39 protein-coding genes are annotated in these 44,046 nt (G+C 61.9%); 19 read left to right on the plus strand and 20 right to left on the minus strand.

Features of this window, described 5'->3' with window-relative positions; all coding sequences use genetic code 11:
- Window positions 1-79 precede the first annotated feature (79 nt).
- The 4 genes from HMPREF2604_RS05805 to HMPREF2604_RS05820 form a co-directional block, all read right to left on the minus strand.
- Window positions 80-1,303 carry a pyridoxal phosphate-dependent aminotransferase gene (locus HMPREF2604_RS05805; RefSeq protein WP_070531971.1) on the minus strand — a complete coding sequence of 408 codons (1,224 nt, stop codon included), beginning with the start codon at window positions 1,301-1,303 and terminating at the stop codon, window positions 80-82.
- 10 nt (window positions 1,304-1,313) lie between these two features.
- A complete protein-coding gene (locus HMPREF2604_RS05810; protein ID WP_227485910.1) occupies window positions 1,314-1,934 on the minus strand; it encodes a DUF1707 SHOCT-like domain-containing protein in 621 nt (206 codons plus the stop codon).
- 9 nt (window positions 1,935-1,943) lie between these two features.
- Entirely contained in the window at window positions 1,944-3,164 is a 1,221-nt protein-coding gene (locus tag HMPREF2604_RS05815; protein ID WP_070523707.1) for a cation:proton antiporter, read from the minus strand.
- A 69-nt stretch (window positions 3,165-3,233) separates the two neighbouring features.
- Entirely contained in the window at window positions 3,234-5,969 is a 2,736-nt protein-coding gene (locus tag HMPREF2604_RS05820; RefSeq protein ID WP_070563978.1) for a (Fe-S)-binding protein, read from the minus strand.
- Between the two features lie 112 nt (window positions 5,970-6,081).
- On the opposite strand from HMPREF2604_RS05820, the gene HMPREF2604_RS05825 reads away from it, so the two are divergent.
- From HMPREF2604_RS05825 to HMPREF2604_RS05835, 3 genes are read left to right on the plus strand one after another with little or no spacing between them, the layout of a single operon-like run.
- A complete protein-coding gene (locus HMPREF2604_RS05825) occupies window positions 6,082-6,654 on the plus strand; it encodes a DUF6230 family protein (RefSeq protein ID WP_070563981.1) in 573 nt (190 codons plus the stop codon).
- Window positions 6,644-7,108 carry a DUF6114 domain-containing protein gene (locus HMPREF2604_RS05830; RefSeq protein WP_246818383.1) on the plus strand — a complete coding sequence of 155 codons (465 nt, stop codon included), beginning with the start codon at window positions 6,644-6,646 and terminating at the stop codon, window positions 7,106-7,108. Before HMPREF2604_RS05825 ends, HMPREF2604_RS05830 begins: the two co-directional genes overlap by 11 nt.
- Window positions 7,109-7,136: 28 nt before the next feature.
- Window positions 7,137-7,712, plus strand: a complete 576-nt coding sequence (locus tag HMPREF2604_RS05835; RefSeq protein ID WP_246818384.1) for a hypothetical protein — start codon at window positions 7,137-7,139, stop codon at window positions 7,710-7,712.
- On the opposite strand, the gene HMPREF2604_RS05840 is transcribed toward HMPREF2604_RS05835, so the two are convergent.
- The 3 genes from HMPREF2604_RS05840 to HMPREF2604_RS05850 all read right to left on the minus strand — a co-directional run bounded on the left by HMPREF2604_RS05840 (window position 7,709) and on the right by HMPREF2604_RS05850 (window position 11,986).
- Window positions 7,709-9,658: an ABC transporter ATP-binding protein gene (locus HMPREF2604_RS05840; RefSeq protein ID WP_070563988.1), complete on the minus strand. Its 1,950-nt coding sequence runs from the start codon at window positions 9,656-9,658 to the stop codon at window positions 7,709-7,711. The two genes, HMPREF2604_RS05835 and HMPREF2604_RS05840, sit on opposite strands and share 4 nt — an antisense overlap.
- Window positions 9,659-11,377 carry an ABC transporter ATP-binding protein gene (locus tag HMPREF2604_RS05845; protein WP_070563991.1) on the minus strand — a complete coding sequence of 573 codons (1,719 nt, stop codon included), beginning with the start codon at window positions 11,375-11,377 and terminating at the stop codon, window positions 9,659-9,661. It abuts the gene before it with no gap.
- A gap of 192 nt (window positions 11,378-11,569) precedes the next feature.
- Window positions 11,570-11,986: a methylenetetrahydrofolate--tRNA-(uracil-5-)-methyltransferase gene (locus HMPREF2604_RS05850; RefSeq protein ID WP_070563996.1), complete on the minus strand. Its 417-nt coding sequence runs from the start codon at window positions 11,984-11,986 to the stop codon at window positions 11,570-11,572.
- Window positions 11,987-12,148: 162 nt separating this feature from the next.
- On the opposite strand from HMPREF2604_RS05850, the gene HMPREF2604_RS05855 reads away from it, so the two are divergent.
- The 3 genes from HMPREF2604_RS05855 to HMPREF2604_RS05865 are packed head-to-tail and all read left to right on the plus strand — an operon-like array spanning window position 12,149 to window position 15,122.
- Window positions 12,149-12,931, plus strand: a complete 783-nt coding sequence (locus HMPREF2604_RS05855; protein ID WP_070563999.1) for a phosphoadenylyl-sulfate reductase — start codon at window positions 12,149-12,151, stop codon at window positions 12,929-12,931.
- Window positions 12,931-13,827, plus strand: a complete 897-nt coding sequence (gene cysD, locus HMPREF2604_RS05860) for a sulfate adenylyltransferase subunit CysD (RefSeq protein WP_070564002.1) — start codon at window positions 12,931-12,933, stop codon at window positions 13,825-13,827. Before HMPREF2604_RS05855 ends, cysD begins: the two co-directional genes overlap by 1 nt.
- The gene (locus tag HMPREF2604_RS05865) at window positions 13,827-15,122 is read left to right on the plus strand and encodes a sulfate adenylyltransferase subunit 1 (RefSeq protein WP_070564005.1); all 1,296 of its coding nucleotides are present in this window, start codon (window positions 13,827-13,829) and stop codon (window positions 15,120-15,122) included. Before cysD ends, HMPREF2604_RS05865 begins: the two co-directional genes overlap by 1 nt.
- Before the next feature lie 44 nt (window positions 15,123-15,166).
- Here HMPREF2604_RS05865 and HMPREF2604_RS05870 read toward each other — a convergent pair whose 3' ends face one another.
- The 7 genes from HMPREF2604_RS05870 to HMPREF2604_RS05900 all read right to left on the minus strand — a co-directional run bounded on the left by HMPREF2604_RS05870 (window position 15,167) and on the right by HMPREF2604_RS05900 (window position 20,104).
- Complete coding sequence (locus HMPREF2604_RS05870; RefSeq protein ID WP_070564008.1) at window positions 15,167-15,799, minus strand: hypothetical protein; 633 nt, start codon at window positions 15,797-15,799, stop codon at window positions 15,167-15,169.
- Window positions 15,800-15,823: 24 nt separating this feature from the next.
- Window positions 15,824-16,702 carry a flagellar basal body-associated FliL family protein gene (locus HMPREF2604_RS13915; RefSeq protein WP_141746435.1) on the minus strand — a complete coding sequence of 293 codons (879 nt, stop codon included), beginning with the start codon at window positions 16,700-16,702 and terminating at the stop codon, window positions 15,824-15,826.
- A gap of 92 nt (window positions 16,703-16,794) precedes the next feature.
- The gene (locus HMPREF2604_RS05880; RefSeq protein WP_246818385.1) at window positions 16,795-17,283 is read right to left on the minus strand and encodes a hypothetical protein; all 489 of its coding nucleotides are present in this window, start codon (window positions 17,281-17,283) and stop codon (window positions 16,795-16,797) included.
- Window positions 17,284-17,361: 78 nt separating this feature from the next.
- Window positions 17,362-17,688 carry a hypothetical protein gene (locus tag HMPREF2604_RS05885; protein WP_070532048.1) on the minus strand — a complete coding sequence of 109 codons (327 nt, stop codon included), beginning with the start codon at window positions 17,686-17,688 and terminating at the stop codon, window positions 17,362-17,364.
- Window positions 17,679-18,833: a TRAFAC clade GTPase domain-containing protein gene (locus HMPREF2604_RS05890; protein WP_070532050.1), complete on the minus strand. Its 1,155-nt coding sequence runs from the start codon at window positions 18,831-18,833 to the stop codon at window positions 17,679-17,681. Before HMPREF2604_RS05890 ends, HMPREF2604_RS05885 begins: the two co-directional genes overlap by 10 nt.
- A gap of 97 nt (window positions 18,834-18,930) precedes the next feature.
- Window positions 18,931-19,554: an LppP/LprE family lipoprotein gene (locus HMPREF2604_RS05895; protein WP_070564011.1), complete on the minus strand. Its 624-nt coding sequence runs from the start codon at window positions 19,552-19,554 to the stop codon at window positions 18,931-18,933.
- A 55-nt stretch (window positions 19,555-19,609) separates the two neighbouring features.
- The gene (locus HMPREF2604_RS05900; protein WP_070564013.1) at window positions 19,610-20,104 is read right to left on the minus strand and encodes an LppP/LprE family lipoprotein; all 495 of its coding nucleotides are present in this window, start codon (window positions 20,102-20,104) and stop codon (window positions 19,610-19,612) included.
- 111 nt (window positions 20,105-20,215) lie between these two features.
- Here HMPREF2604_RS05900 and HMPREF2604_RS05905 point away from each other — a divergent pair, with 111 nt between their 5' ends.
- Window positions 20,216-20,794: a nucleosidase gene (locus tag HMPREF2604_RS05905; protein ID WP_070523666.1), complete on the plus strand. Its 579-nt coding sequence runs from the start codon at window positions 20,216-20,218 to the stop codon at window positions 20,792-20,794.
- A 123-nt stretch (window positions 20,795-20,917) separates the two neighbouring features.
- On the opposite strand, the gene HMPREF2604_RS05910 is transcribed toward HMPREF2604_RS05905, so the two are convergent.
- The 3 genes from HMPREF2604_RS05910 to HMPREF2604_RS05920 form a co-directional block, all read right to left on the minus strand.
- The gene (locus HMPREF2604_RS05910; protein WP_210384668.1) at window positions 20,918-22,192 is read right to left on the minus strand and encodes an AI-2E family transporter; all 1,275 of its coding nucleotides are present in this window, start codon (window positions 22,190-22,192) and stop codon (window positions 20,918-20,920) included.
- A gap of 35 nt (window positions 22,193-22,227) precedes the next feature.
- Entirely contained in the window at window positions 22,228-25,674 is a 3,447-nt protein-coding gene (locus tag HMPREF2604_RS05915; RefSeq protein WP_070564017.1) for a bifunctional proline dehydrogenase/L-glutamate gamma-semialdehyde dehydrogenase, read from the minus strand.
- A gap of 401 nt (window positions 25,675-26,075) precedes the next feature.
- The gene (locus HMPREF2604_RS05920) at window positions 26,076-27,188 is read right to left on the minus strand and encodes an ABC transporter substrate-binding protein (RefSeq protein WP_070532059.1); all 1,113 of its coding nucleotides are present in this window, start codon (window positions 27,186-27,188) and stop codon (window positions 26,076-26,078) included.
- Window positions 27,189-27,349: 161 nt separating this feature from the next.
- Between HMPREF2604_RS05920 and HMPREF2604_RS05925 the strand changes: the two genes are divergently transcribed.
- The 8 genes from HMPREF2604_RS05925 (at window position 27,350) to HMPREF2604_RS05960 (ending at window position 36,455) form a co-directional block, all read left to right on the plus strand.
- Window positions 27,350-28,279, plus strand: a complete 930-nt coding sequence (locus HMPREF2604_RS05925) for a FecCD family ABC transporter permease (protein WP_232755653.1) — start codon at window positions 27,350-27,352, stop codon at window positions 28,277-28,279.
- A gap of 2 nt (window positions 28,280-28,281) precedes the next feature.
- Entirely contained in the window at window positions 28,282-29,283 is a 1,002-nt protein-coding gene (locus HMPREF2604_RS05930) for a FecCD family ABC transporter permease (RefSeq protein ID WP_168162993.1), read from the plus strand.
- Between the two features lie 58 nt (window positions 29,284-29,341).
- Window positions 29,342-30,082 (plus strand): ABC transporter ATP-binding protein, encoded by a 741-nt coding sequence (locus HMPREF2604_RS05935; RefSeq protein WP_209167872.1) that lies wholly within the window; start codon window positions 29,342-29,344, stop codon window positions 30,080-30,082.
- 229 nt (window positions 30,083-30,311) lie between these two features.
- On the plus strand, window positions 30,312-32,156 hold the full coding sequence (dnaK, locus tag HMPREF2604_RS05940; RefSeq protein ID WP_070523650.1) for a molecular chaperone DnaK: 1,845 nt from the start codon (window positions 30,312-30,314) through the stop codon (window positions 32,154-32,156).
- A gap of 3 nt (window positions 32,157-32,159) precedes the next feature.
- The gene (grpE, locus tag HMPREF2604_RS05945; protein ID WP_070532063.1) at window positions 32,160-32,840 is read left to right on the plus strand and encodes a nucleotide exchange factor GrpE; all 681 of its coding nucleotides are present in this window, start codon (window positions 32,160-32,162) and stop codon (window positions 32,838-32,840) included.
- 133 nt (window positions 32,841-32,973) lie between these two features.
- Complete coding sequence (gene dnaJ, locus HMPREF2604_RS05950) at window positions 32,974-34,179, plus strand: molecular chaperone DnaJ (protein WP_070564019.1); 1,206 nt, start codon at window positions 32,974-32,976, stop codon at window positions 34,177-34,179.
- 13 nt (window positions 34,180-34,192) lie between these two features.
- Complete coding sequence (locus HMPREF2604_RS05955) at window positions 34,193-34,615, plus strand: heat shock protein transcriptional repressor HspR (protein WP_070523924.1); 423 nt, start codon at window positions 34,193-34,195, stop codon at window positions 34,613-34,615.
- A gap of 319 nt (window positions 34,616-34,934) precedes the next feature.
- A complete protein-coding gene (locus HMPREF2604_RS05960) occupies window positions 34,935-36,455 on the plus strand; it encodes an acetaldehyde dehydrogenase ExaC (protein WP_070532076.1) in 1,521 nt (506 codons plus the stop codon).
- A 27-nt stretch (window positions 36,456-36,482) separates the two neighbouring features.
- Here the strand turns inward: HMPREF2604_RS05960 and HMPREF2604_RS05965 are convergent, their stop codons facing one another.
- Both HMPREF2604_RS05965 and HMPREF2604_RS05970 read right to left on the minus strand, forming a co-directional pair.
- The gene (locus HMPREF2604_RS05965) at window positions 36,483-37,595 is read right to left on the minus strand and encodes an alpha/beta hydrolase (RefSeq protein WP_246818386.1); all 1,113 of its coding nucleotides are present in this window, start codon (window positions 37,593-37,595) and stop codon (window positions 36,483-36,485) included.
- A 35-nt stretch (window positions 37,596-37,630) separates the two neighbouring features.
- Window positions 37,631-37,891: a hypothetical protein gene (locus HMPREF2604_RS05970; RefSeq protein ID WP_070523635.1), complete on the minus strand. Its 261-nt coding sequence runs from the start codon at window positions 37,889-37,891 to the stop codon at window positions 37,631-37,633.
- A 101-nt stretch (window positions 37,892-37,992) separates the two neighbouring features.
- Between HMPREF2604_RS05970 and HMPREF2604_RS05975 the strand changes: the two genes are divergently transcribed.
- A complete protein-coding gene (locus tag HMPREF2604_RS05975) occupies window positions 37,993-38,802 on the plus strand; it encodes a carbon-nitrogen hydrolase family protein (RefSeq protein WP_070564025.1) in 810 nt (269 codons plus the stop codon).
- 4 nt (window positions 38,803-38,806) lie between these two features.
- On the opposite strand, the gene HMPREF2604_RS05980 is transcribed toward HMPREF2604_RS05975, so the two are convergent.
- Entirely contained in the window at window positions 38,807-40,006 is a 1,200-nt protein-coding gene (locus tag HMPREF2604_RS05980; RefSeq protein WP_070523629.1) for an FAD-binding oxidoreductase, read from the minus strand.
- A 168-nt stretch (window positions 40,007-40,174) separates the two neighbouring features.
- Here HMPREF2604_RS05980 and HMPREF2604_RS05985 point away from each other — a divergent pair, with 168 nt between their 5' ends.
- From HMPREF2604_RS05985 to HMPREF2604_RS05995, 3 genes are all read left to right on the plus strand, one after another.
- Complete coding sequence (locus HMPREF2604_RS05985; protein WP_070562383.1) at window positions 40,175-41,545, plus strand: sodium/glutamate symporter; 1,371 nt, start codon at window positions 40,175-40,177, stop codon at window positions 41,543-41,545.
- Between the two features lie 206 nt (window positions 41,546-41,751).
- Complete coding sequence (locus HMPREF2604_RS05990; RefSeq protein ID WP_070532094.1) at window positions 41,752-43,146, plus strand: TetR/AcrR family transcriptional regulator; 1,395 nt, start codon at window positions 41,752-41,754, stop codon at window positions 43,144-43,146.
- Window positions 43,147-43,429: 283 nt separating this feature from the next.
- Window positions 43,430-44,046: Clp protease N-terminal domain-containing protein (locus HMPREF2604_RS05995; protein WP_305764408.1), on the plus strand; the 617-nt coding region annotated here is incomplete at its 3' end.

Here is a 44,046-nt window from a genome sequence, read left to right on the forward strand (position 1 = left end):
CGCTACGCACCCCGAAACCGGAAGAGCCCCTTTACGCCTGCCCGATCGTGGGAAGCCTGGCCGTCAGTAGCGTGCGGGGCTACTGGCGGTAGCTCACCAGGAAGTTGCCGAGCCGCTCGATCGCGTTCTCCAGCTGCGAAGCCCACGGCAGCGTGACCACGCGGAAGTGATCCGGCGTGGGCCAGTTAAAGCCGGTGCCCTGCACCATGAGGATTTTTTCGGCGCGCAGGATGTCGAGCATGAGCTTCGAGTCATCGTGAATCTCATACACGTCCGGATCCAGACGCGGGAAACAGTACAGCGCGCCCATCGGCTTCGTCACCGACACACCCGGAATCTCATTGAGCTTCTCGTAGGCAATATTGCGCTGCTTGAGCAAGCGACCACCCTCACCGGTGAGCTCATAAATCGACTGCCGCCCACCAAGTGCGACCTGAATCGCGTGCTGCGCCGGTACATTCGGGCACAGGCGCGTGCCCGCCAGCAAATCCAGGCCCTCAATGAAACCGCGGGCATGGGACTTCGGGCCCGTCAGCACCATCCAGCCCGCGCGGTAGCCGGCCACGCGGTAGGCCTTCGACAGGCCATTAAACGTGATCGTCAGCAAGTCCGGCGCCAGGGAGGCAATCGAAATGTGCTTCGCACCGTCATAAAGAATGCGGTCATAAATCTCATCCGCCAGAATCAGCAGATTGTATTCGCGTGCTACCTCAACGATTTTCTGCAGCGTTTCACGCGAGTACACAGCACCCGTCGGGTTATTCGGATTAATGACCACAATTGCCTTGGTCTTCTCCGTTACTTTTGCGCGAATATCCTCAATGGACGGATTCCAATCATCCTCTTCATCGCACAAATAGTGCACGGGCGTGCCACCCGCCAGCGACGTCGCCGCCGTCCACAGGGGGTAGTCAGGGGCGGGGATGAGAACCTCATCGCCGTCGTCAAGCAGCGCCTGCGTGACCATCGAAATCAGTTCGGAGACGCCGTTGCCCAGGTACACGTCATTGACGTCGAAGCTGGGGAAATCCTCCAGCTCATAGCGGGTTACAATCGCGCGCCGTGCCGGGATAATACCCTTCGATGTGGAGTAGCCCTGGGAGGTCGGCAGCGCCGCAATCATGTCGCGCATGATGACGTCCGGCGCATCGAAACCAAACACTGCCGGGTTGCCGGTGTTGAGCTTCAAAATGCTGTGCCCGTCGAGCTCCATGCGCTCGGCCTCCGTGGAAACCTCGCCGCGAATATCGTAGGCAACGCCTTGTAGTTTGGTGGATTGATCAAAAATCCGGTTGTGTGTCATGCCGGATATGTTACTTCTGGTTCCACTGCTCCAGCTTGCGTTTGGCCAGATTCATCGCATCGCCGGTGATTTCGCTTGCTTGACGACGCCTCTCCGCCCATTGCGCCTGCTCCAACGCCCGCATCTGCGCGCGTTCCTCCGCGCCCGCGGCCTTGAGCTCGCGCATGCGCTGGCGCTCGATCTGGCGCGGCGACGGGCGATGCCAGGATTCCGGGCCCACCTTGGCCACGTACAGCATGATCCACAACGCGGGGATGAGGAAAAGCAGGCCCGTTCCGGTCAGCGCGGCGGTGACGCCGGACATGGCACCGAAAGATGCAATCGAGCCGAACAACAACCCCAGCGTGCCTACCATGGCCGTGGCCAGTCGAGGCTTCTTCGTAGCCTGGTAGGCGCGCTCCATTTCACCTTGGGAGTAGATCTTGAGCTCCGTGCTGGCTTTGGTGGGGATATCCATGAAGACGGCCGCCAGCTCGCGGCGAGTCGTCGCCTCCATTATCGCGTCGGTGCGCTGTTCAAACTCGTCCATCGATAGACGGCCTTCACCCAAGGCCTGGGCGAGGTCGTTGACGGCGTTGGTCCGTTCGGCGTCGGAAAGCCGCATGCTGAAAGGATTAGTCACAATAGCCATCCTAACAGCCTATTTAGCTTGCTCCTTTTCGCGAACGAGGCCGGATAGGAACGGGAAGATTGCGACGGTGAGGGCACCGCCGGCGATGAAGATCGAGGCCATTTCTGTATCGACGATGCCCGAACCCACCGCAAGCGTCATCACCGCCACGATGATGGGCAGGCCGGTCGCCGCATAGAGCGCCACTTGGAGGCGCTCGCGGGTGGTTTCGACGTCGGAGCCCGTGTGGTGGATATTTTCGCGCAGGAACACCGGAAGGCCGCGGGTGACCAGGATGAGAAGCGGGATGCCGAGGACCTTGAGGGGCTCGTCCACGATGACCTTCCAGTCAATCGCCATGCCGGAGACCACGAAGAAGACCGGGATGAGCATGGAATAAAACACCACGTCGAGGCGGTTCTCCAAGCCCTTATGGAACTCGTCGGGCACGATGCGGTTCAGGATGATGCCCGCCGCGAAGGCACCCAGCACGATATCGAGCTCAAAGACCGCGGTGACCGCCATGAGGATAGCCAGAATCAAAATGATGAGGCGCATGATGGTTTGGTTAGTGGAGCCCGCCCCGGAGATGAATGCGTCCTTGAACCACGGCATGAGCGTCGTAATGGCAAAGGGCATGATGGCCACGGCGACCGCGATTGCGATGAAGGCCAGAAGAATCAACATCGTGGTCCACGTGGAGCGCGTTCCCAAAAGGAGCGCCATCGCGGTAATCGGCGCGACCTCACCGATGGCGCCGTGGATGACCACGGAATCGCCTACCCGCGTGCCAAGCAGCTTGTCTTGCTTGAGCATTGGCGTGATGGTGCCCAGTGCCGTCGACGTCAAAGCAATTGCCATGACGATGGCGCCGGGGATGTCATCCATGAGGAAGTACGCGCCGACGCCACACACCACCATGCAGATGAGCCAGGTGGAGAGCCCCGTCGCGGCTTCTTTCGATTTCAGGCTGGCGAGGTCGATTTCAAAACCCGCAAGCAGGAACAGCGCGCCAACGCCAAGCTCCTTGAGCATGCCGATGCCGGGGTCCTCATGGGCTAGGCCCAGCATCGATGGGCCGATGAGCATGCCGAAGAAAATGAGCAGCGCCACGGCCGGCATCTTCTTGCCTAGGGCATGGGATACCAACGGTGCCAACAGCGCCACCGCCATAATCCATGCGAAGGACACCAGCGAGTTGGTGTAGTTGGTCTCGCCCGAGGCGAGGACGTAGGTTACGTCAGTTTGCATGGGGTAGAGCGTACCTGTGGGGTATCAGGCACGCCTACCCCGTGCGTTGGTGGTGTGGCCGACGTCGCACTAGTCGCCCTTGCTTGCCGACGTCCCCGGAGCCTTCGGCGCCGCTGGCGCGTCTGGCACAGATGGTGCCTTCGGTGCGGCTGGTGCGCTTGGCGCTGCTGGAGCAGCCGGCACACTGGGCGCAGCCGGCGCTGCGGGCGCCTGAGGTGCGCTGGGCGCGGCTGGAGCCTTTGGTGCCGCGGGTGCGCTGGGTGCCGCCGGTGGTGTCGGAGCGGACGGCGCTGCAGGAGTGCTGGGCGCAGTTGGAGGTTTCGGTGCCGAAGGAGCCGCCGGCGCATTAGGCGCTGCGGGTGCTTGCGGCGCGCTTGGCGCAGTCGGAGCTGCGGGTGCCTGAGGTGTGCTGGGGGCCGCCGGTGCTCCAGGGGCGGATGGAGCCGTTGGGGCAGCCGGTGGTGTCGGTGCGGACGGCGCGGCGGGTGCGCTGGGGGCAGCCGGAGCCGCCGGTGCAATCGGAGCGCCAGGGGAGGAAGGAACTGCTGGAGCAGTAGGCACGGTTGGCGCGGACGGAGCTTGGGGCGCAGTGGGTGCTGCAGGAGCGCTGGGGGCAGCCGGAGGCGTCGGCGCTGCAGGTGCCTGCGGCGCAGAGGGAGCGCTTGGTGCGGACGGCGCTGTGGTGGGGGCCTGCGGGGAGCTTGTCGGTGCAGATTGCGCAGCGGGTGCTTCCGGGGAAGGCGCGGTGGAGACCGGCAGGCGGCGAGGCGTGTCGAGGAAGGCCTTCTCGCGCGGGGCAGGGAGGTCGCCGGAGGGGGCGATGGCGCTGCGCAGCATGAGCGCCACATCGCTGACCTGAGTTTCCGGTGCGATGGACTTCACGCCGCCCGTGAGCATGACGTTGCAGAACGGGCAGCCCGTCGCGATCTGTTCCGCGCCCGTTGCCACGGCCTGCTCCGAGCGGAACTCGTTGATGCGCTTGCCTAGCTTTTCCTCCATGAACATGCGCGCGCCACCGGCGCCGCAGCAGAAGGCCTCGTCGCGGTTGTGGTCCATCTCCGCTAGCGACGCACCGGTCGCCTCCACGAGCTCACGCGGCGGGTCGAAGACCTTGTTGTGGCGGCCCAGGAAGCACGGGTCGTGGTAGGTCACCGGTTTGCGGTCCTCCGGGGAACGCGGCACCGGGACCAGCAGCTTCTCCCGCACCAAACGGTTGAGCAGCTGCGTGTGGTGCAGCACGTCGAAGTGGCCGTCGAAGTCGGGGTACTCGTTGCGAATCGTGTTGAAGCAGTGCGGACACGTCGTGATGATTTTGCGCTGGCCTTTGGGGACGCCACGGAAGGCGTCGTTAAGCGTGGCGACGTTCTGCTCCGCCATCACCTGGAACAGGAACTCATTTCCGGCACGGCGCGCCGGGTCACCGGTACAGGTCTCGCCCGTAGCCAACACACCGAACTTCACGCCGGCGGTGTGCAGCATGTCCACCACGGCGCGCGTCGTGGCGCGGCCCTTGTCGTCATACGTACCCGCGCAACCGACCCAGAACAGGTACTCCAGGTCCGAAAAATCCGCAGCGTCCTCACCAATGATCGGCACCTCAATGCCATCGGCGCGCGCCTCATCGATCCACACGCGGCGCTCCGAGGCGTTGCGTCCCCACGGGTTGCCCTTCGTCTCCATGTTCTTGAACAGCCCGGTCAGCTCTGACGGGAAGTCGGACTCCGCCAGCACCTTGAAGCGACGCAGGTCCGCCACGTGGTCGATGTGCTCGATATCCACCGGGCACTGGTCCACGCACGCACCGCAGTTGGTACAGGACCACAGGACGTCATCATCAATCGTGCCCGCCATCGCCAGCACGTTGAGCCCCTCGTGTGGGTTGTAGTTATCCAGCGCGCTCTGGCGCAGGTCCATCATGAGCTTCTTCGGGCTCAGCGGTTTGTCGGTGTTCCATGCGGGGCACAGGTCCTGGCAGCGGCCGCATTCGGTGCAGGAGGAGGCGTCGAGAAGCATCTTCCAGCTCCCTGGCTCGAGGTCCTCCAAGTCCGGCGTGGGGAGAGCACCCAGCGCCTTCTCGCCGTCGGCGTTGCGTTGGAAGAAGATGTTGAAGAACGCCATGAAGCGGTGCCACATCACGCCCCATTGGAAGTAGTGGGCGATGCACGCGATGAACACCAGGCCCGTGAGCAGCTTCACCAGGGCAAAGAATTGCACCATGCTTGGCGACGCCTGCATAATCCCCGCCACACGCATCGTCAAGAAATCAGCCCACGGGGAGCCACCGCCGTACGTGGCGATCGCAGCGGCCTTGACGGCGAACATGCCGAGGCCTTCGAGAAAGACGATGACCTCCACCAGGCGTGCGGGGAAGACCTGCGAATTGTAGAAGCGGCTCCCGCGATCGGTGTGTCCGAGCTTCAGGCGCACGCCGATGAGGAAACAGATACCGAGCACGGTGCCGATGGCGAGGACCTCTTCGATGAAGTGGTACACCGGCCAGTCGCTGAGCCACGGCCAGCCTTTATCGGGCGCGAAGGTTTGGATATAGGCCTCGAACCACACGATGGCGCCGAAGAGGAAGCCCACCATCACGAGCCAGTGCGCGGCGTTGACCAGCGGCCGGCCTTTGAAGTGGGTATGGCCGAAGACTTCGATGAGCACGCGGCCGAGGCGCGCCATGGGGCGGTCGGTACGGTTCAGCTGTGTGGGCCCGCCGGAGCGGATGAACCGAAACAGCACCGTGAGGCGGTAGAAAAAGTACAGCCACACCGGGACCGATGCGGCGATGGCAATCCAGCCGAACATGAGCGCTCCTTTGATTGCTGCTGTGCGTGCCTCCTACCTTAAATCCTCGCCGTCTAAATCAGTGAGTCAGGATTCAGCTATCATCTTGAGGGCTAAGAATTCAGGAGGCGTTGTGGGCAGAATCAATGTTCCGAAGGCCGCAGTGGGCCTCGTTGCGGGCTTCGCAGCATTCGGAGTGGCCGGAGTTGCGGTTGCGCAGGGCGGTCTGACGGCGAACCTGGCGCTCTCGGGTACGTTCTTCAACGTGAATATTCGTCACTTGGAAGGCGATGGCTTTTCCTTGTTTGTGGATAGCGACAAGAAGGGCGAGGAGGATGTTCCCACCGCGCGGCTGAAGATGGAACACGCCGTGGCCTCGGATTTGTGTCTTTATGTCACCACTGACCTGCCTGCGGTGGGGGAGTCCACGCTCGCGCTCAAGGCGAAGGGCGATAACAGCGTGGAGGCCACTGGTCTCCTCGTTGGTGCGTCGAATATCGAGGGCTCGCTGGTCATGCAGGACGCGAACGTGGGCATCGACGCCAGCCAGCTGTCCCAGTCCGCCGACCCGGGAACGTGGGGCCTCTATGCCAAGCAGGTTTCGCTGACTGCCGACGACGTCCGTGCCACCTCCCTCGGCGCGAAGACCTTGTCAGCGAAGAACGTGGGCGTCTCTGTGGAGCGGGGCCGCGGCAATGTCTGCTGATCACGCTAGGGATTCCGACGCAGCACTGCATGGAGCAGAAGCGCCGGATTCTCTCGATGTCGACCAGGCTGTAGCTCCCGCGGCAGCCACAGGCGGGGTGTGGGCGCGGTTTAAGGCGTGGCGTGACCGGCGGCCGTTCTTTCCGGGGTTGCTGCTCATACTTTCGGGAATCGTCATCGCGATGCCGGCTTATTTCACGGTGCAGATTTCCGACCTGCTCGTCATGATCTCCACGGTGTCGGGTGTGTCCACGCTGCTCATCGGGGCGCTGTTGGTCATGTTTGGCCTCGGCGCGTGGTTTCGCCCGAGCACCTCAACGTACCTGGGCGTGCTGGGCATCATCGTGGCGGTCATCGCTATTCCGACCTCCAACCTGGGTGGCTTCCTCATCGGCTCAGTGCTCGGCATCGTTGGTGGCGCGCTGACCTTGGCCTGGGAGTCTAGCGATGGTTAATTGCCGTCGTTTGCGTTGGCATCAGAGCGTGGTTCGCCCTTCGCGCGTGAAGGCCGGGGTAGCCGTGCTCAGCGCGCTAATCCTGGGGAGTAGTGCGGGACTAGTTGGGGCGCAAGTTGCGCCCGCACAACCTTATTTCTCCACCGTGACGGCTGATGAGGTGACGCTGACGGGGAACGTGAAAGCCTCGCTGTGCACGATGCCCACCCGCGACGGGGAGGTGCGCGTCCTCGAGCTCACCGGGGACCGCCTCGTTGTGCGCGATTTGGCTATCACGCTGCCGGGCAACGCCGGCGATGGCCTGCTCACCACCGACGACGCCTTGACCGAAGTGGAGGGTTCAGTGCGTATCGTGGCGACGTCCCTGACCTCCACGCCCACCGTCGAAGGCGTGCGCACCGTGCCCGTCACGGCGGATCTCACCAGCGACGATATCAATGCCGTCCTCGATCAGCTCGGGATTCCGCAACGGAATCCCGTCCCTGATACTGAGCTTCCCGACGCCCTCATGGAGCACCTTTCCTTAAGCGACGTCACCCTTGAGCTGGCGAACCTCACGGGTGACACGTTCTCGGCCCCGATAATGTCCGTGACGGTCGACTAGCTCTCGTCCTCGCGGAACTGGGACTGGTGGAGGCGCCAGTAGGCGCCGTGGGCGTCGAGAAGCTCGGCGTGGGTGCCCTGTTCGACGATGCGGCCTTCTTCCATGACGATGATGAGGTCGGCGTCGCGAATCGTGGAGAGGCGGTGCGCGATGATGAAGGACGTGCGGTCCGCGCGCAGCGCATTCATGGCTTGCTGAACGAGCACCTCGGTGCGGGTATCCACGGATGAGGTGGCCTCGTCGAGGATGAGCAGCGCCGGTTGCGCCAGGAAAGCGCGGGCGATGGTGATGAGCTGGCGCTCGCCGGCGGAAATCGCGCCGCCATCCTGGTCAATCTTGGTGTCATAGCCCTCGGGGAGGGAGTGGACGAAGCGGTCCACGTAGGTGGCCTTCGCGGCGGCAATGACCTCCACGTCGGTGGCGTCGAGGCGGCCGTAGCGGATGTTGTCCATGATGGTGCCCTCAAAGACCACGGCGTCCTGCAGCACCATGCCCACTTGGGAGCGCAGCTCGTGGCGGGACATCTGCGCGGTGTCGACGCCATCGAGGCGGATGGTGCCCGAATCGATGTCGTAGAAGCGCATGATGAGGTTGACCAGCGTGGTCTTGCCAGCACCCGTGGGGCCGACGATCGCCGCGGTCTGCCCCGGCTCCACGCGCAGGCTGAGGTCCTGGATCAGCGGCTTGTCGGGGTCATAAGCGAAGTCGACGTCTTCGAATGCCACGAGCCCCTTCGCACGCCCACCCAAGCGGGAGGTGGGCTCCTCGGCGGGCTCTTCTTCGGCGTCGAGGAACTCGAAGACGCGCTCCGCCGATGCCACGCCCGACTGCACCTGCTGCATCATGCCGCCGAGCTGGCCCAGCGGCTGGTTGAACTCGCGGGAATACTGGATGAAGGCCTGCGCGCCGCCCAACGTCAGCGAGCCGGAGGCCACCTTGAGCGCGCCCAGCACCGCGATGACCACGTAGGACAGATAAGAGATGAACTGCATGATCGGCATCATCATGCCTGCCAGGAACTGCGCCAGCGACGCGGAGCGGAACAGCTCCTCGTTGCGCTTATCAAAATCCTTCGTCATAGAATCGATGCGCCCGAAAACTGTCGCCAGATCATGGCCGGAGAAGGCTTCTTCGACCTGCCCGTTGAGGTCACCGGTGGCCTTCCACTGCGCCTTGAATTGCTTCTGCGCGCGCGAGCCAACCACCGCGATGACCACCGCAGTCAGCGGCAGCGCCAGCAGCGCCACGAGCGCTAGCTGCCAGGACACGGTGAACATCATGACCGTGATGCCCACGACCATGAGCAGGTTATAAAACAGCTGCGAAATGGCCTGCTGCAGGGCGGACTGGATGTTATCGGCATCGTTGGTGGTGCGCGAGAGAAGGTCACCGCGCGACTGCGTGTCGAAGTAATTGAGCGGCAAGCGGTTGAGCTTGGCCTCGATGTTCTCGCGTAGGTCGAAGACCACCTTCATCACCAGAGAGTTGAGCAAAAAGCCCTGCCACCACTGGAAGAGAGAGGACACCACGTACATCGCAATCACGATGCCAATAATCGTGCCCAGCTTGGAAAAATCAATGCCGAAGCCGGGGTGCAAGTCCATTGCTGAGGCCATGTCGGCGAACTTTTCCTGCCCACCCGCGCGCAGCGCCGCGATCGCCTGGTCCTTGGTTACACCAGCGGGCAGCTGGCGGGAGATGACGCCGGAAAAAATAACGTCGGTGGCCATGCCCATGACCTTCGGCGCGGCCACGGCGAGGAACACGCAGATGATATTCATCGCCGCAATTGCCCAAAGCTGCGCCTTGAACGGCGCGAGGAGACCAAAGAGGCGCTTGGCGGAGGGCCAGAAGTTCTTGGCTTTGCGCGGGGCGTTCTCGCCGGTCTTCTCCTCGATCTCGGCAGTGGTGTCTTCACTCAACGTAGCGTTGTCCTGCTCAGCCATTTATGCCACCTCCGAGGTCTTCTGGGATTCCACAATTTCGCGGTAGGTCTCCGATGTGTCCAGCAGCTCCTCGTGTGTGCCGCGGGCGACGACGCGCCCGGCGTCCATGACCAGAATCTGGTCGGCATCCACGATCGAGCTCACGCGCTGCGCCACGATGATGGTTGTGGCTTCGGCGGTGTACTCGCGCATTCCGGAGCGCACGGCGGCATCCGTGAGCACGTCCAGCGCGGAGAAGGAATCATCAAAGAGATACACCAACGGGCGGGCAACGAGCATGCGCGCGATGGACAGGCGCTGGCGCTGCCCACCGGAGACGTTGGTGCCGCCCTGGGAGATGTGCATGTCGAGGTCCTCAACAAAGTCCGCCTGGGCCACGCGCAGCGCGTTCCACAGCTCCTCATCGGTGGCCTCCGGCGCACCCAGGCGCAGGTTGGAGGCCACGGTGCCGCTAAACAGGTACGGCTTCTGCGGCACGAGGCCTACACGCTTGACGACGTCTTTCCGCGCCATCTCGGCGATATCGGTGCCGTCGAGAAGCACGCGGCCCTTCGTCGGGAGATAGAGGCGCGGGATGAGGGAGAGCGCGGTGGTCTTGCCGGAACCGGTTGCGCCGATGAGCGCGGTGGTGGTGCCGGGGGTGGCGGTGAAGGAGACGTCGTGAAGCACGGGCGCTTCGGCGCCGGCGTATTGGAAGGAGACGTTGTCGAATTCGACGACGCCCTCGGAGTGCTCCGGGGTACGGGGTTGAGCCGGCTCGGTGATGGAGGGTTCGTGTTCGAGGACATCGGTGATGCGGCGCGCGCAAATGATGGCGCGGGGGAGGATCATCGCCATGAAGGTGCCCATCATGACCGCGGCGAGGATCTGCAGCAGGTACTGCAGGAAAGCGGTCAGCGAGCCGACCTCCACGAGGCCCTCGTCCACACGGTGGCCACCGAACCAGAGGACCGCGCCGGTGGCCACGTTGAGAATGACGGTGATGATGGGGAACATGAGGATGAACAGCTGGCCGACCTTGAGGGAGAGGTTGGTCAGGTCGCGGTTGGCGGTGCGGAAGCGCTCGGCTTCGTGCTCCTCGCGAGTGAAGGCGCGGACGACGCGGATGCCGGCGATTTGCTCGCGCAGGGTGCCGTTCATGACGTCGAGCTTGCCTTGCCAGGCGCGAAAGAGCGGCATGAGTCGGACGATGATGACGGAGATGGCGGCCAGCAGCACGGTGACGGAAACCGCGACGAGCCAGGACATGCCGGCGTCTTCGCGGATGGCCATGATGATGCCGCCGATGGACATGATGGGGGCAGTGACCATGAAGTTGAGGATCATCATGTAGACCATCTGGATCTGCTGGACGTCGTTGGTGCCGCGGGTGATGAGGGTGGCGGTGCCGAAGTTGCTCATGTCTTCGGCGGAGTAGCGGGTGACGCGGCGGAAGATATCGGAGCGCAGGTCGCGGCCGAGGCCCATGGCGGTGCGGGAGCCGAACCAGATGGCGGCGATGGCGGCGATGACTTGGGCGAAGGCCACGATGAGCATGATGCCGCCGGTGTGCCAGATATAATCGATGTCTACTTGGGCCACGCCCCTGTCGATGATCTTCGCGTTGAGCGAAGGCAGGTAGAGCGTTGCCGCGGTGGATAGTGCCTGGAGGAGCAGCACCGCGATGACGTAGCCGGTATAGGGCTTGGAGCGGGATAAAAGGATGCGAACGAGTTCCATGTGCCAGCGTTTCGTGCATGTTGGCGGCCGCGCGGTTGCTGCGCTGGGCCGCTGAAGGGCATTGACCGCAAAAGTCTATCCGTTATGGTTGCGCGGGCGCTAGCCCGCGCGTCTAGCGAGTGCGGTGGTGCGAGGACTGGCGGCAGGCTTCCCCGTATCAACGCGCGAGCGCCTAGCTCGCGCGCTCGCGCGCTAGAAGCACACCGGTGCGCGCTGGGCCTGTTCCGTGACGGTGGCCCAATCTTCTACGTCGGCGGTGGGGTGGCAGAGGCCTTCCCATGTCGTGATAGCTACGCCGCGGGCCAGGAGCTCCAGCAAGACCAAGTGGCGGTCGCCGGAGGCGGAGAGCTGGTTGAGATCTGAGTGGTTGATGTCCGCGTCCGGGCCATTACCCACGCGCACGTTGCCGATAAGCCGCAGGCGCGGCGTGGTCCCCTTCGGGCATGGCGCGGCGATAGATTCTGCGCCGGAGAGCCCAGCGAAGCGTCGCAGCAAACCGAAGGGCGCAGGGCGCTGGCAGTACAGGTCCACGCACAGCCCGGCCCCGATGAGTCGCTCGGCGGTGGAGAGCGCTGCGGGGCCGTCCCCGACGATGGCTACACGCTGCATAAGAACCCCTTCAGTTCGGTAAAAATAGACTGTCTAGTCTGTAAATCTAGTCCGCTCGGTTCAGTCTGGCTAATTTTTATTCTCCCTACTACCCAAGCTCACAGCCCTCGCGCCCCTTAGTGGGGCTGCACACAAGCACAGCTGCCTTTAATGTGAGGAGTCATGACCGAACCGATTAACCTGCTGGACCGCGGCGACTACCGCGACCCCAGCATTAGCCCCGAAGGCACCCGCGACACCGCGCCGCTCGAGCCTGCCGTGGCCCAGCGCAACCAGGAACTCGTCGACAAGTGGGCCGATAAGCTCCACGATGCCTCCGCCGAAACGATTACCGCGTGGGCCGCCGAACACGCGCCGGGCCGGCTCGCCGTCACGATGTCCATGGAAAACACCGTGTTAGCCGAGCTTGCGCACCGCGCCCACTTAGACGCCGATCTGCTCTTCATCGACACCGGCTGGCACTTTCCGGAGACGCTCGAGGTAGCGGGGGACGTCGCCAAGCGCTATGCGGACCTGCCGCTGGTGACCGTGCGCCCACTGTTGAGCCCAGAGGAACAGGACAAGATTTATGGCCCGCGCCTCTATGCGCGCGACGTTGCGGCCTATAACCGCATGCGCAAGGTGGAGCCGCTCAACATGGCCATGGACCCCTACGTCGGGTGGGTCACCGGCCTGCGCCGCGCCGATTCCGAGCACCGCGCCACCGCCCCGGCGCTGAGCCTGGACCGCACGGGACGGCTGAAGATTTCTCCGATTATTACCTGGGACCTCGATAACACCGACGCCTACATCAAGGAACACGATCTCATCATTCACCCCCTCACCCTGCAGGGCTACCGTTCCATCGGCTGCGCGCCGTTGACCTTCCCGGTAGGCGAGGGCGAGGATGCACGCTCCGGGCGTATTTTCGCTGACGGCAAGACAGAATGCGGGTTACACGAATAATGACTCTTTCACCACACCTTAAAGATTTAGAGAACGAATCCCTCCACATCCTGCGCGAAGTCGCCGGGCAATTCGACAAGGTAGGCCTGCTCTTTTCCGGCGGCAAGGACTCCGTCGTCGTCTTCGAGCTCGCCCGCCGCGCCTTTGCGCCGGCCACAGTGCCCTTCGAGCTCATCCACGTGGATACCGGCCACAACTTCCCGGAGGTCATTGACTTCCGCGATCAGCTCGTCGCCGAGACCGGCGCCCGCCTGCACGTGGCGCTGGTCCAAGACTGGATCGACCGCGGCGACCTCCAGGAGCGCCCCGACGGTACCCGCAACCCGCTGCAGTCCGTGCCGCTGGTGGAGACCATCGCGGAGCGCGGCTATGACGCCGTCCTGGGTGGTGCGCGCCGCGACGAAGAACGCGCCCGCGCCAAAGAGCGCATCTTCTCCATCCGCGATTCCTTCGGTGGCTGGGACCCGCGCCGCCAGCGCCCGGAGCTGTGGGACCTGTACAACGGCGGCAAGATGGCCGGCGAAAACGTCCGCGTCTTCCCCATTTCTAACTGGACTGAGTCCGATATCTGGGAATACATCGGCGCGCGCAACCTGCAGCTTCCCTCCATCTACTACTCCCACCAGCGCGAGGTGTTTAACCGCAACGGCATGTGGCTGACACCAGGCGAGTGGGGCGGACCGCGCGAGGATGAACCGTTGGAGACCCGCACCGTGCGCTACCGCACCGTGGGGGATATGTCCTGCACCGGTGCCGTGGAATCCACCGCCGCCTCGCCGGATGAAGTGCTCGCGGAAATCTCCATTTCCACCCTGTCCGAGCGCGGAGCCACCCGCGCCGATGACAAATTGTCCGAGTCCGCCATGGAGGACCGCAAGAAGGAAGGCTACTTCTGATGACGACCACCACCCTTGCGCCGAATGTCGGCGCCCTCAAACAGCGCGATACTCTGCGTCTGTGCACCGCCGGATCCGTCGATGACGGCAAGTCCACCTTCGTGGGCCGTCTGCTTTATGACACCAAGTCCGTGCTCGCGGACCAGGTGGAGTCCATGGAGCGTTCCTCCGCCGACCGCGGTTTTGACGGCATGGATCTCTCTTTGCTGGTGGACGGCCTGCGTGCCGAGCGCGAGCAGGGCATCACCATCGACGTGGCCTACCGCTACTTCGCCACCGATAAGCGCACCTTCATTCTCGCCGATACCCCAGGACATGTGCAGTACACGCGCAATACGGTGACCGGCATGTCCACGTCCCAGGTGGTGGTGCTGCTTGTCGACGCCCGCAATGGCGTCGTCGAACAAACCCGCCGCCACCTCAACGTCGCAGCACTCTTGGGCGTGCGCCACGTCATCCTGGGCGTGAACAAGATCGATCTGGTGGACTATGACGAAGCAACCTTCCGCGCGATTGAGACGGAGTTCAACGACATTGCGGCGCGCTTGGGCATTACGGACTCTGTTGCCATCCCGATTTCTGCGCTCAAGGGCGATAACGTGGTGGAGCGCTCCACCACCATGGATTGGTACGAGGGGCCGACGGTCCTTGAAACGCTAGAGACCGTCCCCGTGGCCACCGGCCGCGCCGATGACTTGGACTTCCGTTTCCCTATCCAGTACGTCATTCGCGAACACGCCTCTGACTACCGCGGATATGCCGGCCGCGTGAAGGCCGGGCACGTGGCGGTGGGGGATGAGGTAACGCTCCCGGGCGGGCGCACCTCGACCGTCACCGCGATTGACACCACCGATGGCTCGCTTGCTGAAGACGAGGCGGCGCGCGCCGGCGACTCCGTGGTTCTGCGGCTGGCCGATGACATCGATTTGGCTCGCGGCGACCTCATCGCCGGCACGCAGCGCCCGGAGGAGGTGCGCGAATTCGCCGCCACCGCGGTGGTCCTCACGGACAAGGAGCTGCGCGCGGGACAGATGGTGAAGCTGCGGTATGGTGCGGCGCTGGTCAAGGCCCGCGTGGCATCGGTGGACCGCATCCTCGACTTAGACGGCGTGGCGGATGTTGAGGCCCCGGAGTCCGCAGCACTCAATGACATCGCCTACATCACCGTCCAAACACAAGCGGAGCTTCCCGTCGAGGACTATGCCGCCCGCGGCGCGGTGGGCAATTTCCTGCTCATCGATCAGTCCAGCGGCAACACCCTTGCCGCCGGCTTTGTGGGCCAGCGTCTGCGTTAATACCCCCCCTGACCCGCGGCTAGATGGCCGCGGGTTTCGGCGTTTTAAACGTTCTTCTCGGCCTGCTTGCGGCCCAAGGTCTTGCGCAGGGACCAGATGAATTCCGCAATCATCAGGTAGACGGGGGTGCCGCCGGCGACCATGAAGAAGAAGGCGCCGGCGGAGCTGGCCTCGTCGACGTAGTCATCGGCGCCGTAGAGGAGCTCGACGCTGCTGGCGTTGCCGACCTCCGCGAGGGCGCCGAGGCCGCGAATGGTGGAGATGATCCACATGAAGGCCAGCAGGCCCCACACGATGCACCACTGAATCGACTGGGCGCGCTGACGGGAGGGCTCCACGGGGAAGGAGAAGTTGCTCAGGCCGACGTTGAAGTTGGAGGAGCCGGAAGCCTGGGCGGTCGAAGGCTGGGGCATGAGCTGTACTCCGGAGCCAGACGTGGCGATCTCACGGATGCGGGCGACGTCCACCTCAGGGCCGAAGGGATCCGCGATAGCTCGGTCATACTGCTCGCGGCGGTCCTGTCGGGAGAAGATGCTGTGGGCGGTGGAGAGTTCGTCGTAAAGCGCGGCGTTGGAAGGATCAGTCGCGGCGAGGCGGCGCTCGATATCCGAGGTCAGGGTCGCGGAATCAGCGGAAGGGTCAAGGTTGAGGGAGTTATAGAGGTTGTAGTGTGCCACGAGGCGAAAAGTCCTTTCGAGGGGTTAGCAGGGATCGCTGAAATCTGCATTGTTATTGAGCGAACGGGCGTTGCCACCGTATCGCGCCTTGAGCTTACAGACCTCATCCACGCTGTGGCCGGCGTCGTAGTAGGCCGCATAGACCTGCTTGCCTTCGTGCTCCGAACGCAGCGAGCTGCATGCTGTTCCCGGCATGATCTTGACCCCGGCGTAATGGGCCTCAACGCGGTTGATTTCGGATTGCGGGGACTCGCCATAAGGGACGAGGAGGGAGTCCACGATGAGGATATAGCGGCCATCGCAGGTCTCTTGCGCTTGTGTGCTCTCAGCGCTGTCCTCAGTGCTCTGCTCGCAGAGGGGGATGTCATCCGTGATTTGCTTCGGGACATTGTCGGCGCTGAGGCGGTTGGAATCCCAGCACTTGATCGTCGTTGAGTCAACGAGGTCGTCGTTCTTATAGGGAACCCATTTTCCACCGCCCCAGGAATAGAGATAAAAAGAGGAGCTATTTTCTGTGGCGAGGTAGAGCCAGTCGTCATTGCAAAACAGCGTCATCGGGCGTGGAATATCGTTCCTGGTCTTTTCGGCTGCTGTACCGCACCTGTCCTGAGGCGTGGCTTTAGACGTCACGGGTTTCGCAGTGCTCGTCTTAACGCTCGTAGTGAGGGGTTCACTGCTTGTTGTGGTGGCCTCAGAATTTGTTGTGCTGGTGCTCGGGGCCACCTGCGTAAAGAGGGCCTCCTGCTCTGTGGTTTCAGAAGAGGAGCGCGACATTAACAGCCACGTGACACCAGCAATGATCGCAAGGAGTACGACGACGGCGATGATCACAATGCTTCCCGAGCGTGCAGGACGTTCCGGGCCCTCGTTGCTTGGCGGGGCCCAAGGGTTGCTATTGGTCACGCAGGAAACTCCTTAAAACGGGGGCGGCAGACAGCAGCTTCCACAGGAAGCCGTGTCACACTATAGCCGTATTTACCCTCACAATAAGGGGTTTAATTCGGTGGGACGTCGCCGCTCATGATTGTTTTCTGCTGGTCTTCGTCCCAGCGGAACCCGGCATGCGTTTCGCCGGTGCGCCCGGCGGTGGGGAAGAACACTTCTCCCACAGCGGGTCCTAGCTCTGAGAAAAACTCTGGAGTGTTGTCGGCGACCTTTCCTTTCCATTGGATTTTGTCTTCTTCGTTGTAGTCCAATGTGCTGGCCAGGGTATCCCCGCCTAATCGGTCTAACCAGCCTTCTATAGCGGTTTCTTCTTCCGACATGGCGGAACCAGGTCCCGGAAGAACTGTCATTTCCAGTCCCACATATGCAATCCCTTTCGGATTCGAGACCGTGAAAATTGCGTAGGCGAGTCCCGCTGCTCTCCACACCGCCCGAAGCTCTACTGCAGCTGGAGAAAGCCCATTGTCTCCTGCGTAGTATCGCTTTAGCAGGCAGTTCATCTTCTCCGCGAATTCTGCTGAATTCCAGCCATCAGTCATCTTCATCAGTTTTCTGGGCCGGATAAGGTCTTGATATTCACGGCGGCTATTAACTGTTTAACGAGCCCAGATTCTTTTCTAGTTTTCTGCATCCCAGAGCTTGCTATATTCGTCTGCAATCAAAGGCCACATAAAAGAGCATGCTTCGTCGTAAGAGCGGGCATCGGTAATGGCATGGCCGCTGATAACTAGGTCGTGGTAAATCAAGCGGCCTGACTCATCGTGGCGCTCCTCTGGATCTGGAAACCTTAAAGCCAAGTGCCCATTGCAGCGTTCAAACACGCGGCGGGAGTTTTCAAAGCCCGAAAATGCCTCAAGATATGGCGGCAATGGGTCCTTATAGCCGCCATCGAGTAAGAACTTATGGCCCCAGTGCTTGCCTCGCGTAGCCCAGATTATTTCCATCGCGGCGACCTTTCGAGAATGTCGTTGTCGATGCTCTCGCGCAATTTCATGATGAAATCTGTAAGCAACAATTCCTTAAATTCATGCTTTTCCACCGCATCCTTTCGAGCTTCAGCAATCACCGGAATGGTCGCAGACATGAGGGGATCAACCAGACCAGCGATACCTTGAGCCTTCGCTAAAAAACTGAATGGCTTCTTGTTTACTTTGTCAAGCATCGCAAGAGCCGTTTGGGCTATGCCAAGCCCCCTCTTTACGATCTTTTCGTCTGCTAGGCCAGCCGGGAGAAGGCGCAATACATTCCACCGCTGGTAGCGTTGGATAGGCAAAATCGTAGATAGCGGAAGCAAAGCATCAACGCCTTTGTGCTTTTCTAAATCAATAGTGCCGTTCTTGAACTCAGCTGAAGAAATGACGATGTAGTCTTCTCCGACGGATAGAGCCTCGTCGCCGTTGACGAAATCTGCCAGAACTTTGCGCAGCGCGTTCAGTTCATCTGCGGCATGGAGAATGACGAGTTCATGGAGTCTGTGCGCATCTAACTCCGGCATGAGGTCAGCTTTAGAAAGCGCGATAACCCAGATACGGGGAAACTGCTCCAGCCGTTCATTGTCAGCAATGATGTCGGATTTAATGCCCAGCAATGTGTTCCGGAAGGTGCCGAATAGTGACTTGAGGTAGCGCTCTTCGTCGCCTTGGTGGTCGAGCAGCTTTTGTGCGTCAACCAAAACCAGGGCGACATCTGATTGGATCAGTTGGCGGAAAGTATGCGCCCGATCATTTCTTTCGCTTTCAGAGTTGACTTCGGACTCAAACCATTCGCCTGGATAGTCATGCCAAGTAATGCCAATGTGCGAAGTCTTCTTTTTCGCGTCCAAAGGTTGGGACTCGGGGACGAATCTAAAGCTGAATGGAGAGGAAACAAACTTATCCTGCATCGGAGCTTGGGCTTGCTCTTTCATTCCCAAGTATTTTTGGAGCAATTTGTTTCCGCGCGCGGAGTCTTCCGCTAGGAATCTGTACCCGTTCTTACGGATTGCTGATGGCTCGTGGAGGCGGCCAAAGAGTGAGGAAAGAAGGACTGTCTTTCCGCTTCCAGCCTGACCAAAAACTGCGATGTGCTGGTGAATTTGTTGTTTGCTCATAGTGCGAAAATACATCAGCGGAAAAAATCGCGCCTAATGCGTGCGAGAACTTCTTAGAAGGACAAGGGGGAGCAAAAGCGGCGGATTGATTACGTCTTTAATTGCCCAAAGACGTTGGCGGAACGTCGCCTCTCATGACTGTTTTCTGCTGGTCTTCGTCCCAGCGGAATCCGGCATGCGTTTCGCCGGTGCGCCCGGCGGTGGTTTCGCCCTCGCGTGCCCAGTGGTAGGTCACGGCGATCTCAGCGTCACTCACTCGCTCGACGGTGGGGAAGAAGCCATAAGGCTCGAAGGTAGCAGTGCCAAGGTATTCGCCTTTGTGGAAGAGCATGATGTGGTGTGGCGAGGAGGCCGTGGCACCCTCGATGGTGATAATTTGCCAGCTCAAATCCGCGCAAGGGTCGAAGCCGTCGGAAGAGGATAGTTGCCAGCCAAAGTCATTCCACGGCGCGATGCTGCCAATGCCTGATTGATAGGCCTCGTCGGCGTCAATATCCTCGCAGGACTCCGACTTGTCCGCGCTCTGGGTAGGGGAAGGTGCCTCGCTGCTCGTCGGCTCAGGGCTTATCTCCTCTTCCGTGGTGTTCTCGGTGGCAACGTTCGCCGAGCTGTTGTGGACCGCACTGAACATAGGGGTCTCTGCCTCGTCCTGATGGCTTTGCGCACAAGCAGCGAGTGGGAGGCAGATGAGGATAGCGCCCACAAAGGCAGGCCTGAGCATTATTTTTCCTTCCATAAAAAGTGCGCCTCGTGTGAGGCGCACGATTGGTTTTATCTTAGCGAGGAGGAACGTCACCGCTCATGACGACTGTGTTCTGGGCAGCATCCCAGCGGAAGTTCGCTTCCGTGGAGCCCGTCGGTGCGGCATTGGCGTCGCCTTCTTGCGGCCAGTGGTAGGTCACGGAAATCTCACTGCCGTTGACCTGCTCGACGCTGGGGAAGAAGGCGTAGGGTTCGGCAGTGGCGGTGCCGATGTACTCGCCGTAGTGGAAGAGCATGATGTGGTGCGGCGAGGAAGCCGTCGCGCCTTCGACGGAAATGGTCTGCCAGCTCAGCTCCGCGCACGGATCGAAGTGGGCGGAATCAACCAGTGCCCAGTCATGTCCATTCCACTGGGGAACCTGGGCGATGTTGTCGGCGAAAGCGGCGTGGGCATTTCCTGCCTCGCAGACTTCGGCTACGGGGCTAGCCTGAACTTCTTCTGGGCTGCTGCATGCAATGAGGGGGAAGCAAAGTAGTGCGGTTCCGGCGAAAACTCGTGGTGTGAACATTGTGTTCTCCTTTCTGAGGTCTCGGTGTGGTTCCAGACCCTACAAAGGCCGCAGAGACCCCGGCCAGAGTTACGGAGAGCATTCCTCGGGCCAGCGGGTAGTCTCGCAGGCATGGAGAATCTGTCTGGTCGTACACTGTTCGTCGCTGCCGTGGATGCCGAAGCCACGCATGTTCCTGAGGGAGCGCCACTGCTCATCACGGGTATTGGTACGGTTCCCGCCGCCATCGAGCTGACAACGGTGCTGGCGTCGGCAGAGGTGTTGCCGGAGCGTGTCATCAACATCGGTACTGCGGGCGCGCTTCGCGACGATCTCTCAGGCGTCTTCGAGATCTCCCACGTACGCAAGCACGACTTTCACCTGGAGGTGCTCAGCGATGTCTCCCGCTATCTGCTCCCGGAGGTCATCGAGCTAGAGACCTCCGGTAAGCTGCCGACCGCCACGCTTGCCACGGGTGACGCCTTTATTTCGGATACCCCGACCCGCACGCGCCTTGCCCAGGATTCTGCGCTGTGCGATATGGAGGGCTACGCCATCGCTGCGGTGTGCCGAAAGTTTGGTGTGCCGTGCACGCTTCTCAAGCAGGTTTCGGACACCGCTAACGAAGAATCCTATGGCTCGTGGGCCTCGGTGCTCGACCGCGCGGCGGAGGAGTTGGCCGCCGCCTTCGGCACGGTGTCCGCGGATTAGACCCCACATACGGAAAGTGCCCTAGTTGCCAAAACCATCGCTCCCGCCGCGGGTGGTGGGGGAGAAGTTTGGCAACTAGGGCAGTTGCACGGCCAGGGCTAGAGCCATGCACCGGTTGTGTGGCTAGCGGGCGTCGCTGGCCTCTAGGTTCTCGTAGAGCTCCATGACGTCCTCATGGCCCTCCGCCGTGGAAATCTTAATGTTTTTAGCTTCGATTTCGCCGGCACGCAGGCTGGCCATCTCCTGGTGGTAGCGGAAGACCACGGCAATGGTGGCAGCCACCGGCACAGCCAGGAAGGCGCCGATGATGCCGGCCAAGGCGGAGCCGACCGTGACGGAGAGCAGCACCATTGCCGCGTGCAGGCCCATGGCCTTGGATTGCAGCATCGGCTGGAGGACGTTGCCCTCCACCTGCTGGACGATGATGATGAGAGCCAAGGCGAGCAAGGCCTTCGTCAGCCCATCGGAGACCAGCGCGATGATGACGGCCAAAGCGCCCGCAGTGACAGCGCCAATGACCGGGATGAAGCTGGCGAAGAACGTAACTACGCCGATGACAAGGGCCAGCGGTACCTGGAGAACCCAGAGGCCGAGGCCGATGAGGATGCCGTCGACGGCCGCGACGGCTGCTTGCGCCTGAATGAAGCCAGATAACGTGTTCCACACGCGAGTCAGCAGCTCGGTGGCGTGCCAGCCGGCGGAGTAGCCGGTGTAGGTGCGCAGCCACGGCAGGAATTTATCGCCGTCCTTGAGGATGAAGAAGGCTACGAAGAGCATGATGGCGAGCGCCATGGCGATGGAGCTGGCCATCGATACACCGGAAATCACCCCGGTGGCGATGTTGGAAGCTTGGCCCTTGATGAAGGTCATGGCGTCATCAAGTACTTCCTGGACTTTCGCGGCATCAATATCGAAAGGTAGGTCCTTGGCCATATCGACGAGCTTGTTCAAGCCGCCTTCAGCCTGATTGACCAAGGACGCGCCCTGAGAGGAGACGACCGGGGCCATCGCCGCGAAGACGCCGCCGATGATGGCCAAAAAGCCCAGCAGCGTGGTGATGGAGGCCAGCGCGCGGGGGAATTTGTGCGCGCGCAACCAGTTGGTCACGGGGAAGAGCACCGTGCACACCAAAATGGCCAGGATGACCGGCAGCAGGCCCACCCAGATGAACTTCAGCAGGTAGCCGGCCAGGCCGACGCCCGCCACCACGATGATGAAGATCAAGCACACCTTGGCCAAGGAGATGGCATCGCGCCCGAGGACGCGAGACTTGTCATCGGTCTTCGACACCGGGAGGGTAGCTTCTTCATTAATGGGCTCCGCGGCGGCAGAAGCCGCCGCGCCAGAGGCCGTGGAGGACGTGCCCGAGCGGGCACCGTCATCATTGTTGTTTGTCATGCGCTCCATCTTCTCATATGAGCGCAGAAAACGAACTATGCGCGGATGCTGCTTACCTGGCGGATGATGCCGAAGCGGTGCATCGTCACCGAGACCGCCTGCTCGAGGAGGAAGGGAAGGAGCTCACGGCGGCCATCGGCCAGCACCGGCTGGTCCAGGACCACGGAGTTGGATTCCACCGCGGCCTCAAAGACGCCTGGCTCGACAGAACCCACGGTTCGAATGCGCGCGGATTCCAAGCCGGAAACCTCGCGGGCGAAGGCGCTTGCCTCCACGGCATCGATGTCAAAGCCCAGCTCGCGCAGCTCCGCGGCCTTCTCCGGCGCGGCGCTGAAGCGCACGGGTGAGCCGGTGCGGGTGGCGGCGAGGGCGAGGCGGGAGACGTCGCGAAGCGCGGCATCAGTGCCAATGCGCACCTGGAGCGGGGTGAGCACCGGGCGGTAGCGGAAGACATTGGCCTCACAGACCAGGCCGGCGCGGTCGTGCTTGCGGCCGAATTCCTGCTGCCAAGCCAGTTCATCGAGCTCTGCCGCGCGCCACAGCCAAGCGGTGTCCTCTTCCGAGAGCTCCAGCTTGCCAAAGGCACGCAGCTGGGCTGCCACCGGCTGCGAGATGTCCACGTCGAAGGGGCGCAGCGGACCCTCGGACCAGGTGCCGAACTGGGTCACGTAGTTCGGGCCGCCTGCCTTGGCGCCCGGGCCCATGACGGACTTCTTCCAGCCGCCGAAGGACTGGCGCTGCACAATCGCGCCCGTGATGCCGCGGTTGACGTAGGCGTTGCCCACCTCGACGCGCTCGAGCCAGTAATCGATTTCGTCGTTATCCAGCGTGTGGATGCCGCCGGTCAGGCCGTAGCCGGTGGAGTTCTGCCACTCGATGGCCTCATCCAGGGTCTCCGCATGCATGATGCCAAGCACCGGGCCGAAGCACTCGTTGACGTGGAACCAGGAACCTGGGCGCACGTTATCGCGGATACCCGGCGACCACAGGGTGCCCTCCTCGTTGAGCTTCTCCGGCTTCACCAGCCACTTTTCACCCGGCTCCAGCTGGGTCAGGCCGCGCAGCAGCTTCTCGCCCGGGGCCTCGGCTAGGCCATTCATCGTCGTGGTGATGTCGTAGCCGGGGCCGGTGATGAGGGTCTTGACGGCGTCGACAAGCTGCGAGCGCAGGCGCTGCGACTCGCCAGCCGCGCCGACGAAGATGACCAGGGAGGATGCGGAGCACTTCTGGCCGGAGTGGCCGAAGGCGGACAGGTAGAGATCCTGAATGGCCAGGTCCGGGTCCGCGGACGGGGTGATGATGAGCGCGTTCTTGCCGGAGGTCTCCGCCATGATGTTGAGCTCCGGCTTCCAGGAGCGGAAGAGCTTGCCGGTATCGGAAGCACCCGTGAGGATGACGGCGTCGACATCGGCGTGCGAGACCAGCGCGCGGCCGGCGTCACCCTCGTCGGTGAAGACGAGCTGGACCAGATCCGGGTCGAGGCCCTGTGCCTCCAAGCCGGCGCGGAAAGCCTCCACGACGAGCTTCGCGCAGTGCACGACCTGCGGCGCGGGCTTGATGATGACGGCGGAACCCGCAGCGAGAGCCGCCGCAATGCCGCCGGTGGGGATGGCCACCGGGAAGTTCCACGGCGGGGTCACTACGGTCACGCGGTAGGGCGTGAACTCGGCGGAGTAGCGCTCCAGCAGGCGCGCGGACTGCGCGTAGTAGGTGCAGAAGTCGATGGCCTCGGAGATTTCCGGGTCTGTCTGCGTGACGGTCTTGTTGGCCTCGTAGGCGGCGACGGAAATGAACTCGCCGCGGCGGTTGGCCAGCTCATCGGCCACGGCCTCGAGCGCGCGGGCGCGGTCCTCGGCAGCGCGGGCACCCCACTCGGCGCCGAGCTCGGCGGCGCGGGCCACGTGCTTGTCGACGACCCCAGTCTCTGTCACTTCCTCCACCCCGTGCTCACCCGGGTCGGTGGCCAGAGCCTTAAGCGCCCACTCGCGGTTGGCTTCCAGAGCTGGGTCGGTGTCCGGCTCGTTAGCGAAGCGCCCGGTGCGCGGTGCCTGGCGGCCGGCTGCCTGCTCGGCCTCCTCCAAGCGGTTCTGGGTGCGGCGCGGGCCGGCGAAGGTATCCCAGCGCTGCTCGACGGCCTCGCGGAAGACCTCCTCTTGGTCCTTCAGCGCCTGCTCCTCCGGGGCGAAGAGAGCGTAGAGGAAGTTTTGCGGCGCAGAGTTCTCCTCCAAACGGCGCACCAGGTAGGAGACCGCGACATCGAAGTCCTCCATGTGCACCACCGGGGTGTAGAGGATTTGGCGGCCCTCGAAGGCCTTGCGTACCGCGGTCTGCTGGGCCGGGGACATGCCCTGGAGCATCTCGGAATCCATCATGCGCATGACGCCGCGCTTGGTGCCCAGCTTGTAGGCAAAGGCCGCGGTGTAGAGGTTGTGTGTGGCCACGCCGATGCGCACGCAGTCAGCGAACTCGGGGCGCAGGATGTAATCGAGCAGGCGGTAGTAGTTGGCGTCCACCTCATCCTTGGTGGCATAGGGCGCTGCCGGCCAGCCGTGGATTTCACCCTGGACGTGCTCCATGGACAGGTTCGCGCCTTTGACGATGCGAATCTTGATGTGGGAGCCGCCCTCGGCCACGCGCTGTTTGGCGAACTCGGCGAGGTGGGCCAGGGCGTCGAAGGTATCCGGCAGGTAGGCCTGCAGGACGATGCCGGCCTCGAGGTTGGTGAACTCCGGCTCGCTGAGAAGCTCGGTGAACAGGCGCACCGTGAGGTGGAGGTCGTGGTATTCCTCCATGTCGAGGTTGATGAAGACCTTATCGGGGCGGCGCGCGGCGGCCTCATAGAGCGGGCGCAGGCGCTCCTTGAGGCGGACCAGGGAGCCCTCGATATCCCACGGGTTGAGCTGGGCCACCATGGAGGAGGCCTTGACGGAGACGTAGGTCACGCGCGGGTTCTTGATGAGCTTGAGGGTGCGCTCGGCGCGGGAGCGCGCCTCGTCGTCGCCCAGTACGGCCTCACCGAGGAGGTTGAGGTTGAGCTGCTCGCCGGACTCGGCAGCCTTGTCCAGGGTCTTGTTCAGGGCATCGCTCTCGGCGTCGAGGACCAGGTGGCCCACCATCTGGCGCATGCGCATGCGTGCCAGCGGCATGACCAGGTTGGGCAGGATGGGCCCGAAGAACCCACCCAGGCCCACCAGCGAGCCGTTGATGAGGCCGAGGAAGGACGCGTCATAGGTGGTGGTGACGGACTTCAGCGCGTGGGCGGCTACCTTGTCATCCTCGGGGCGCATGACGCGGTCCACGAAGTCCATGGTGAAGGCCACCCCGTCCGGGTTGCGCAATAAGTCTGCGAGTTGTTCTGTGGCCGGATCCTGCTCGTCGGCGGTGGAGGCGAGCCAGGAGTGGGCCTGGGCCGCGGCGTCGGCGATCAGCGCGGCGTCAATGTCGGTGGATTCGGGAACGGGGGTGTGAGCATCGTTAGTCATGGATTACAACCTTTATGGGTCTCAAGGCACACTGGTGCGGCCTTGCGGAAAGCGGAAACTGCAGACTTTCTAGTCCAACACGGGCGCATACTCTGCGCCGTGCCGTTCAGTCTGTGTGAAAAGAGGTGCTTATTTAACGCTGGCGTACACAACCGGTGGCCGATCGGAAGAACGACGCTGCCTAATGAAGTGAGCATTCATGTGCGACCACCCTTCTTGCGTGTGGGGAGCAGCCAGGCAACGGCCTGGCCTGATTAGCGAGAAATCGGTGACCTTGATATGGCCCGCCGCACAGAAATCGTAGACGTGTAACCCATCTCGCTTACATGAAAGCTAGCCCCTTAAGTTGGGGTGAGTCAATCCCACAGGTGTTGTTTTGAGGGGAGGGTGCTACCCCCGTGTTAGTGGCTGAGATAGTCCGCGAGATCTGACGCGATTTTCTGTGCGCCCAGAGGCCCCAAGCCGAGTGCCCACGTATCGTCGCTGACCTCGATGGCATGGCCGTCTTTGACCGCAGGTAGCCGTTGGAACGCCGCGGTAGAAACGGCGGTGTCTTGGCCGGTGGCGGAGGGATCTCCGTAGCTGCAGTAGAAGATGTAGTCGGCGTCCGCTTGGTCAATGTTCTCCGGCGAGATTTCCGCAGCGAGCTCTTCGATGTCCTGGTTGGCGGGGCGGGCGAGGCCGGCGTCATCAAGCACCGTTCCAATGAGTGAAAGGCGCCCGTAGAGGCGTACCTTGCCCGGCATGAAGCGCAGAATGGTGACGGTGGTGTCTTCGCTAGCTGGCCCGTCCTCAATGACCTTCTTTACTTCTTCGATCTTCTTGTCATAGTCGGCCATGACTTGTTCGGTGCGCTCCTCTTCTCCGAGGGCTTCACCGATGAGTCGGAAGTTTTCTTTCCAGGTGTATCCAGGGCGGATCGAGAAAACGGTAGGTGCGATGGAATTGAGCTGGTCATAGTGCTTATCCATGCGCAGCTGCGAGCCGATGATGAGGTCGGGGTTGAGCGAAGCAATCTTTTCCATATTGACTTCGTTGATCGTGCCTACCGTTTCGATGTCACTTGCTTTGTCGGCCATGTAATCCGGGACGGGATTCTGGCCCTTGGACGTGGTCATGCCGACTGGCTTCATGCCGAGTGCTAGGACGGAATCGAGTTCGCCGCTTTCTAGAACAACCACCCGTTGTGGCTTTTCTTTGAGTTCGGTCGTTCCGCGTGCATGCGTGACCGTGCGTGGGAATTGACCAGGGGCTGCATCGCTGCCAAAGCTTTGGCTTTTCTCTCTCGCCCCGGCAAAGCCTTCGCCTCCGGTGGCCACGGAGTCATTTCCCGAGGCTGAATTGGAGTTTCCTGATTCTTTCCCGGACGGTGAGGACGCAGGGTTAGAAGCGTCAGCGTTTGAGTTGGTGTTTTCGAGGCTGGCGCAGCCGGTGAGCGCTAGCGCTGCGGTAAGACCAACAGCAGTGAGGCGGAGGAGAGGGGTGCGGGGTGCGATTTTCTTTCGAATGTTCATAAAAGGTAGCCTAACCTAAATTAGGTCGAGCTAAGGAAACGTGAGCATATGAAGGTATTTGGGTGGTGTCGGTGATTGAGCAGGGGTTGCGCGCCGGAAAGAGAAATACCCGGCGTCTTGGTTGGGTAGTAGTTGCTGGCCTTGCCATTCTCTGTATCGGCGTGGCGCTGTCACTGGCGTTGGGCGCGCGTAGCATTCCCTTCAGCGACGTGTTGGCCGCCCTTCGGGGACAGCCTGGTATAGCTTCCTCGATCGTGTGGGAGAGGCGTCTTCCCCGTACACTCGTTGCTGTTTGCGCAGGCTGTGCTTTGGCCCTCGCTGGTGCAGTTCTGCAGATCATGACGCGCAACCCTTTGGCAGATACCGGAGTTTTCGGGATTAACGTAGGCGCCAGTTTGGCCGCCGCCATTGCTCTGGGCTGGTGGGGGTGGCAATCACCTTTTGCGTTTTCGCTCGCAGCCATCATCGGTGCGGCAGTGACCATGCTGCTGGTCACCGCGGTCGGGCGTGGCAGAGCGGGCGATGTTGATCCGCTGAGACTGATTCTTGCAGGCGTAGCCATCGGGGCGGTATGTGAGGGCCTGTCCTCCGCGCTGATCCTGATAGATCCTCACGCCTTTGCAAGAATCCGTGCTTGGGTGACGGGCTCCGTTGACGTTGCTTCGTGGACGCCAGTGGTGATTGCCTTCGGCGGACTGGTGGTAGGCGTGGTGCTACTGATTGTCTTTGCTCGCCACTTGCCGCCCCTTGCTCTGGGGGATGACGTTGCGGCGAGTCTCGGCATTAACCTCAAACTGACTCGTTTGGGGCTTGTCGCGGCGGTAACGGTGTTGGCTGCTACCGCCACCGCAGCGGCGGGGGTGATTGTGTTCGTTGGACTAGTTATCCCGCATGTTGTCAGGCTGTGCGGGATATACGAAGAGCGGGCACAGCTTGTCGCCGCTGCCGTGGTGGGGCCTTTGTTTTTATTGGGTGCCGATATTGTGGGCCGCTACCTCACTGCTGCTGAGTTGCCGGCTGGCGTCACGGTGTCGCTCATTGGTGCCCCAGTATTGATTGCGCTGTCCCATCGCGCTGGAAGGAGGCTGTGATTGTGAGCGTGAGAAGTGTTTTGTCCTTTGCAGGCATTGTGATCGTCGCGCTGGCTATTGCTGCCTATTCGCTCTTCTCGCCTGGTGCCGGGCAGGATAGCGCAGCGTTGTGGTCCGTGGCTACGAATCCCAATAGCACTGACTTTGCGGCCACCGTCGTGTGGCAATGGCGTGCTCCGCGGGTGGTTGCCGCGATTGTCGTAGGAATGTGTTTGGGCATAGCGGGCGCCATCTTTCAGATCCTCACCCACAATCCGCTGGGGTCACCCGACATTATCGGGTTTAATACCGGTGCCTATACCGGTGTCATCGCGGTCTCCTTGGCGAGCTTTAGCTCCGCATTCAACATTGCGCTAGGCGCGTTGGTGGGTGGGACTATCACTGCGTTACTCATCATGGGGCTTTCATTTGCCGGAAGGCTCACGGGAGCAAGGCTGGTTGTGGTGGGGATTGGAGTGACGTTCTTCCTTTCAGCAATAAACAAGTGGTTGATTCTTAGTGGTGAGTTGGAGCAGTCCCTAGGTGCGGCGACTTGGGCTGCTGGAACATTGAATGCTGTGTCCTGGGCGCGAGTTATTCCATTGGGGGTGCTGGGAGGCGCGGCGTGCGTCGCTGGGTTGTTGCTGCGTGGCTGGTGTGACGCGCTTGCCCTGGGGGATAGCACGGCGAGTGCGTTGGGGTTGAACGTGAGTCGTGCACGTGTGGTGATGGTTCTGGTTGGCACAGTTCTTGTCGCTGTATCGACGGCGATAGCGGGCCCAATCTCATTTATTGCCCTCGCGGCCCCTCATATGGCTCGGTTGCTCTCGCGTCCAGACAGGACGCCGGTGTTGCTCTCTGGAGTCCTCGGTGCACTTTTCTTGCTCGCTGCCGATTTAGCAGGGCAGCGGCTGTTTTTCCCAATTACTCTGCCTGCCGGTCTTATTACGGTCTGCGCCGGTGGCATCTACCTGGCGGGTTTGCTGCTGTGGCAATCCCGATCTGCCGGAATGAAAGGTCAGTAAAGTGAACCAACTAAAAGTATGTGACGGTGCGCCGAGCGTGCGGGCTGAGGGGGTGAGCATGTCCTATGGGAGGACTGCCCCGTTAATTCTCGACTCGGTGGATGTGTCTTTTCCGGCCGGGAAATTTTCTGCCATTATCGGCCCCAATGGTTGTGGAAAATCCACTTTGGTGAAGGTGTTGGCGCGGTTGGAAATGCCGAACGCGGGCGCGGTGTGCATTGGCGAAGAAGATGCAGCCGCATTCTCTCGGCGTAGCTACGCTCGGCGCGTCGCCGTGATGTCGCAGCAATCCATAGCTCCCGAAGGGATCAATGTCAGGGAACTGGTTGCGCGCGGGCGATTCGCCCACCAAGGATTTATGGGGTGGAGGAGCCAGGAGGACGAGCGTGCCGTTAGTCGTGCGCTAGCAAAGGTGGGCCTTGAACAACTGGAGACGGCCGAGGTAGCGGCGTTGTCTGGCGGTCAGCGTCAGCGTGCTTGGTTGGCCATGGCCCTCGCCCAGGAAACGCCTGTGCTCTTCTTGGATGAGCCAACGAGCGCGCTTGACATTGGATACCAGCATTCCTTCATGCGGCTGATGCGGCAGCTGGCAGGAAGCAAAACCCTTATTGCGGTCATTCATGATTTGGCGCATGTATTGCGCTATGCGGATCACGTCGTGGCGATGAAAGATGGAACGGTGCGGGACGCGGGCGTGCCGCGCGAGGTCATCACCCCTGCCCTTATTGAGGAACTCTATGGGCTGTCAGTCCGCGTTGTAGATGTGGACGGTGAGCCGGCAATCGTCCCTGTAGGGTGAGTCTCCGCCAAACCGGGTTTGTTTTCCCAGCGTGTTGGCGATAAATAAAAAAGTTGAGTCGATCGGGAACAACTTTGAGTTTGCCTGCGTTGTGTAGGTTGAGTGACCGGCGCTCAGGTTTGGATGACTTTGAGTGTCGCTTCTGTTAGAGTCGCTGACTGGACGCGGCAGAAGTTGAGTCGCGCACTATCAACTTAAAACAAACCCCAACACGCAAGGAGAAAAGATTATGGGACGCGCAGTAGGAATTGACCTTGGTACCACCAACTCGGTTGTATCCGTGCTGGAAGGTGGCGAGGCAACCGTTATCGCTAACTCCGAGGGTTCCCGCACCACCCCGTCCGTCGTGGCTTTTGCCAAGAACGGCGAAATTCTCGTTGGCCAGTCCGCCAAGAACCAGGCGGTCACCAATGTTGACCGCACCATTCGCTCCGTCAAGCGCCACATCGGCACCGACTGGACCATCGATATCGATGACAAGAAGTACACCCCGCAAGAGATTTCGGCCCGCACGCTCATGAAGCTGAAGCGCGACGCCGAGGCTTACCTGGGTGAGGACGTTACCGACGCCGTCATTACCGTCCCGGCTTACTTCGAGGATTCCCAGCGCCAGGCCACCAAGGAGGCCGGCCAGATTGCAGGCCTCAACGTCCTGCGTATCGTTAACGAGCCGACTGCCGCCGCGCTGGCTTATGGCCTGGAGAAGGGCGAGCAGGAGCAGACCATCCTGGTCTTCGACCTCGGTGGCGGTACCTTCGACGTCTCCCTGCTGGAGATCGGTGACGGCGTTGTTGAGGTCATGGCTACCGCTGGTGACAACCAGCTCGGTGGTGACGACTGGGACCAGCGCATTGTCGACTGGCTCGTCGATAAGTTCAAGGCTTCCCAGGGCGTTGACCTGACCAAGGATAAGCGCGCTGTCCAGCGTCTGCGTGAGGCTGCTGAGAAGGCCAAGATTGAGCTGTCCTCCTCCCAGTCCGCCAACATCAACCTGCCGTACATCACGGTGGACTCCGAGAAGAACCCGCTCTTCTTGGATGAGACCCTGTCCCGCACCGAGTTTCAGAAGATCACCCAGGATCTGCTGGACCGCACCAAGGAGCCGTTCAACCAGGTCATCAAGGATGCTGGCCTGTCCCTGTCCCAGGTTGACCACGTGGTCCTCGTCGGTGGTTCCACCCGTATGCCGGCCGTGTCCGACCTGGTCAAGGAGATGACCGGCAAGGACCCGAACAAGGGCGTTAACCCGGATGAGGTCGTGGCAGTCGGCGCTGCTCTCCAGGCAGGCGTGCTGCGCGGTGAGGTTAAGGACGTGCTGCTTCTCGACGTCACCCCGCTCTCCCTCGGCATCGAGACCAAGGGTGGCGTGATGACCAAGCTCATCGAGCGCAACACCACCATCCCGACCAAGAAGTCCGAAACCTTCACCACGGCTGATGACAACCAGCCTTCCGTGCAGATTCAGGTCTACCAGGGCGAGCGCGAGATGGCTTCCGCCAACAAGCTGCTCGGCTCCTTCGAGCTCGGCGGCATTGCCCCGGCACCGCGTGGCGTGCCGCAGATCGAGGTCACCTTCGACATCGACGCCAACGGCATCGTCTCCGTCTCCGCTAAGGACAAGGCCACCGGCAAGGAGAACACCATCAAGATTCAGGATGGTTCCGGCCTGTCCCAGGAAGAGATCGACCGCATGGTCAAGGACGCCGAGGCACACGCCGAGGAAGACAAGAAGCGCCGCGAGGAGCAGGAGACCCGCAACCAGGCCGAGTCCACCTCCTACCAGACCCGCAAGTTCATGGATGAGAACTCCGACAAGCTGCCGGAGGACTTGAAGAACCGCGTGACCGAGGCTGCCGATGCCGTCGATGAGGCGCTGAAGGGCGATGACATCGAGGCGATTAAGTCGGCCGTCGAGAAGCTCGGCACCGAGTCCCAGGAGCTGGGCAAGGCCCTGTACGAGGCACAGGCTGCTGAGGCGGGCGCCGAGGGTGCCGCTGCTGGCGACGCCGCTGGTGACCCGAACGTCGTCGACGCCGAGGTTGTCGACGAGGACGACGAGAACAAGGAGAAGTAAACCATGACCTCCCCTCAGGACCCGGGCAACCCGGCCAATACCGACCCTGAGGCAACCTCCGCTGAGGCTGCGGAGGCTGCCGCCGCCGAGGCCGCTTCTGCCGACGGCGCCGTGGATGACGCCACGGCGAACACCGCTGAGGCAGAGGCCGCGGTAGAGGACGCCGCCCGCGACATCACCGATGAAGCGGCCGCGGGTGAGGAGACCGTTGCGGAAAACTCCTTGGAAGCTCAGCTCGCTGAGCGCACCGAGGACCTGCAGCGCCTCAACGCGGAGTACACCAACTACCGCCGCCGCACCGAGCGCGACCGCCAGGCCGTGATCGAGACCACCAAGGCCAAGGTCTTGGCAGACTTCCTGCCAATCCTTGATGACATGGAGCTCGCTCGCCAGCACGGTGACCTCAACGAGGGCCCGCTCAAGGCCATCGCGGACAAGCTCACGGGCGTGCTGACCAAGAACCAGCTGACCCCGTTCGGCGCCGAGGGCGATGCCTTCGACCCCGAGGTGCACGAAGCGGTCCAGGACTTGTCCACCGGTGACGAGCAGGTCATCGGCACGGTTCTGCGCCGCGGCTACACGGTGGGGGAGCGCGTTGTGCGCACCGCCATGGTGATTATCGCCGACCCTGCAGAGTCAGCCGATACCGCTGAGAGTCCGGATAGCTCGGACAACGCAGAATAGGTATTGCAGGTGGCGTCAGGGCTCAATGTTCCTTGGCGCCACTCTTCTTTTCTCTACTTAGTTAGCTTTTTACTTAGCAAAAAATCTTAAAACCCAACCATGAATCGACTCTCCTGAAAGGAGGAGATGCCCAGTGAACGCTAAGCCAGAATGGGCAGACAAGGATTATTACGCGGATCTGGGGGTCTCCTCATCCGCTACCGCCGAAGAGATTAAGCACGCTTACCGCAAGCTGGCCCGCCAGAACCACCCCGATGCCAACCCGGATAACCCCGCGGCGGCGGAGAAATTCAAGCAGGTGGCTGAGGCCTATGACGTGCTCTCAGACAAAGCTACCCGCAAAGACTATGACCAGTTCAAGGCCATGATGCGCGGCGGTGGCTTTGGACGGAGAGGAGGCGCCGGGTTTCCCGGCGGGTTTCGATCCACGCACATGGGTGGACCGGGTGCGCAAGAATTCGACATCTCGGACATCTTCGGAGGATCCGCTCGAGGAGCGTCTCAAGGCGGCGGTCTTGGGGATATCTTCGGTGGCGTTTTCAACCGCGGCGGTGGTGCTGGCCACACAGCTCGGCCGTCGCGGGGGGCCGACGTCGAAACGCAAATAACCCTCGACTTCCGCGAGGCGGCGAAGGGAACCACCATTCCACTGCAGCTCAGCGGCGAAGCTCCCTGCACCACGTGCCATGGCTCCGGTTCAAAGAGTGGCAAGTTGTCGACGTGCTCGACGTGCGATGGCACCGGTTTCACTTCTGAGCAGCGCGGTACCTTCGGTTTCTCGGCGCCGTGCACGGACTGCGATGGCACCGGCCAGCGCGCCGAGGATCCGTGCGCGGATTGCTCCGGTTCCGGAACGGTGCACCGCACCCGTTCCATCACGGTGCGCATCCCCGCAGGCGTGATCGATGGCCAGAAAGTGCGCCTTGCTGGTCAGGGTGAAGCTGGCCCGAATGGCACGCCGTCCGGTGACCTCTTCGTGGCGGTCACGGTAAAGCCCGACAAGGTCTTCACCCGGGAGGGCGACGACCTGCACGTCACCGTCCCCGTCTCCTTCGCGGAGCTGGCCTTAGGGGACACCATTACGGTGCCGACCCTCGATTCACCCGTGCGCGTGAAGGTACCGGCGGGCACGCCCGATGGCCGCACGTTGCGCGTGAAGGGCCGCGGTGTGGCCAAGCGCGGCGGCAAGGCCGGTGACCTCATGGTGACCGTACAAGTTACGGTGCCCTCCACCCTGGATGCTGCTGCCTCCTCGGCACTGCGCAGTTACGCGCAGGCGGAGAAGGACTCCGGCTTCGATCCGCGCGCCGGCTGGGCCGGCAACACGGTAGCCCGCTAGGAGGAGGTGCATGATGAGCAAAGACAGGATGAACCGAAGCGATGCGGCGCAGCCCAAGGCGATGTACGTCATCTCCGTGGCTGCGGAACTGTCTGGCATGCATGCTCAAACCCTGCGCACGTATGACCGGATGGGGTTGGTCTCCCCGGCCCGCACCTCCGGCGGTGGGCGCCGCTATTCCGAGAGCGATATCGAGCTTTTGCGCAAGATCCAGACGCTCTCGCAGGATGATGGTGTGAACTTGGCTGGTATCAAGTCCATCATCGAGCTGACCGCGGAGCGTGACCGCCTCGCCGCCGAGCGTGATGAGTTGCAGGCCGAAGTTGAGCGCTTGCGCAGCCAGGTGCGGCCATCGCGCGGCGAGCTGGTCCACGTACCGCGTTCGACATCCGTGGTGATGTGGAAGCCGCGTCGCAACCGACGCCGCGACAGCTAGGCACTTCCCCCTCCCTTGTGGGAGGGGGTTCTCCTGTTTTGGGGCCCAGCCAGCCCTGCTCGGCCTGAGGCCGCGTGCTCTTCGCCTAAAAAGTGCCGTTGTTGCCAAAGTTCTTGTTCAAAATTGCGGCAGAGGCTAAAACTTTGGCAGCAAGGCGCCTTTGGGCAACGACCCCAAAAGCTTTCCTCATTGAAAACGTGAGTTTGGCAATACTTATCGCTACACTCGCGTCCAGCGTTGTGCTGCCTGCCACTTGTAGATGCGATTGTGTGGGCGGCCACCGTGACGGTACTGAATCCACGAGAAAGGCACTAGGCACATGACTTTGTACGCAAACCCAGGCACCCCTGACGCCATTGTCAACTTCCGCGAGCGCTATGACAACTACATCGGCGGCGAGTGGGTACCGCCGGTCGATGGTGAGTACATGGACAACATCACCCCGGTGACCGGTGAGGTTTTCTGCCAGGTGGCCCGAGGTAAGGAAGCAGACATCAACTTGGCCATCGATGCCGCGGAGAAGGCTTTCGAGACTTTCGGCAAGACCACCCCGGCGGAGCGCGCGCTCCTGCTGCATCGCATCGCGGACCGCATCGAGGAAAACCTGGAGAAGATCGCCGTCGCGGAAACCTGGGAGAACGGCAAGGCTGTGCGCGAGACCCTCGCCGCCGATATCCCGTTGGCTGTTGATCACTTCCGCTACTTCGCCGGCGCCATCCGCGCACAGGAGGGCCGCCTGTCCCAGATCGACCAGGACACCGTGGCTTATCACTTTCACGAGCCGCTGGGTGTGGTGGGGCAGATTATCCCGTGGAACTTCCCGCTGCTGATGGCGGCGTGGAAGATTGCACCGGCGCTGGCCGCAGGTAACACCATCGTGATGAAGCCGGCTGAGCAAACCCCGGCATCGATTCTGCTGCTCATTGAGATTATTGAGGACCTCCTGCCGAAGGGCGTGCTCAACATCGTCAACGGCGTCGGCGAAGAAGCTGGCGTGGCTCTGTCCACCTCGGAGCGCATCGCCAAAATCGCCTTTACCGGCTCCACCCCGGTGGGCAAGATCATCAACAAGGCTGCTGCGGACAAGGTCATCCCCGTCACGCTGGAGCTCGGCGGCAAGTCACCGTCTATCTTCTTCGCGGACATCATGGACAAGGACGATGCCTACCTGGAGAAGTGCGTGGAGGGCTTTGTCATGTTCGCCCTCAACCAAGGCGAGGTCTGCACCTGCCCGTCCCGCGCATTGATCCACGAAGACATCGCGGACAAATTCCTAGAACTGGCGGTGGAGCGCGTAAAGAAAATCAAGATTGGCCACCCGCTCGATACCGAAACGATGATGGGCGCGCAGGCCTCCCAGGAACAGATGGACAAGATCACCGAATACCTTGAGGTGGGCCCGAAGGAGGGTGCGGAAACTCTCGTCGGCGGCCACGTGAACAAGGTGGAGGGCCTGGAAAACGGCTACTACATTGAGCCGACCGTCTTCCGCGGCACCAATGACATGCGCATCTTCCGCGAGGAAATCTTCGGACCGGTGCTCTCCGTGGCCACGTTCAAGGACTTCGAGGAGGCCATCCAGATAGCCAACGACACCAACTTTGGCCTTGGTGCTGGTGTGTGGTCGCGCCACCAGAACACCTGCTACCGCGCCGGGCGGGAAATCCAGGCCGGCCGCGTGTGGGTGAATCACTACCACGTTTACCCGGCGCACAGCGCCTTCGGCGGCTACAAGGAGTCTGGCATCGGACGCGAGAACCACCTCATGATGCTGTCCCACTACCAGGAGACGAAGAACATGCTGGTGTCCTACTCTGAGGAGCACGCCGGCCTCTTCTAAAAGGCAGCAACCCCACGTGGCTGCCTACTAATAGCGTCGTGCGATGATGCCCAGACCCCGCAGGAATGCGGGGTCTTTCCAATAGGAGCCATGATCGCCCGGAAGTCCGCTAGCACCTGGCAGAGGTGTTGCACCGAAGGCGGGGGAGGTGGGATCGGGGCCATGGATGCCACCATGCGGACCGGTGGTAATCGCGATGGGATCCTCGGTGTTTCGCGCGCTCCAGACACGGCCGTGCAGCTGTGTGGCACTATCCACGGAAGCGCCGGGGCTGCCGACGAGCACGACGTCATCCGCAACATAGTCTTGCTGCGCGGCTTTACCTACAACCACCGAGCCATAGGAATAGCCGATGAGGATGTGCTGAGCCCGAGGAAAGCGCTGTCGCAAGGCGCGTTGGAAGCGGCCTAGCTCGGCGGCCCCGCGGCGCGCCGGGTCTTCGTGTGCCGCGCGGGACAATGTGGGCGGGGCGGAGTAGCCAATCCACGCCACCGTAGGCCCATGGGTGGCGCGGGCGATGGCGCGTGCGCGCTCCATCGCAGTGGGCCAGCTCGCTGTATCGGAAGAACCTACCCCGCCCACAAACGTGCTGACCTGGGCGGCGTGTGTGCCGATGTTCTCTGGGTCCACGAGCGCCACCAGCCGCCCAGGGCTGGCCTCGAGCACGGTGACATCCGGGTTAGCCGCGGCCAGGGAGCGGACCTCCTCGCTGGCCATGGTCAGCTGGAGCTCGTGCAACTCGGTCAGCGAGAGGTCGCCGTAATCCTCCAAGCGGCTGGGTGGTTGGGCAAGCTCCGGAGTGCACAGGGCGGTGAGTTGGCGGGCGCAGGCCCAATCGAGGACGTCGGCAAGCGCGTCCAACTGCCCCAGCGCCACGCTGGCGGGTTCTGCAAAAGCGGGGACCGAAGCCAGCCGCACAGCGCGTGCGCGCAGCTGTTCAATTCTCTCCTGCAGTGGTGCGTAGAGGCTCAGAATGCGCGCGGCAAGGCGCATCTGCTGCACGGGATTCACCAGATTGTCGCTGGCGCGGTGCAAGGAACGCCGCGCGGCATCGGCGCCAACGCCAGAAATCGCTAGACCTACCCAATGATGGTGCGACGCAGCTATATAACGTTCCAGCTCAGATGCGTTTCGTTCCATCCCTAACGCTTCCAACCGAAGCGCCCCGGCCGCGCTCATTGCGCTCCTCCCAAACGTGAGGAAAGCTCTGCATCAAGACCGTGGGCCAACCCCACGAAATGGTCAAGCTCTTCCAATTGCGTCCTCCGAGCTTCTTCGCTGGCCCGCCGGGCGTCCTCCCATTGGGCGCCGAGGAGCGCAAGGGCGCGGGCGGTACGGGGAGGTTCCTGCAAGGACGGAAACGCGGCGGGGCAGGCATGGCCGAAGAGGTAGCGGATCTGCTCGCGGGCAGCCCGGTCAATGTCGAGGTGGTTCATAGCATCGAGACTGCGCCAGCTCTCCTATTGCCGTAAAGGGCGGCCGTCGCGATCCGCGAAATCTGTGGATAACTAGTCCGGGCTCGTCTACCGTGGGCCGCATGAAGGTAGCAGCAGTTCAATTGACCAGTACCGGAGACGTTGAGGACAACCTCGCAGTAGCGCTCGACAAAATCCGGGAAGCCGCGGACAACGGCGCGCAGCTTATCGTCCTGCCGGAAGCTACCACCCAGAGCTTCGACTCCGGGCGTCTCGATACGCACGCGGAGGGGCTTGATGGCCCCACCGCCACCGCCGTGCGCGCGCTGGCAGAAGAGCTCGGCGTGTACGTGGTGCTGGGAATGTTCGCCCCGGCGGATACCGCCCAACGGGGAGAGAAGACCATTAACCGCGTGGCCAACGTCGCGCTCATCGCGGGCCCCGGAGTGCTCGGCGGCTACGAAAAGATCCACACTTACGACGCCTTCAAGTACAAGGAATCCGATACCGTCCGGCCCGGTGAGTCACTTGTTGTCTTCGACGCCGGGGAGCTCACCGTGGGTGTCGCCACCTGCTATGACATCCGCTTCCCCGAGCAGTTTAAGGAGCTTGCCCGCCAGGGAGCCCAGCTCATCGTCGTGCCCACCAGCTGGGCGGATGGCCCGGGCAAGCTGGAGCAGTGGCGCCTGCTCAGCGCGGCGCGCGCGCTCGATTCCACCACCTATATCTTGGCCGCAGGCCAGGCTCGCCCCGGTGGGGAGGCGAAGGCGGGGGAGGCCTCCGGGCCCACCGGGATTGGACACTCCGTCCTCGTGGCGCCGGATGGCACGCGCCTCGCGGAGGCTGGTTATGAGCCGGAGATCCTCTACGGCGAGGTGGACCCAGACACCGCGACGAAGGTTCGTGAGTCCCTCCCTGTTCTGGAGGCTTAGGCGCCTATGCCCACTGGGACTTCTTCCACGCCGCCCAGGCCTCCCAGTCATCGCCCCAGCCGTCAAGCTCCGCGGCGGAGGCCGCCCACTCGTGGCCACGCTGCCAGCTATCCGTGGTGATTGCCTCCTCCGAAACGCCACCGTCGAGCAGCGCCGCGCGCGCTAGTTCGATGCGATCGGCAGGACCGATGAGCACGAAGCGGCGGTCCGTTCCCGCCGCGAGCACCGGTTCCATCGGTTCATTGGCCACCACTGGGTTGAACCCGGCGGCCAGCGGCCGTGCTCCGAGCAGCCAGGGATCCTGCGAATCCCGAACGATGTGCCGCAGAGTGAGCTCCGGAACCAGGGCCTGCAGGTTGGCCTGAAACTCCGTTTCATAGTGCTCGCCCGGCGAGGGGGCCACGGCATAGACCTCGAGCCCGGAGGGGAGGGTGCTCCCCAGGGCGTCGAGAAGCAGCGCCCGGGCGCCTGCCCACCCGGTGCCGAAGGAAATGAGAGTGGTCTCGGAATCGAGCTGCGGTGGCTCACCGGCGGGCATGCCCAGCGTCCACCAATCGCCCGGCTGGGCCTTCGCCAGCATGGAGGAGGCCTCACCCGCCAGCGCAAGGTGGAATGTCAGCTGCCCCGAATCATCGGACGGCGCAGCCGGGGTCAGGGGGCGCCAGGTACCGGGCGTGAGCTGCGAGGTCACCGGTACGTGCTGGCCCGCGCGGTAGTCCAGCGCCATGCCGGATTCCAGACGGACCACAGCGGTGTTCCGGTTGGGCTTGTCCACCGCAACCACCTGGGCGCTGTGAGCCGGGGGAGTGCCGGCGGCATCCGCCTCCTGGGCGGCGCTGCGCATGATTGAACACACGCTGGAAATGGTGCGCGTTGCCACGTCGTGCTGGTGCGGCGTCAGCCCCAGCACCGTAAGCCCCTGCACCAGGGAAGCCTCGAATTTGGGATACACCTCAGGGGGGAAACCGTGGCGGCGATGATCGCGCCCCATCTGCGCTAGGCGCTTGGCGACGTCCCCCCGAACCCCACCGTCCTCCACATTCTCCAGCACCCACGCCAGCGCGGGGGCCAGTGAGGGGTGCGTGTCCTTCATCGACAGGGCAAAGACTTGGCGGGATTCGGCCACGGTGGCAAAAAAGTGCCTGTGTACTGCATCGCGATAGTCCTCGGCATGGTTGCGCAGGTGCTCACCCAGTTCCCTCATGCCCGCCCATCCTAGCGCCTGGGGGTAGCGCCAAAACCCCCTAGGGTTATACGTCAGGGGTGGCAAAGCGGGGAGGGAGTTGTAGTGTAATCTACGGTTCATTTCCCGAAAGTGGGTGAGTCTCGTCTCAAGGATGCCGCGATGCGCGGCATGGAAGGAAGATCTCGCATGGAAGATTTCTCTGCGTACACAATCATGACCGACGTGGGCTGGATTTCCTTGCTCATGGTTATCGGCAACGTTTTGCGCCACCAGATCAAGTTCGTATTCCAGGACTTGCTGCTGCCTGCCCCCATCACCGCCGGCCTGCTCGGCTTGATCTTGGGGCCCAATGTCTTGGGGTGGATCGGTTTTTCCGAGAACCTCGGTGATTACACTTCGCTGCTCATCGCCGTGGTCTTTGCTTCTATGGCCTTCTCCATGGAGATGGGCGGCAACATGGGCAAGGGCGCTCGCAACATGTGGGGCTATTCCACCATGATGTTCACCGGCCAGTGGGGCCTGTTCATCATCCTTGGCCTCTTGCTGTTTAAGCCTACTTTCGACACGCCCGACTGGTTCGGCATGATGCTGCCCGTTGGCTTTACCGGCGGTTTCGGTACCGCCGCGGCCGTCGGCGGTGCCTTGGAGGGTGTGGGCGCTGAGGCAGCCTCCTCGCTGGGCTTTACTTCCGCTACCGTGGGTACCTTGGCCGCCATCGTCGGCGGCATCATTGCGGGTAACTGGGGCATCCGCAAGGGCAAGGTTTCGCACGTTCCGAAGCAGCTCCCGGAGGAGCTGCGCCGCGGTTACATCTCGCGCCTGGAGGATCGCCCCTCGCTGGGCCGCGCGACGACGAACCCCTCCGCCATCGAGCCCATCACCCTCCACGTTGGCTTCATCGCCCTGACCGTGATGACCGCCTACGGCATTAACAAGGGCATCGCCTCCATCTGGGAGAACGTCTCCATCCCGTTGTTTGCCATGTCCATGGTCGTGGGCCTGCTCTTCCGCGCCGTGATGAACATGGTGGGTGCTAAGGACTACCTGGATAAGGACACGGTGAGCTCGGTCTCCGGTGCGGCGACTGACTACCTCATTGCCTTTGGTGTGGCGGCCATCGTGCCGGCAGCTGTCGCGGCCTACTGGCAGGCCCTCCTGCTGCTCTTCGTCCTGGGCACCATCTACTGCATCTTCTTCCTGATGTGGTTCCCCGCCGAGTTCTTCGGTGAGCGCTGGATTGAGCGCGGCATCTTCGGCTGGGGCTGGGCCACGGCCACCGTGGCTACCGGCATTGCGATCCTCAAGATCGTGGACCCCAAGCTCAAGTCCGGCACGCTGTCGGAGTACGGCATGGCCTACATCGGCTTCGGCCCCTTCGAGATTTCCTGGACCATCATCGCTCCGCTGGCCGTCATGTACGGCTTCACCGCTGGCTTTGGCTGGATCTCCCTGGGCATCGCGGTGGTCATCTACCTCGTGTTCAAGTTCACCGGAATGATGCCGCCGCGCGGAACCATCTTCAAGGAAGGCATCGGGCACGTCGGCTCATCGAAGTAGACGCTAAAGCCCTTCGCGCGCAATCCCCCAGGCCGTGGCCTGGGGGGGATTGTTTTATTGGTAGGGGTGTGACTTGACTGAAGGGGAGCTTGTTGAACACATTGCTCTTTAACTGAAGATAGGGGTAAAATTAAGAAGTTATTAGCGTGGCGCTCGCCCAGTGTCTGCCTTTCTTCCTCTATGTGAGCGCAAACTTAGGAAGCCGTATGCATTTTCTTTATGAAGACTCACTTCGTGAGCGTGTACTCGAGTCTGCGCTTCATATCGGAGCTGCGGAGGGAGATGAGGCCATCTCCGTCGAATCCGTGGCCAAGCTGGCGGAGCTTAGTGCTGCTCAGGTGCTTGCGGAGTTTCCTGACCGCGAGGCCATCGTGCGGGCGATCCCCGAATATGTGACTGACCGCAAGGTCAAGTTTCTTGAGGAAACGCTCGATGCGGCCCCAGGCTACGCCGATCTTTTTACCAAACTGACAACTTTTACTGAGGCCTATTACGAGTACGCCGAGCGTGAGCCGGAGCTGTTTCGCTACCTCTTTGAAAAGAAGGCCTATGTCTTCGAGGACGAATGGCAGGCTCTCTTGCAGGGCAATTTGTCCTATAACCGGACCTTGGACCTGATCTATGAAACCATCGCGCTCATCGCGACGGAGGAAAAAATCCAGGTTGGAAGCGATGTGTGTTTCGAATCGGTGGCAAAGCTCAGCGTTGCTACCTTGGCCACTGTTCATGGCATGGCACACCTCAGTGTTCTCGGCGTACTGCGGCACCAACACTCGGTGGTGCGGCGCTTCAACCTGCGCGAGGTATGCAAGGCGCTCATCGGAACGCTGTTCAAGGCGGCGGAGTCGCTAGAAATGTCGAGCCTGCGTGATCCTATGCAGGATTACCGTGCGATGCTCGCCGGCTTTGTTCCGGACCGCGATCCAGCTCTCGATATCTCTGCGATTGAGGATTTACAGAAGCTTCCTGCGGAACGCGCGCGCATGGCCGTCATGGAACGCGCTATCCAGCTGGCGGCGCGCGACGGGCTGAAGGCAGTGACCATCGAGAACGTGGCCGAGTACTTCGAGGTCTCCGATGTGTTCATTGCTTCGTTGGTGGACAATGACTTCGTGCTGCGTGAATCCGTGGATCAGGAAACCGACTGTGAGCTGGAAGCCCGCAGCCTCTACCTCCTAGAGCAGCTGCCGGAGGATGCATCGGCCGTCGACAAGCTCCTGTGCGTAGCGGTGGCCTACTTCGATTACGCGGTGACCTACCCCGAACGTTATAGCGCCTGCATCGCCGCTGCCTCTGGGTCCGTGGTGCCGCTGAGTGCGGATGGCGAGGAACAGACCAAGATGGGTGTGTCCTTCGCATTGTTGATGCGTTTTGCCCGCGAAGCGCTGCGGGAGGCCGGGTACGAACCGGAGGATCGCCTGGTTTATATCAAGAACTTCACCCTGTGGGCCGGTGCTGACGGCATGTGCCACCTAGCTTCTATGGGTGAGTTCCGTGGTATCGACCTCGAGGAAAAGTGGTCCATCTATTACTTTGTGACGGGCGTGGTCCTAGCGACCTTTGCCTACGATCTTCCCGGCAAGCAGCCGCAGACTATCTAGCCCGTTTAATCGTAGATAAACGTAGATAAACACCGGCTCTTCCGTTCTGCTGAATCCAGCAGGGCAGAGGGGCCGGTTTTCTTGTGCCCACGGCGTGCCACGATCAGCGGAAGAGGGAAACTTGAGTGTGTACCGATCAATCTAAAGTAGACGGGGGATTTCAAAAAAGTTCTAGTTGAGTGGAACAGACTCAAGTTCTGTGGCGTTATAGACAGTGAAGCTTCCTTCGCCACTGTTGTCGCGGGAAGGTTTGGACAAACAGTAGAAACGGAGAAACACAACAATGAGTTCTTTTAACCCCACCACTAAAACTCAGGAGGCCCTGCAGCAAGCGCTGCAGACGGCCTCCGCCAACGGTAACCCGGACATCCGCCCGGCACACCTCTTAGCAGCCATCCTCGCGCAGCAGGACGGCATCGCCGCCCCGGTGCTCAAGGCGACCGGTGTGGATCCGGAGACGGTGCTGAAGGAGGCGCGCCAGCTTATCGACGCCCTCCCGAAGGCCGAGGGCGCCAACATGGCGAACCCGAACTTTAACCGCGACGCCCTCAACATCCTCACCCGCGCCCAGGAGCTGGCGGGCGAGCTCGGTGATGAGTTCGTCTCCACCGAGGTTCTGCTCGCCGCTATTGCGGGCTCCAAGTCGGATGCCGCCGAGCTGCTGACCTCCCGGGGTGCTACCTATGACGCGCTCAAGGGCGCTTTCCCCTCCGTGCGCGGCGCGGCCAAGGTGACCTCGGAGAACCCCGAGGAACAGTTCCAGGCACTGGAGAAGTACGCCACGGACCTCACCGCCCGCGCCCGCGAGGGCAAGATTGACCCGGTCATCGGCCGCGATCAGGAGATCCGCCGCGTGGTCCAGGTTCTTAGCCGCCGCACGAAGAATAACCCGGTGCTCAT

This window comes from Corynebacterium sp. HMSC055A01, assembly GCF_001809405.1.
GTDB classification, from domain to species: domain Bacteria; phylum Actinomycetota; class Actinomycetes; order Mycobacteriales; family Mycobacteriaceae; genus Corynebacterium; species Corynebacterium hesseae.

What these genes read in the sequence shown, in the direction of transcription:
- HMPREF2604_RS05910 (WP_210384668.1), bottom strand. Translation starts at nt 22,192, where the DNA reads ATGACAAACAACAATGATGACGGTGCCCGCTCGGGCACGTCCTCCACG.
- HMPREF2604_RS05865 (WP_070564005.1), top strand. Translation starts at nt 13,827, where the DNA reads ATGACGACCACCACCCTTGCGCCGAATGTCGGCGCCCTCAAACAGCGC.
- dnaK (WP_070523650.1), top strand. Translation starts at nt 30,312, where the DNA reads ATGGGACGCGCAGTAGGAATTGACCTTGGTACCACCAACTCGGTTGTA.
- HMPREF2604_RS05935 (WP_209167872.1), top strand. Translation starts at nt 29,342, where the DNA reads ATGTCCTATGGGAGGACTGCCCCGTTAATTCTCGACTCGGTGGATGTG.
- HMPREF2604_RS05845 (WP_070563991.1), bottom strand. Translation starts at nt 11,377, where the DNA reads ATGGAACTCGTTCGCATCCTTTTATCCCGCTCCAAGCCCTATACCGGC.
- HMPREF2604_RS05810 (WP_227485910.1), bottom strand. Translation starts at nt 1,934, where the DNA reads ATGGCTATTGTGACTAATCCTTTCAGCATGCGGCTTTCCGACGCCGAA.
- HMPREF2604_RS05880 (WP_246818385.1), bottom strand. Translation starts at nt 17,283, where the DNA reads ATGACTGATGGCTGGAATTCAGCAGAATTCGCGGAGAAGATGAACTGC.
- HMPREF2604_RS05830 (WP_246818383.1), top strand. Translation starts at nt 6,644, where the DNA reads ATGTCTGCTGATCACGCTAGGGATTCCGACGCAGCACTGCATGGAGCA.
- HMPREF2604_RS05975 (WP_070564025.1), top strand. Translation starts at nt 37,993, where the DNA reads ATGAAGGTAGCAGCAGTTCAATTGACCAGTACCGGAGACGTTGAGGAC.
- HMPREF2604_RS05885 (WP_070532048.1), bottom strand. Translation starts at nt 17,688, where the DNA reads ATGGAAATAATCTGGGCTACGCGAGGCAAGCACTGGGGCCATAAGTTC.
- HMPREF2604_RS05895 (WP_070564011.1), bottom strand. Translation starts at nt 19,554, where the DNA reads ATGCTCAGGCCTGCCTTTGTGGGCGCTATCCTCATCTGCCTCCCACTC.
- HMPREF2604_RS05985 (WP_070562383.1), top strand. Translation starts at nt 40,175, where the DNA reads ATGGAAGATTTCTCTGCGTACACAATCATGACCGACGTGGGCTGGATT.
- HMPREF2604_RS05890 (WP_070532050.1), bottom strand. Translation starts at nt 18,833, where the DNA reads ATGAGCAAACAACAAATTCACCAGCACATCGCAGTTTTTGGTCAGGCT.
- HMPREF2604_RS05960 (WP_070532076.1), top strand. Translation starts at nt 34,935, where the DNA reads ATGACTTTGTACGCAAACCCAGGCACCCCTGACGCCATTGTCAACTTC.
- cysD (WP_070564002.1), top strand. Translation starts at nt 12,931, where the DNA reads ATGACTCTTTCACCACACCTTAAAGATTTAGAGAACGAATCCCTCCAC.
- grpE (WP_070532063.1), top strand. Translation starts at nt 32,160, where the DNA reads ATGACCTCCCCTCAGGACCCGGGCAACCCGGCCAATACCGACCCTGAG.
- HMPREF2604_RS05980 (WP_070523629.1), bottom strand. Translation starts at nt 40,006, where the DNA reads ATGAGGGAACTGGGTGAGCACCTGCGCAACCATGCCGAGGACTATCGC.
- HMPREF2604_RS05805 (WP_070531971.1), bottom strand. Translation starts at nt 1,303, where the DNA reads ATGACACACAACCGGATTTTTGATCAATCCACCAAACTACAAGGCGTT.
- HMPREF2604_RS05905 (WP_070523666.1), top strand. Translation starts at nt 20,216, where the DNA reads ATGGAGAATCTGTCTGGTCGTACACTGTTCGTCGCTGCCGTGGATGCC.
- HMPREF2604_RS05970 (WP_070523635.1), bottom strand. Translation starts at nt 37,891, where the DNA reads ATGAACCACCTCGACATTGACCGGGCTGCCCGCGAGCAGATCCGCTAC.
- HMPREF2604_RS05955 (WP_070523924.1), top strand. Translation starts at nt 34,193, where the DNA reads ATGAGCAAAGACAGGATGAACCGAAGCGATGCGGCGCAGCCCAAGGCG.
- HMPREF2604_RS05815 (WP_070523707.1), bottom strand. Translation starts at nt 3,164, where the DNA reads ATGCAAACTGACGTAACCTACGTCCTCGCCTCGGGCGAGACCAACTAC.
- HMPREF2604_RS05920 (WP_070532059.1), bottom strand. Translation starts at nt 27,188, where the DNA reads ATGAACATTCGAAAGAAAATCGCACCCCGCACCCCTCTCCTCCGCCTC.
- HMPREF2604_RS05855 (WP_070563999.1), top strand. Translation starts at nt 12,149, where the DNA reads ATGACCGAACCGATTAACCTGCTGGACCGCGGCGACTACCGCGACCCC.
- HMPREF2604_RS05850 (WP_070563996.1), bottom strand. Translation starts at nt 11,986, where the DNA reads ATGCAGCGTGTAGCCATCGTCGGGGACGGCCCCGCAGCGCTCTCCACC.
- HMPREF2604_RS05900 (WP_070564013.1), bottom strand. Translation starts at nt 20,104, where the DNA reads ATGTTCACACCACGAGTTTTCGCCGGAACCGCACTACTTTGCTTCCCC.
- HMPREF2604_RS05990 (WP_070532094.1), top strand. Translation starts at nt 41,752, where the DNA reads ATGCATTTTCTTTATGAAGACTCACTTCGTGAGCGTGTACTCGAGTCT.
- HMPREF2604_RS05965 (WP_246818386.1), bottom strand. Translation starts at nt 37,595, where the DNA reads ATGGAACGAAACGCATCTGAGCTGGAACGTTATATAGCTGCGTCGCAC.
- HMPREF2604_RS05820 (WP_070563978.1), bottom strand. Translation starts at nt 5,969, where the DNA reads ATGTTCGGCTGGATTGCCATCGCCGCATCGGTCCCGGTGTGGCTGTAC.
- HMPREF2604_RS05840 (WP_070563988.1), bottom strand. Translation starts at nt 9,658, where the DNA reads ATGGCTGAGCAGGACAACGCTACGTTGAGTGAAGACACCACTGCCGAG.
- HMPREF2604_RS05915 (WP_070564017.1), bottom strand. Translation starts at nt 25,674, where the DNA reads ATGACTAACGATGCTCACACCCCCGTTCCCGAATCCACCGACATTGAC.